Source organism: Micromonospora sp. NPDC048905, from assembly GCF_040649655.1.
GTDB lineage: Bacteria > Actinomycetota > Actinomycetes > Mycobacteriales > Micromonosporaceae > Micromonospora.
Window position 1 is genome coordinate 284027 of sequence record NZ_JBEZFV010000007.1, and the last position, 56291, is coordinate 340317.

The window sequence follows — 56291 nt, forward strand, 5'->3', positions numbered from 1 at the left end:
GCCGCCATGCTCGGCGACCCTCGTGTGCTGATCCTCGACGAGCCCGCCAACGGGCTCGACCCGGAGGGCATCCGGTGGATGCGCGGGTTCCTCAAGAACCTCGCCCACGAAGGCCGCACCGTGCTGGTCTCCAGCCACCTGCTGTCGGAGATGCAGCTGCTCGCCGACGACGTGGTGATCATCGCGGCCGGGCAGCTGGTCCGGCAGGGACCTGTCGACCAGGTCCTCGGCTCGATGGCGCAGACCGCCCGGGTACGGGTCCGCACGCCGCAGGCCGAGGCTCTGGTCGCGGCGCTGAAGGCGCAGTCGGCGACCGTCGACACCGACGAGCAGGGCGTGCTGCTGGTCGCCGGGGTGGACGCCCCGACGATCGGCCGGACCGCCCTGACCGCCGGCGTCGAACTGCACGAACTGACCACCGAACGACCCGACCTGGAACGGGTCTTCCTGGAGCTGACGGCCGGAAAGGCGGGCATCCGATGAACCTGGTCCGAGCCGAACTGCTCAAGATCCGTACGACCAGCACCTGGTGGTGGCTGGCCCTCGGCGCGTTCCTCGCCCTGGTGCTGGCCTTCGTCGTCAACGCCTGGCTCGCCAGCCAGGTGCTCGGCGGCAACCAGGAGGACTTCGGCGTCAGCGGGGACCAGGCCACCCCCGCCGGCCAGGCGGCCAACCTGTACACCTCGGGGCAGTACCTGGGGCTGATGTTCGTGATGCTGATCGGCATCCTGATGGTCACCAACGAGGTCTTCCACCAGACCGCGACCACGACCTACCTGACCACGCCGCGTCGCACCTCGGTGATCCTGGCCAAGCTCGGCGCCGCCTCGCTGCTGGGCTTCGGCTTCTGGCTGGCCACCACGGTGATCGACCTGGCCGCTGGGTCGGTCTTCCTGAGCCTGAACGACCACGGCGCGCAGCTCGGCGAGTGGACGGTGCACCGGGCACTGCTGCTGAACCTGCTGGCGTACATGATCTGGACGGTCCTCGGGGTGGGCATCGGCACGCTGATCCCCAACCAGCTCGGCGCGGTGATCACCGCCTCGGTGCTGTACCTGATCGGCACCCAGGTGGCCCAGCTGCTCTTCTTCCTCCTCTCCAGCTGGCTGGACAACGAGGCGGTGATGAAGTGGCAGGTGGTCTGGCCCGCGGTGGCATCCCAGGTCATGATCAGCGGGAGCAGCACCGACCTGACCCCCGACTGGTGGGTCGGCGCCCTGGTGCTGGTGGGCTACGCGCTGGTCAGTGGCATCGTCGGAATCCTGATCACTCGACGTCGCGACATCGCCTGACGGCTTTTCCGACCCCGGGGCGGCGAGCTGGCCGCCCCGGGGTCGGCACCACGCCGGGAGCTGGCCGCGCGTCACCGGCGATCTGCCGTGCGTCACCAACCTCGATCTGCCGCGCGTTACCAGCCCTCGGCTGGCCGCGCAGCGGTTGCTGAACTTCTGGCATCTTCTGTGAAACCGGCCACGGGGCCGAGGCTGAAATGCCTACGGGATCCGTACGGCGTAGCCTGGGAGCCGTCCAGTCCGTGCTCCTAATCGGGCACGAGGGACACACCGCGTGCCACACAAACCCGCGTGAAAGAGGCGATTACCGGCCGTGTCGACCCAGCAGACTTCGCAGGAGAACCCACTGGCGGGTTTCGGCCCGAATGAGTGGATCGTCGAGGAGATGTACCAGCGGTACCTCGCCGACCCATCGAGCGTCGATTCGGCCTGGCACGACTTCTTCGCCGACTACCGGCCGGCACCCGGCGCGGCCACGCCACGCGGGGCTGAGGCGTCGGAAGAGCCGGCCGCCGCTCCCGAGCCGGACGGCCAGCCGGAGGCAGCCGCCACGGTCAGCCAGCCGAGCGCCACGCCGCCGGCGACCGCGAGCAAGCCGAGCGCCGCACAGTCGTCCGCGAGCAAGCCGTCCGCCGCACCGTCGTCCACCGCGCAGTCGGCGCCGGCCAAGCCCGCTGCCGCGCCGGCCGCGTCCAAGGCCGCCCCGGCGAAGGCGGCCCCGGCCAAGCCGGCCGCCGCGCCGAGCGCCGACGGCCCGCAGACCACGCCGTTGCGGGGCGTCGCCGCGAAGATCGTCCAGAACATGGACGCCTCGCTGAGCGTGCCCACCGCGACCAGCGTGCGCGCGGTCCCGGCGAAGCTGCTCGTCGACAACCGCATCGTGATCAACAACCACCTCGCCCGGGGGCGCGGTGGCAAGGTCAGCTTCACCCACCTGGTCGGGTACGCGCTGGTCCGGGCGCTGGTCCAGCACCCGGAGATGAACAACTCCTTCGCCGAGGCCAACGGCAAGCCGGCGATGGTCCGCCCCGCCCACGTCAACCTCGGCATCGCGATCGACCTGGCCAAGCCGGACGGCAGCCGCAACCTGGTGGTTCCCTCCATCAAGGGCTGCGAGACGATGGACTTCCGGCAGTTCTGGCAGGCGTACGAGGACGTGGTCCGGCGGGCGCGGCGCAACGAGCTGACCATGGACGACTACAGCGGCACCACGATCTCGCTGACCAACCCGGGCGGCATCGGCACCGTGCACTCGATGCCCCGCCTGATGCAGGGGCAGAGCGCGATCATCGGCGTCGGTGCGATGGAGTACCCGGCCCCCTACCAGGGCATGTCCGAGGCCACCCTGGCCGAGCTGGCCGTCAGCAAGATCATCACGCTGACCAGCACGTACGACCACCGGATCATCCAGGGTGCGCAGTCCGGCGAGTTCCTCAAGGTGATGCACGAGCTGATCCTCGGCGAGCACGGCTTCTACGACCAGATCTTCACCTCGCTGCGCATCCCGTACGAGCCGGTGCGCTGGATGCGCGACGTCGCGGTCAACTCCGAGGGTCAGATCAACAAGACCGCCCGGGTGCACGAGCTGATCCACGCGTACCGCGTGCGCGGTCACCTGATGGCCGACACCGACCCGCTGGAATTCACGATCCGCAAGCACCCCGACCTGGACGTCCTCCAGCACGGGCTCACCCTCTGGGACCTGGACCGCGAGTTCCCGGTCAACGGCTTCGCCGGCCGGCAGCGGATGAAGCTGCGCTCGATCCTCGGCGTGCTGCGCGACTCGTACTGCCGCCGCGTCGGCATCGAGTACATGCACATCCAGGACCCGGAGGAGCGGCGCTGGGTGCAGGAACGGATCGAGCGCAAGTACGAGAAGCCGGCCGCCGACGAGCAGAAGCACGTGCTCAACCGGCTCAACGCCGCCGAGGCGTTCGAGACCTTCCTGCAGACCAAGTACGTGGGCCAGAAGCGCTTCTCGCTGGAGGGCGGCGAGTCGCTGATCCCGCTGCTCGGTGAGGTGCTGGAGTCCTCCGCCGAGAACGGGCTGGACGAGGTCGTCATCGGCATGGCGCACCGGGGTCGGCTCAACGTGCTGGCCAACATCGTCGGCAAGCCGTACGAGAAGATCTTCTCGGAGTTCGAGGGTCACCTGGACCCGCGCTCGACGCAGGGCTCCGGCGACGTGAAGTACCACCTGGGCCAGAACGGCAAGTTCACCACTCCGGACGGCGCGCACTCGGTGAAGGTGTCGGTGGTGGCCAACCCGTCGCACCTGGAGGCCGTCGACCCGGTGCTGGAGGGCATCGTCCGCGCCAAGCAGGACCGGATCGACCTCAAGCTGGAGGGCTACACCGTGCTGCCGCTGGCGGTGCACGGTGACGCGGCGTTCGCCGGGCAGGGCGTGGTCGCCGAGACGCTCAACCTGTCGCAGTTGCGCGGCTACCGCACCGGCGGCACCGTGCACGTGGTGGTCAACAACCAGGTCGGCTTCACCACCGCCCCGGAGTACAGCCGGTCCAGCCTCTACAGCACCGACGTGGCCCGGATGATCCAGGCGCCGATCTTCCACGTGAACGGCGACGACCCGGAGGCCGTGGTCCGGGTGGCCCGGCTGGCCTTCGAATACCGGCAGACGTTCAACAAGGACGTCGTGATCGACATGGTCTGCTACCGCCGGCGCGGGCACAACGAGGGCGACGACCCGTCGATGTCCAACCCCCAGATGTACAAGATCATTGACTCGAAGCGCTCGGTGCGCAAGCTCTACACCGAGGAGCTGATCGGTCGCGGTGACATCACCGTGGAGGACGCGGAAGAGCTGCTGCGCGACTACCAGGCGCAGTTGGAGAAGGTCTTCAAGGCCACCCGGGACGCCGCCTCGGCGCCCCGCCAGCTCAACCGGCCGCGCCGCGAGGAGGAGCCGGAGCCCCAGGTCGACACCGCCACCGACGCGTCGGTCGTGAAGGCGATCGGCGAGGCGCACATCAACCTCCCCGAGGGCTTCACCCCGCACAAGCGGATCCAGCAACTGCTGGACCGGCGGGCCAAGATGTCCGTCGAGGGCAACATCGACTGGGGCTTCGGCGAGATCATCGCGCTCGGGGCGCTGCTGCACGACGGGGTCACCGTCCGGCTCGCCGGGCAGGATTCGCGTCGCGGCACGTTCGTCCAGCGGCACGCCTCGGTGGTCGACTCCCGCACCGGCGACGACTACCTGCCGCTGAAGTCGCTCACCGGCGACGGCGAGCGCTCCCGGTTCTTCGTGCACGACTCGCTGCTCAGCGAGTACGCGGCGATGGGCTTCGAGTACGGCTACTCGGTGGAGAACATCAACGCCCTGGTCGCCTGGGAGGCCCAGTTCGGCGACTTCGTCAACGGCGCACAGTCGGTGATCGACGAGTTCATCTCGTCCGGCGAGGTGAAGTGGGGTCAGCGCTCCGCCGTCACCCTGCTGCTTCCCCACGGCCACGAGGGCCAGGGTCCGGACCACACCTCCGGTCGGCCGGAGCGGTTCCTGCAGATGTGCGCCGAGGACAACATGCGGGTGTCCATCCCGACCACCCCGGCGAACTACTTCCACCTGCTGCGCCGCCAGGCCCTGTCGCCCAAGCGCAAGCCACTCGTGGTGTTCACGCCGAAGTCGCTGCTGCGGCACAAGCTCTGCGTCTCCTCGGTCGAGGACTTCACCACCGGCACCTTCCAGCCGGTGCTGCGCGACACGGCGGCACCGGCCCCCGAGTCGGTGAAGCGGGTGCTGCTCTGCTCCGGCAAGGTCTACTACGACCTGTTCCAGGCCCGGCAGGACCGCGGCGTCACCGACACCGCGATCCTCCGGATCGAGCAGCTGTACCCGCTGCCGGTGGAGGAGATCCGCGCCGCCCTCGCGCAGTTCCCGAACGCGGAGGACTTCGCCTGGGTGCAGGAGGAGCCGGCCAACCAGGGCGCCTGGTCGTTCGTCGCGCTCAACCTGCTGGAGCACCTCACGGACGTCCGGCTGCGGCGGATCTCCCGCCCGGCCGCGGCAGCGCCGGCCGTCGGCTCGGCCAAGACCCACGAGGTCGAGCAGAACGCGCTGATCGAGGCGGCTCTCCCCCGCCCGTGACCTGACCGCACCACGCGAGCCGGGGCAGGGCCGTTACCCACGGTCCTGCCGCGGCTCGCGTCGGTCCACGGACCCACCGACCCACCCGCCCATCCGCCCGGCCCGCGCCGGGCCGAGCACGAGGACGTACCCGATGTACTTCACCGACCGCGGTATCGAGGAGCTGGTCGAGCGCCGGGGCGCCGAGCAGGTGACCCTCGAGTGGCTGGGCGAGCGCCTGCGCGACTTCGTCGACCTCAACCCCGACTTCGAAACCCCCATCGAGCGCCTGGCAACGTACCTGGCCCGCCTGGACGACCCCGACGACGACGACGCCTGACCCGTCCCCCCGTTCCGCACCCGGTGATCAAGAAGTTTCGGTCACGATGGGGGCCGGAGCTGACGCAAACTTCTTGATCAACGAGCAGGGGGTGGGAACGTGGCTCGCAGTGTGTATCTGACCAGCGTTGGTTCGGGCGGGGGCAAGTCGACGATCGCTCTCGGATTGGCGGAGTTGCTCTCTCGCCAGGTGGGGCGGATCGGCGTGTTCCGGCCGTTGGTCGCCGACACCGGTCCGGATCCGATCCTCGCCCTGCTCAGTGAGCGTTACCGGGTCGAGCTGCCGCTGTCGGAGCTGGCCGGGGCGACCTACACCCAGGCAGCGGCGCTGGTCGCGGACGGCCGACGTGAGCAACTGATCTCCACGGTTGTCGAGCGGTACCGGGCGGTGGAGCGGCAGTGCCCGGCAGTGGTCGTGGTGGGCAGCGACTTCGACGACCCGGGCGATCCGGCCCATCCTCGCGAGTTGGCCTTCAACGCCCGGCTGGCCACCGAGTTCGGCAGCGTGGTGGTGCCGGTGGTGGACGGCCTCGGGCAGGAGCCGGCGGCGGTCGCGTCGGCGGTGCGCGGGGCGTACCACGATCTGACCGACCTGGGCGCGACGGTGCTCGCGGTGATCGCCAACCGGGTGACCGAGCCGATGACGCTGCCCGACCTGCCGGTCCCCGCGTACGCCATCCCGGAGGTGCCGAGCGTGTCGGCGCCGACGGTGGCCGAGGTGGCGGCGGCGCTCGGCGCCACCCTGCTGGCCGGGGACGACGCCGCGCTCAGCCGGGACGTGCTGGATTTCGTGGTCGGCGCGGCGCACGTACCGACCCTGCTGGACCACCTCACCGAGGGCGCCCTGGTGATCACCCCCGGGGACCGGGCCGACCTGCTCGTGGCGGCGAGTGCCGCGCACGTGGCCGGTCAGGCGTCGGTGGCCGGGCTGGTGCTCACGCTCGGTGAGCAGCCGGACCCCCGGGTGATGCGGTTGGTGCAGGGGCTGAACACCGGGTTGGCGGTGCTGTCGGTGCGCAGCGACAGCTACGACACGGTCGCCGCGTCCAGCCGGATCGAGGGTCGACCCAGCACGGCCAACCCGCGCAAGGTGGAGGCCGCGCTGGGCGCGTTCGAGCGCTGTGTGGATACCGACGACCTGGCTCGCCGGCTGCGGGTCAGCCGGTCGACCCGGGTCACCCCGCTGATGTTCGAGAACGAGCTGATCGACCGCGCCCGCTCGAAGCCCCGGCACCTCGTGCTGCCGGAGGGCACCGACGAGCGGATCCTGCGCGCGGCGGAGATCCTGCTGCGCCGGGGCGTGGCGGAGCTGACGCTGCTCGGCCGACCGGACGACATCGCCCGGCGGACCCGCGAACTGGGCATCGACCTCGGCGACGCGAACGTCGTCGACCCGGCCACCAGTGCGTGGCGCGACGACTTCGCCGCCGACTACGCACGGCTGCGCGCCCACCGGGGCGTCACCGCCGAACTGGCGCACGACATCGTGGCCCAGCCCAACTACTTCGGCACGCTGATGGTGTCGACCGGCCGGGCCGATGGCATGATCTCCGGCGCCACGCACACCACCGCCGCGACCATCCGACCGGCGTTCGAGATCATCCGTACGCTGCCGGACGTCTCGGTGGCCTCCAGCGTCTTCTTCATGCTGCTCGCCGACCGGGTGCTGGTCTACGGCGACTGCGCGGTCAACCGCGACCCGGACGCCGCACAGCTCGCCGACATCGCGATCTCGTCGGCCGACACCGCCGCCCGGTTCGGCATCGAACCCCGGGTGGCCATGCTGTCCTACTCCACCGGCAGCTCCGGCGCGGGCGCGGACGTGGAGAAGGTCGCCACGGCCACCGCCCTGGTCCGCGAGCGCCGGCCCGACCTGCTGGTCGAGGGGCCCATCCAGTACGACGCGGCGATCGACCCGGCGGTGGCGGCGACGAAGTTGCCGGGCAGCCCGGTCGCCGGCCAGGCCACCGTCTTCATCTTTCCGGACCTGAACACGGGCAACAACACGTACAAGGCGGTGCAGCGCTCGGCCGGGGCGGTCGCCGTCGGCCCGGTCATGCAGGGCCTGCGCCGGCCGGTGAACGACCTGTCCCGCGGCGCGACCGTGCCGGACATCGTCAACACGGTGGCGATCACCGCCATCCAGGCGGCCACCGAGGAGGCCTCATGAGTCGGGTGCTGGTGCTCAACTGCGGGTCGTCGTCGGTGAAGTGGCGCCACTACGACGGGGACCGGGTGCTCGACCACGGCACCGTCGAGCGGGTCGGTGAGCCCGGTGGCGGCCCGGCGGACCACGCCAGCGCGGTCCGGCAGATCCTGGACGGACTCGACCTGGGCGGGCTGGAGGCGGTCGGGCACCGGGTGGTGCACGGTGGTCGGACGTTCAGCGCGCCGGTGCTCGTCGACGACGCGGTCCTGGCCGCGATCAAGGACCTGGTGCCGCTGGCCCCGCTGCACAACCCGGCCAACCTGGCCGGCATCGAGGTGGCCCGCGCGGCACTCCCGGACGTCCCGCAGGTCGCCGTCTTCGACACCGCGTTCCACCACACCCTGCCGGAGGCCGCCGCGACCTACGCGATCGACCGGGACACCGCCGAGCGGTACGACATCCGCCGGTACGGCTTCCACGGCACCTCGCACGCGTACGTGTCCCGGCGTACCGCCGAACTGCTCGGCCGCCCGTACGACCAGGTCAACACGATCACCCTGCACCTGGGCAACGGGGCCAGCGCCTGCGCGGTGGCCAACGGTCGCAGCGTCGCCACCTCGATGGGCATGTCCCCGTTGCAGGGGCTGGTGATGGGCACCCGCAGCGGCGACCTCGACCCCACGGTGATCTTCCACCTGCGCCGGGAGGCCGGGCTGTCGGTCGACGAGATCGACGACCTGCTCAACCACCGCAGCGGGCTGCTCGGGCTGACCGGCGCCAACGACATGCGCGAGGTGCTTGCGCGCCGGGCGGCCGGGGACCGGGCGGCGGCGCTGGCCTTCGACATGTACTGCCGGCGGATCACCGAGTACGTCGGGGCGTACTACGCACTGCTCGGCCACGTCGACGCGATCGCCTTCACCGCCGGGGTCGGCGAGCACGCCGCGCCCGTCCGGGCAGCCGCGTTGGCCGGCCTGGACCGGCTCGGTATCGCCGTCGACGATGCGCGCAACGACGGTACGGGCGACCGCGTCATCTCACCCGACGGCGCCGAGGTGAGCGTCTGTGTCATCCGCACCGACGAGGAGCGGGAGATCGCCCGGCAGACCCGAGACGTGGTCGCCCGCCACTGACGACCCGTCCGAGGCGATGCGACAAGTGGTGGTGGCCCGCCCCGTGGGCTGTGCGGGTCGACCCGGCCCGGTCCGGTCAGCTCGCGAGCCAGACGACGAGGACGACGAGCAGGACCACCACGACCGCCGCGCCGATGATCAGCGGCAGGCGGGACGGCGACTCCACCGGCGCAGCGGCCTCCGGTGTCTGGCTGAACGCGCGGAACGCCTCGGTGTTGCCACTGGGGTCGGTGTAGTTCTCAGGCATGCCGGTGACCCTAGCGAAGCCGCTCGCGAAGCACCGCCCCGGTAGGGCGCCCTGGTGGACGACCTCGCGCGCCGCCAGTTGGCGAGCATCGCCGAGGTGGTCGAGGTCGCCGGATCGGCCCGCTCGTCGTTCCGACGATCTCGGTGCCGGCCCAGATCGAGTTCAAGCAGATGTACCCGGTGTGGATGCCGGAGCGGCCTCGCCGTCCGAAGGACGCGGACGACCTGGCTCGACTGCTTGCCGGGCCTCGTCGAGCAGGTCCTCGTACACCCCGACCTTGAAGCTGATCAGATCCAGGCTCTGGGTGAGCTGGCCGATCTGGTCCGTGACGCGCCTGTGGTGCGCACGCATGAGCGCGAGTCGTTCCTCCTCGTTGCCCGCGCCTTCGCGAACGAGTTCGGTGTAGCGGCGCAGCGCCGGCAGCGGCATGCCGGAGGCGCGGAGAATGACGCAGACGGTCAGCCAGTCCACGTCGTCCTGGCTGTAGACGCGACGCCCGGTGGACCCACGGCGTACGGGGCTGACGAAGACGCCCTGCTGCTCGTAGAAGCGGAGCGCGTGCACGCTCAAGCCGGTGCGTTCGGCGACCTGTCCGATGCTCAGACCCGCGGTGACCTCAGCCATGTCGAGCAGGGTAACGGGGGTTGACCTAGAGCCGACTCGAGCTCCTACGGTGCCAGGTGATCACCACTGAACACCACCTGGGAGAGCATCGTCATGCGCTATCGCACCCTCGGCGGCACCGGCATCGAGGTGAGCACCCACTGCCTCGGGACCATGATGTTCGGTGCCGTCGGCAATCCCGACCACGACGACTGCGTCCGCATCGTCCACACCGCCCTCGACCAGGGCATCAACGTCATCGACACTGCCGACATGTACGGCCGGGGCGAGTCCGAACAGATCGTGGGCAAGGCGCTGCGCGGGCGCCGCGACGACGTCGTGCTGGCCACCAAGGTGCACTTCCCGATGGGCGAGGGACCCAACCAGGGCGGCAACTCGCGGCGGTGGATCCTCAAGGCCGTCGAGGGGAGCCTCCGGCGGTTGGACACCGACTGGATCGACCTCTACCAGATCCACCGTCCCGACCCCTCGACCGACATCGAGGAGACGCTCTCCGTGCTCACCGACCTCGTCCGCGAGGGCAAGATCCGCGCGTTCGGCTGCTCGACGTTCCCCGCCGAGGAGATCGTCGAGGCGCACCAGGTCTCCGAGCGTCGCGGCCTCGGACGCCTGCGCACCGAACAGCCGCCGTACTCGATCCTGGCCCGTGGCGTCGAGGCCTCGACCCTGCCGGTCTGCCAGCGCTACGGCATGGGGGTGCTGGTCTGGAGCCCGCTCGCCTTCGGATTTCTCAGCGGGAGGTACCGCAGGGACCAGCCCGTCGACCTGTCGACCGGGCGGGCCGCACTGCGGCCCGCGCAGTTCGATCCCACGATCGCCGAGAACGCCGCGAAGCTCGACGCCGTCGAGCAGCTCGTCGAGCTCGCGGCGAGCATCGGCTGCACGCTTCCACAGCTCGCCATCGCCTTCACCGTGGCCCATCCGGCCGTCACCTCGGCGATCATCGGACCGCGCACCATGCCGCAACTGGAAGATCTGCTCAAGGGCGCCACGCTCACCCTGGACGACGCGACCCTCGACCGGATCGACGAGATCGTGCCGCCCGGCACGAACCGGTACAACCCCAATGCCGCCTTCCCACTGCGCGCGCTGACGGACATCGCACGTCGGCGTCGTCCTCTCGCGGACCGTGCCGCGGCCTGAGTGGGCCCGCCTCCGAGGGCACAGCACGGGGTGACCGGAAGGGCACAACGCGTCAATGCCCGCCGGGCACCCCAGCCGGTCGGGGCACAATCGGATTCATGTCGCGTCGCGTCACTCCCGCGCTGCTGGCCAGCGCCGTGCTCATGGCCGGTCTGGCCGGCTGCTCAACGGACACCCGCCCGAGCCAGAGCGGTCCGGTTCCGCCGGTCGAGCCGAAGGCCGCCGCCACGCCGGCACCGCAGGTCCCCGCCGGGAAGGCCCCGCAGCGCGCCTTCGCGGTCGGCGTACGCCAACTCAAGCTGAACCGGGACGGCCGTGCGCTGCCGACGACGCTCTGGTACCCGGCGGCCGGGCAGTCCGGCGGCGCGGCCAAGCGGTCGGCGACGGCGGCCGAGGGCCGGTTTCCGGTGGTGATGTTCAGTCACGGGCTGGGTGGGCGGCCGGACGACTACGCCACGCTGCTGACGCGGTGGGCGGCGGCGGGTTTCGTGGTGGCCGCGCCGACGTTCCCGCACACCTCCGCCGGCGGCGACAAGAACGTCCTCGACGTGCTCAACCAGCCGGCCGACGTCTCGTACGCGTTGGACCAGGTGCTCGCGCTGGACGGCAAGGCCGGCGACGCGTTGCGGGGGCGGTTGGACGGCGAACGGGTGGCCGCGGCCGGGCACTCGGCGGGCGGGGTGACCACGATCGGGCTGTTCACCGCCAACCGGGACGAGCGGCTGGACGCGGGCGTGGTGTTCGCGGGCACCGCGCTCGGCGTGGGCACCGCGTTCGCCGGCGCGGCCGCGCCGCAACTGTTCGTGCACGGTGAGCTGGACGAGGTGGTCGAGTACGCGGCGGGCAAGGCCGCGTACGACAAGGTGCCGTGGCCCAAGGCGATGCTGAGCCTGCCCAAGGGCGACCACGGGCGGGCGCTGCTCACCGACGGCGCGACGCTGCGTGTCGTCTCGGACACGTCCGTCGAGTTTCTGCGCTGGTCGCTGTACGGCGACGCCGACGCCAGGAAGCGCATCCCCACCGATGCGACCCGCGGCGACGTCGCCACCTTCGACGACCACCTCTGAACGGGCGGACCGATCGCGCCGCGCCGCGCCCTGCCGCGCCCTGCCGCAAGATCGCGCAGTAACCAGGAAATAGTGGCCTCCCACGACGCGGAGGCCACTATTTCCATGATGTTGCGCGATCTTGGGGGCGGGGCGGGGCGGGACGGGGCGGGACGCGTCAGGCGGTGTGGTCGATGACGACCTTGCCGAAGGCGTCGCCGGACTGCAGGCGGGCGAAGGCGTCCTCGACCCGGCCGAACGGGACCACGCTGTCCACCACCGGGCGCACCTCGTTGTCCGAGCAGAACGCCAGCAGCTCGTACAGCTCCCCCGGCGTGCCCATGGAGGTGCCCAGGATCTCCAACTGCATCGCGAAGAGCCGGCGCAGGTTGACCGCCGGTTCGTGCCCGGCGGTCGCGCCGGAGACCACGATCCGGGCCATCGGCGCGGCCGACTTCAGCGAGTGGTCGAAGGTGGCCGCGCCCACCGTCTCGATCACCACGTCGACGCGTTCCGGCAGCCGGGCACCGGGTTCCACGGCGGTGGCGCCGAGAGCCGAGATCCGGTCCCGCTTGCCGGCGTCGCGGCTGGTCGCGTACACCCGCTTGCCCATCGCGACGGCGAGCGCGACGGCCGCGGTGGCGACGCCGCCGCCCGCGCCCTGGACCAACACGCTGTCGGCGTCCGCGACGCGGCCCTTGGTGGTCAGCATCCGCCACGCGGTCAGCCAGGCCGTGGGCAGGCACGCCGCGTCGGTCGCCGCCATGCCGTCCGGCAGCGGGATCAGGTTCGATCGGGGTACGGCCACCCGCTCGGCGAGGGTCCCGGCGAAGTGCTCGGAGAGGATGGAGACCCCGCGCGGGTCGCCCGGGGTGACCACCACCGGGTACACGACCACCGGGCGGCCCTCCGGGTCGAGCCCCACCGCGTCGCAGCCGAGGATCATCGGCAGCTGTGCCTCGGCGAGCCCCACGCCGCGCAGCGACCAGAGGTCGTGGTGGTTGAGCGAGGTGGCCTGCACCTGCACGGTCACCCAGTCGTCGGCCGGGTGGGTCGGCTCGGGCCGCTCACCGACGGTGAGCGCGGCGAGCGGGTCGGCGTCATTGAAGCGGGAGGCAAAGGCGGCACGCATGATCGGCACGGTAACAAGCTGAGCGCCCGTTAAGAAGGCGCCCGGCGCATGCTGCGCCGAGAGCGTCCCGGAGCAGGCCAGCGCGGCCGACGCACAGGCCAGCGCGGCCGACGGCGCATGCTGCGGCGGAGCGCGCCAGCGCCTGTGCGGGCGCGCAGACCCTAACGGCGGGCGACGCCGTCGCGACGGGCCGCCTCGGCGACCGCCTCGGCGACGGCCGGCGCGACGCGCGGGTCGAGCGGCGAGGGGACGATCGCGTCGGCGGTCAGCGACTCGGCCACCACGCCGGCGATGGCGTCCGCGGCGGCGACCTTCATCGCCTCGGTGATCCGGGTCGCGCCGGCATCCAACGCCCCACGGAACACCCCGGGGAAGGCCAGCACGTTGTTGATCTGGTTGGGGTAGTCGCTGCGCCCGGTGGCGACCACCGCGACGTGCCGGGCGGCGACCTCGGGGTGCACCTCCGGGGTCGGGTTGGCCAGCGCGAACACGATCCCGCCGGGTGCCATCCCCGCCACCGCGGCCTCGGGGATCTGCCCGCCGGAGACCCCGATCAGCACGTCGGCGTCGCGCAGCGCCTCGGTGATGTCGCCGTGGCGGCCCTCCGCGTTCGTGGTCGCCGCCAACTCGGCCTTGGTGCCGGTCAGCTCGGTGCGGTGCCGGCCGATGATGCCCTTGGAGTCGCAGACGACCACCTGGTCGGGGTTGACGCCCCCCGCGATCAGCATCTTCGTCACGGCCACCCCGGCCGCACCCGCACCGCTCACCGCGACCCGCAGGTCGCCGAGCTTGCGGTCGAGCAGGGTGGCGGCGTTGCGCAGCGCGGCGAGCACCACGATCGCCGTGCCGTGCTGGTCGTCGTGGAAGACCGGAATGTCCAGCGCCTCGTCGAGCCGGCGCTCGATCTCGAAGCAGCGCGGGGCGCTGATGTCCTCCAGGTTGATCCCGCCGAACGAGGGGGCCAACGCCCGGACCACGGCGACGATCTCGTCCGCATCCTGCGTGTCCAGGCAGACCGGGACGGCGTCCACCCCACCGAACTGCTTGAACAACACCGCCTTGCCCTCCATCACCGGCAGCGCGGCACGTGGGCCGATGTTGCCGAGCCCCAGCACCGCCGAGCCGTCGGTGACCACCGCGACGGTGTGCGACACCCAGGTGTAGTCGTCCACCAGGGCCGGGTCGGCGGCGATCGCCTCGCACACCCGGGCCACCCCCGGGGTGTACGCCAGGGAGAGGTCCTCCCGGCTGGTCAGCGGCACGGTCGAGGTGACGGCCATCTTGCCGCCCCGGTGCAGCAGGAAGACGGGATCAGCGGGGTCCACGGTGGACGAAGACATGGCGGTGACTCCAGGATCTGTCGAGCAGATGTGAGGCGGCCGGGCCTGGCCGCGAGGTGGGCGGCGAGCGGTGGCACGCGTACGGGGGTCACCCGGGCACTTCCGAGCATAGTGTCGACGCCCACACCCGGATGTGAGCGGGGTCATAACCGCCGGCGATGTACCCGACCGGGGCGCGGCCAGTAGCGGACCAGCACCCGCCCTCGTACGTCGGCGACCCCGTACGCCCGAGAGTCGTCGGTGACCAGTTCGTTGTCGCCGCGCAGCCACCAGCCGCCGTCCTGTTGCCGGACCGCCCGCTTCACCACCAGCAGGTCGGGACGAGTGCGGAAGACCGCGACCACCACGTCCCCGGGTCGGATCCGGCGGTCGCCGGGGCGGACCAGCACCGAGTCGCCGTGCCGCAGCGTCGGTGCCATGGACGGGCCGACCACCAGGACGGCGGTCAACGGCCCGCGCAACCGGGCCACCTCAGGCGGGTGATCGGTGCCCACTGGTTTCACCTCCGTCCGTTCGGAAAGCATCCCCCAGGAGTAATGTCGCCTTTGATCATCGCAAACTTCCCATGGAGGATCCTGATGCGATTTCCGCGCATCCTCGCGCCCCGCGTCATCGCGAGCGCACACTGCGACCTGCCGTGTGGTGTCTACGATCCGGCTCAGGCTCGGATCGAGGCCGAATCGGTCAAAATGATCTGCGAGAAGTACCAGGCGAACACCGACCCGGAGTTCCGCACCCGCGCCATCATCATCAAGGAGCAGCGCGCCGAGCTGGTCAAGCACCACCTCTGGGTGCTGTGGACCGACTACTTCAAGCCGCCGCACTTCGAGAAGTACCCGAACCTGCACAGCCTGTTCAACGAGGCCACCAAGCTCGCCGGCGCCGGTGGCGTCAAGGGCAGCCTCGACCCGGCCACCGCCGACAAGCTCCTCTCGAAGATCGACGAGATCTCGAAGATCTTCTGGGAGACCAAGAAGGCGTGACCGCACCGGTCATCCTGACGATCCGGCCGGCACGTCCCGAGGACGTGCCGGCCGTCGTCGCCATGGTGCACGAGCTGGCGGAGTACGAACGGGCCGCCGACCAGTGCCACCTCACCGCCGAGCAGTTGACCTCGGCCCTGTTTCCGGCCGCTCCAGCGAGCGGCGCGGCCACGGACGCGTCCAGCCCCGCGCCGGCTCCGGCGCTCTTCGGGCACGTCGCGGTGGACGAGCAGGACGAGCCGATCGGCTTCGCGCTGTGGTTCCTCAACTTCTCCACCTGGGCCGGTGTGCACGGCATCTACCTGGAGGATCTCTACGTTCGGCCGACCGCCCGGGGGTCCGGTGCGGGTCGGCTGCTGCTCGCCGCCCTGGCCGAGATCTGCGTACGACGCGGATACCGGCGACTGGAGTGGTGGATGATCGACTGGAACCCGGCCGCCGGGTTCTACGCGTCGATCGGCGCGGAGCAGATGAGCGAATGGGTCCCCTATCGGCTCAGTGGCGACGCGCTGCGCGAGCTGGCCGACCATGCCGCCACCGCTGGCACGCGTACGGGCGACCGAGCGGGTAGAGTCCCCGACCGGGGGGATGAGGCGTGACTCAACTGACTGGCCAGCCAGCGACCGACGACGACGTGGTGCACCTCACGGTGCCCGCCGACGGCGGTTACCTTGGCGTGCTCCGCACCGCCACCGCCGGCCTCGCGGCCCGGTTGCAGTTCGCGCTGGACGAGATCGAGGATCTGCGGATCGCGGTCGACGAGGCGTGCGCCATGCTGCTCGCCATCGCCACCCGCGACGCCGAGTTGGAGTGCCGCTTCGCGGTCACCGAGGACGCGTTGACCGTCGAGGTGACCGTGCCGACCGTGCGTGGTGCCACGCTGCCGGCCGAGTCGTCCTTCGCCTGGAAGGTGCTCACCGCGTTGACGACGTCGGCGTCCGCCACGGCCGCCGACGGTCGGGCCACGATCGCGCTGCTCACGCGCCGCTCCGGCGGCTACTGACCGGCGCCGCTCCAGCGGGCTACTGACCGACTCGGCGCGCCGGGTCCGTCACGCCACGCCCAGTGCCCGGGTCGTCGGGGGGCTGACCAGCAGCCAGGTCACGCCCAGGCCGAGCGCCATCAGCGGCACCCCCAGCCAGCCCAACCCGCCCTGGATCATGAACCATCCGATCGGCAGCAGCATCAGCTGCAGCACGATCGCCGGCGCACGGGCACCCGCCCTACGGCGGGACAGGGCCCGGCCCAGCGCCCAGAGCGCGACCGCGGCCCCGACGGCGAACGCGGTCACCAGCAACGCCGACGCCAGATCGGTGGTGGTGGCCGTGAGGTCGGCCCAGATCAGCCATGCCGCGATGAGCCCTACGGCGGCCGCCTCCGCCCAGAGCAGCCGGACCGCCCAGCGGAGCGTGACGGGAGCCGAGTCGATGGTCACGCGCGCCACGATACCCGGGCTACCGGGAGGTACAGTGCCGCCCATGCACGCCGTCCTGGTGGTCAATCCAAAGGCCACCACCACCAGCGAACGCAGCCGGGACGTGCTCGTCCGGGCGCTGCGCAGCGAAGTCGACCTCAGCGTGCGCTACACCCGGCGGCGCGGACACGCGATGGCGCTGGCCCGGGAGGCCGCGGCCGAGGGTGTCGACCTGGTCGTCACCCTGGGTGGCGACGGCACCGTGAACGAGGTGGTGAACGGCCTCATGACGGCCGACCCGCCGCCCCGCGCCGACGACGCGCCGATGGCCGAGCGGTTGCCCGCGCTGGCGACCGTGCCAGGCGGGTCGACAAACGTGTTCGCCCGCGCGCTGGGCCTGCCCCGGGAGTGGCCGGAGGCGACCAGCATGATCCTCGAAGGGTTGCGCCTGGGCCGGAGCCGGACGGTGGGGCTGGGCCTCGCCGACGACCGCTACTTCACCTTCTGCGCGGGGTTCGGCCTGGACGCCGCGGTCATCCACCGGGTGGAGCAGGCCCGGCGCAAGGGTCGGGTGTCCACGCCGACGCTCTACCTGCGCTCGATCATGAATCAGTACTTCTTCGCCTCGGACCGGCGACATCCGGCGATCGTGCTGGAGCGTCCGGGCGAGCCGTCCGAGGCCGAGCTGGCCACGGTCATCATCCAGAACACGGCACCGTGGACGTACCTGGGCGACCGGGAGGTCAACCCGAACCCGGCGGCGTCGTTCGATCTCGGGCTGGATGTGCTGGCGCTACGTCAGCTCCGGGTGGCTAGCACAACACGGACAGTGACTCAGTTCCTGTCCCGGCAACCGGATCCACGCGGTCGGCAGGTGTTACGACTCCATGACACGGCGGAGTTCACGCTGGTCTCCAGCCGTCCGCAGGCGTTTCAGCTCGACGGCGACTATCTCGGCGAGCGGGAGAAAGTCAGATTCACCTCCGTTCCGGCCGCACTGAGAGTAATCTGCTAGGTCTCGGGTACTGCCCTTGGTCGACACGGTGGCCACAACCGATCGACTTGGTCGCCGCCACACCGAGGGGCAGGTGCCGGAAATGTCAGCAATGTCACGCGGACTGTACTATATTGATCCTCGACTGTGGCACGGCGGGTAATCGGGAAAGCCCCGAAAACCGGACAAAGGGGCTGTGGGCTTGCTCACCGCCCGGAGTTTTTCCGAGCGTCACCCTTGACATCACGACTGTTCGTGAAAGTATTCACAAGCGGACTTGAGTTACCGGGACATTGCCTGGATATGCTCGTCAGGTTGAGCTGTTCCAGCAGGTCCCCGGCGCTGAACGCCTGCTCACGCACTGCCGAATGGACGGACGCTAACCGTCACCATCGGCACTGCGGATGCATATAGGAAAAGCACGACCAAGCAATTGTTCGCCACCCATCCAGAATGAGGAGTGTTGCCGCCATGGACTGGCGTCACCATAGTGTCTGCCGCGACGAGGACCCAGAGCTGTTCTTCCCGATCGGGACGTCTGGACCGGCTCTGCTGCAGGTCGAGCAGGCCAAGGCCGTCTGCAGGCGCTGCTCCGTGACCGACCAGTGCCTGCAGTGGGCACTCGAGTCGGGTCAGGACGCCGGCGTCTGGGGCGGAATGAGCGAAGAGGAGCGGCGGGCCGTCAAGCGGCGCGGCGGCCTCCGCGTGCTGCGCGCTCACTCCGCCTGATCCCAACGACACCGCTGTACGCCCCGGTGGGTCCGCCCACCGGGGCGTTCCGCTGTCCGCCCCAGCCTCAGCCGGCCGGTGCCACGACGTGGCCGTTCGACAGGTCGTCGACCCGGCGCAGCACCACCTCGACCAGCTCCGGCGCGTCGGTCAACGGGGCGGACACCGCCACCGCGCCGGCCGCCCGAGCCGCCTCAGTCACCGCGTCGTGGAACAGGCCCGGCGCCAGGAAGTACGCGGACACCGCGACCCGCCGTGCGCCGGCCGCCCGCAGCCGCGACACCGCCACACCGGCCGCCGGTGGCGCCGCCGAGGCGTACGCCACCCGACAGGGCACCCCGAACTCGGCACCGAGCGCCTCCGCGGCCTGACCCACCGACCGGCGGGCGCGCGCGTCCCGGGTGCCCGCCGCGGCCAGCACCAGCGCGTCGAAGCGGCCCGGCCGCACCTCGGTGAGCCGTCGACGCAGCCCGGCCAGCAGCCCCGGGTCGACGGTGCCGTCCGCCGGGCCGAGCACGTCGGTCACCCGCACCGCCAGTGGCCGCTCGGCCCGCACCGCCGCGCTGACCGCCGCCGGAATGTCCACCCGATGGTGATACGCGGCGGTCAACAGCAGGGGCACCAGTACCGCCCGTTGGTGACCGGCCGCCGCCAGGCCACGCAGCACCTCGGTCGGCCCCGGCTCGGTGTGGTCCAGCCAACTCGCCCAGACCTGTGTCCCGGGCCGGGCCGCCGACACGGCTCGGGCGAGTGCCCGGGTGGCGTCGGCCGCTCGTGGATCCCGGCTGCCATGGGCGACGAGCACCACCGGGGCCACCCCGCCGGCCACGTCCGGGCCGGTCGGGGTGGTCGCTGGCGAGGTCAGACGTGCAGCCCGCACTCGGTCTTCTCGAACATGGCCCACCGGCCGGCCCGCGCGTCCTCGCCGGCCTTCGTCCGGCGGGTGCACGGCCAGCAGCCGATCGACCCGTAACCCTGCTTGAACAGCTCGTTCACCGGCACGTTGAAGCGGGCGATGTAGGCGTCCACATCCTTCTGCGACCAGGCCGCGATCGGGTTGACCTTGACCCTGCCGCGCCGCGCGTCGAACGTCACCACAGGCGTGTTGGCCCGGGTCGGCGACTCGTCCCGGCGCAGGCCCGCGGCCCAGGCGTCGTACCCGGACAGCGCCCGCTCCAGCGGCTCCACCTTGCGCAGCTGGCAGCAGTCGTCCGGTGACTTGTTGAACAGCCGGGGGCCGTACTGGCCATCCTGCTGGCCGACCGTGAGTCGGGGCCGGATCGACCGGACGTTCACCGGGAGCGTGCGGGCCACCTCGTCGCGCACCCGCAGCGTCTCGGGGAAGTGCAGGCCGGTGTCGAGGAAGACCACGTCCACGCCCGGGGCCACCCGGGACACCAGGTGCGCCAGCACGGCGTCGGCCATCGAGCTGGTGACGCAGAACCGGTCGCCAAAGGTCTGTGCGGCCCAGCGGGCGATCTCCAGCGCCGGGGCGCCTTCCAGGTCCTGGGCCGCCTGCTCGGCCAGGGCGCGCAGCTCGGCGGGGTCGCGTCGGGCCGGGTCGGCGGATGTCGAAGCGCCCGGACCGACCAGGCGCAGGTTCGCTGCGGAGACGAGGCTCATCGGGTCACCGCCCGGGAGAGCAGGCCGGTGAACTTCACCGAGAAGACCCGGGTGCAGGCGTGGCACTCCCAGGCGCCGTGCCCCGCCTCGTGCGGCCGCAGGTCCTCCTCGCCGCAGTACGGGCAGTACAGAGGTGCCGCTCGGTTCTCGCTGCTCACCGCAGTGCCTCCTCATCGACTCTGATCACCCAGTTGGCGAACGTCTCGCCCTCGCTCCGACCGGCCAGGTAGCGACGGGCCAGCCGTTCCACGTACTCCGGAAGCTCCTCGGCGGTGGTCTTCAGGCCGCGCAGCTTGCGGCCGAAACCGGCCGTCTGCCCCTGGGCCATGCCCAGCCCGCCGCCCAGGTGCACCTGGAAGCCCTCGACCTGTCGGCCGTCCGGGCCGACCACCAGCTGGCCCTTGAGCCCGATGTCGGCCACCTGCGTGCGGGCGCAGGCGTTCGGGCAGCCGTTGATGTGGATGGAGATGTCCGCGTCGAAGTCACGCAACCGCTGCTCCAGCCGGGCCACCAACTCCTCGCCGCGGGCCTTCGTCTCGACGATGGCGAGCTTGCAGTACTCGATGCCGGTGCACGCCATCGTGCCGCGCCGCCAGGCCGACGGCCGGGCCTCCAGGCCAATGCCACGCAGCGCGTCGACAAGCGACTCCGTCCGCTCCGACGGCACGTCGAGCACCAGCAGCTTCTGGTACGGGGTGAGCCGCACCCGGTCGCTGCCGTGCGCCTCGACCACGTCGGCCAGTTGGGCGAGCTGCCCGCCGGAGACCCGCCCGACCACCGGCGCGGCGCCCACGTAGTGCCGCCCGTCGGCCTGCTCGTGCACGCCCACGTGGTCGACCGGCTTCGACGGCAGGGTCGGCGCCGGGCCGTCGAGCAGCGTACGACCGAGGTAGTCCTTCTCCAGGACCTCGCGGAACCGCTCCACACCCCAGTCCGCCACCAGGAACTTCAGCCGAGCCCGGTTGCGCAGCCGCCGGTAGCCGTAGTCGCGGAAGATCCCGACCACCCCGGCCCACACGTCCGGAATCTCGGCCATCGGCACCCAGACGCCGAGCCGCTGGGCGAGCATCGGGTTGGTGGAGAGACCGCCGCCGACCCAGACGTCGAAGCCGGGGCCGTACTCGGGGTGCTCGACACCGAGGAAGGCGATGTCGTTCGACTCGTACGGGGTGTCCACCAGCCAGGAGATCGACGTCTTGAACTTGCGGGGCAGGTTGGAGAACTGCTTGTCGCCGACGTACCGGGCGACGATCTCGTCGATCGCCGGGGTCGGGTCGAGCACCTCGTCACGGGCCACGCCGGCGACCGGGCTGCCCAGCACGATCCGGGGGCAGTCGCCGCACGCCTCGGTGGTCTGCAGGCCGACCGACTCCAGCCGACGCCAGATCTCCGGCATGTCCTCGACCCGGATCCAGTGGTACTGGATGTTCTGCCGGTCGGTGATGTCGGCGGTGTCCCGGGCGAACTCCCGGGAGATGTCCGCGATCACCCGCAACTGGGCCAGGCTGAGCTGGCCGCCGTCGATGCGGACCCGCAGCATGAAGAACTCGTCCTCCAGCTCGTGCGGCTCCAGCACGGCGGTGCGCCCGCCGTCGATGCCCGCCTTGCGCTGGGTGTAGAGGCCCCACCAGCGGAACCGGCCCCGCAGATCCTGCGGATCGATGGAGGCGAAGCCGCGGTGCGCGTAGATGGTCTCGATGCGGGCCCGGACGTTGAGCGGGTCGTCGTCCTTCTTGATCCGCTCGTTGGGGTTGAGCGGCTCACGGTGGCCGAGCGCCCACTGACCCTCACCCCGTGGCCGGCGCGGTGCTCGGGTCGGGCGAGCCGTCGGGTCCTCGGAACGGGCCGGGATGCTGCTGACCGCCATCGCGGCGTCCTCCGTTGTCTGCTGTGCCTCGGGGTACGCGGGGCGCGGCGGCCGGCCCGGCGAAGCGGGCGGGACAACGGTGTCTTCAGACAGCCGGCGCGGAGCGCGCCCGAGACAGATTGATCGGGCGTCGTCAGTAGGCCGGACAGATCGCGCTGCGCACGCGGCCGTAATCGACGTGGCGACGTGCCACGAAGCGGCGGACGACTGCGGCGGTCATGCGCCCCATGCTGCCACACCCCGAGGGGGCCGGCCAATGTCCACGTGCTGGATCCCACATCACGGGCGAGGGGGCTAGTCGACCAGCTGGTCACCGAGGACGGTTCGCGCGTACCGCACCACCCTGCCCTCCCGTACGCCGACGATCAGGCCGTTGTCCCGCAGCGTGGTGAGGTGGTGCGACGCCGTCGCCGGCGCGAGCCCCAACATCGCGGCCAGCTCGCCGGTGCTCAGTGGCGCGTCGAGCAGGGACAGCGCCGCCGCCCGCGTACCGCCGAGCAGGGCGCCGAGCGCCGCGCTGGGCGGCGGCGACGCCCACAGCCCGCCGAGCCCGGCCGGCGGATAGCAGAGGGCGGGTCCGGCGTCCCCCTCCAGGATCGCGTGCACCGTCGGTCCGGAGAACGAGGTGGGCAGCAACGTCCACGGACGGTCGTCCAGACCGGCCGGCCGGGACGTGCCGACGGCGACCCGCAGCGCCGCGCCGTCCCAGCGGATCAACGGGTGCAGCTCGCGGAGCAGGGTGCGCCCGCCCTGGTCGGCGGCGAGCAGGGTGCGCCGCCGGATGTCGGCCAGCGCGAGCGCCCGCAGCCGGGGCCAGTCCGGTGCGATCAGCAGGGTGAAGTACCGCCGGAGCTGCGCGACCAGCTCGTCCGGGGCCAGCCGGGGTGCGCCGGCCCGGTCCAGTTGCCGCCGCACCCGGGACGGGTCGGTGCCGGCGACCGCCCGCAGCTCGGCCGCCAGGTTCGGGGCCACCCCGATCGGAGTGAGGAAGTCCGGTACGTAGCCGTTGGACGACCGGAGCACCGCCAACAGCGGCTCCAGGCCGGCCCCCGGCAGCAGCCGTTCGGCGCGCTCCCGCCACGGGCGGTGCATCCAGTACTTCGCCGGCTTGCGCAGCGCCCAGGAACTGGCCACCAGCTCGGCCAACGGCGAGTGCACGAACCGGACGCGACTCAGGTCGTCCGGCGTGAACCGAACCTCGATCACCGACAGATTCGACCACGTTCGAACGGTTCGGCGACAGCGCGCGACCGCCGGAGGATCCGAGCATGGAATACAGGCAACTGGGCCGGTCGGGCCTGCGCGTGAGCGCGGTCGCGTACGGCAACTGGGTCACCCACGGCAACCAGCTCGACGACGACGCGGCGGGCGCGTGCGTGGCCGCCGCCCTGGACGCGGGCATCACGACCTTCGACACCGCGGACCGGTACGCCCAGGGGCGGGCCGAGCTGGCGCTGGGCAGGGCGCTCAGTGGCGTCCGGCGCAGCTCGATCGAGCTGTGCACGAAGGTGTTCCTGCCGGTCGGGCCGGGGGCCAACGACTCCGGACTGTCCCGCAAGCACATCATCGAGAGCTGCCACGCCTCGCTGGGCCGGCTGGGCACCGACTACGTCGACCTCTACCAGGCGCACCGGTACGACGACAGCGTGCCGCTGGAGGAGACGATGCTCGCCTTCGCCGACCTCGTCCGTCAGGGCAAGGTGCTCTACGTCGGCGCCTCCGAGTGGACCGCCCCGCAACTGCGTGCGGGTCTGCGGCTCGCCGCCGACCTGCGCGTCCCGTTCATCGCCAACCAGCCGCAGTACTCGATGCTGTGGCGGGTGGTGGAGGCCGAGGTGGTGCCCACCAGCGCGGAACTCGGGCTGGGTCAGCTCGCCTGGGCACCCCTCGCGATGGGCGTGCTGACCGGCAAGTACGAGCCCGGCAGGCGCCCGCCCGCCGATTCCCGGGCCACCGACGGCTTCGGCGGGTCGTTCGTCGCCCGCTACTCCTCGGATCTGTTGCTCTCCCGGGTCCGCCAGCTCCGGTCGATCGCCGATGCCGCCGGCTGCACGATGGCCCAGTTGGCGGTGGCGTGGGTGTTGCACCGACCGACCGTGGCCAGTGCGATCGTCGGTGCGTCCCGACCCGGGCAGCTCGCCGAGACCGCCGGCGCGGCGGCGGTCCGGCTGGACGACGAGCTGATGGAGCGGATCGATGCCGTGCTCGGTGACCTTGTCGAGCGTGATCCGGCGAAGACGGCCCGGCCGAACGACGTGATGCCCGCCTGGCGCCCACCGCCTGCGGCCGGCTGACACCACGAACGGCGAGACCGTGGCAGGCTCGGACCGTGGGCAGATTGTCCGAGTCGACCGGCGCGGCGTGGGGCCACCTGCGCCGCGTACCGGTCTGGCTCGCCCCGGCACTGCTGACCCTGGTGGTGACCCTGACCGGGCTGGGTTCCGCCCAGCTCTGGCGCGACGAACTGGCGACCTGGAGCGCGGCCAGCCGGTCGCCCGAGGACCTGGCCCGGCTGGCCGGCACCATCGACGCCGCCACCGGGCCGTACTACCTGCTGATGCACGGCTGGACCGCGATCGTCGGCGACTCCACGGTCGCCCTGCGCGTGCCGGCCGTGCTGGCGATGGCCGTGGCGGCCGGGCTGCTCGCCGTGCTCGGCGCGCGGCTGGTCGACCGGCGCACCGGCCTGTTCGCCGGGCTGCTGTTCGCGGTCCTCCCCGGCACGTCCCGCTACGGGCAGGAGGCCCGCCCGTACGCGTTGGCCACCATGCTCGCGGTGCTCGCCACCCTGCTGCTGGTGGCCGCACTGCGCCGACCGAGCTGGACCCGCTGGGCCGGGTACGCCGCCGCCGTCGCCGCTCTCGGGCTCATCCACCTGATCGCGCTCACCCTGCTCGCCGCGCACGGCCTGGTCGTCCTGCTCGCCTGGTGGCGCGGCCCGGCCACGGCCGGCGTCGGCAGCCGGGACAAGCACGACGCTGCGCGGGACCGGCGGGTGTGGCGCTGGCTGGTCGCCGTGGTGCCGGCCGCGCTGCTCGTCGCCCCCCTGCTGCTCAAGGCCCGCGCCCAGCGGTCCCGGCAGCTCAACTGGGTCCACCTGGTTCGCCTGGACGACCTGACCGCTCTGCCCGGCGGGGTGGCGCAGAGCAGCGTGGTGGGTGGACTGCTGGTCGGGGTCGCCGCGTTGGGCGCGGCCCGGCTCGGGCGTCGCGCCCTGCTGCCGGTGAGCGCGGTGCTGCTGCCCGTGCTGCTGCTCTTCGCCGCCGGTGAGGTCGTACCGCTGTGGGTGCCCCGGTACCTGGTCTTCGTGGTGCCCTTCGCCTGCCTGCTGGCCGGCGCGGCGATGGCCGCGGTGGCGGTGCCCGCCGCGCTCGCCGTGGTGGTCCTGGCCGGGTTGCTCGGCCTTCCCGACCAGGCGGCGTTGCGGCGCACCCACGAGTGGCCGCGCAGCGCGCCGGTGGACTACGCGGGCGCGGCGCGCGTGATCGCCGACGGTCAGCGGCCGGGCGACGCGATCGTCTACTCGCCCCGGCAGAGCTGGCTCTTCCTCGACCTCGGCATCGAGTACCACCTCGACGACCCTCCGCGGGACATCCTGGTCACCGAGGACGAGGTCCGCCGGGGCGACCTGTGGGCGGCCGAGTGCCCCCAGCCGGCGCAGTGCCTGGCCGGTACGACACGAGTGTGGCTGGTGCTCTCCGGTCGGCACGCCGAGCCGCTGGCCGCCGTGACCGGCGCCAAGGGCGACGCGCTACGCGCGGACTTCACCGTCGCCCAGGTCTGGCCGCGCCCCGGCCTGACCGTAGCCCTACTGACCAGCCCCCCCGCCCGCTGATCCGCTGACACCCACGACTGTCCCGGCGCGGCGGTCAGGCCTGTGAGCGGCCGTCGGGGGCGTTGCGGGCCAGCGGGACGACGAGCACGGCCTCGGTGCCGCCGGTAGCACCGGCCCGCAGCTCGATGGTGCCGCGCAGCTCCCCGGTGACCAGGGCACGGACGATCTGGAGGCCGAGCCGGCTGGCTCGCTCCGCGTCGAAGTCCGGCGGCAACCCGCGCCCGTTGTCGGTCACCGAGACGTGCAGCATCTTGCGGAACCGGTGCGCCGAGACCACCACCTCGGGTCGCAGCGACGGGTCGACCTCGGGAGCAGCGACCGGCACCATGCCCGAAGCGGCAGGCGCGCGGGGCTCGTCCGCCTCGTCGGCCGGCGGGAAGCCGTGCTCGACGGCGTTGAGCAGCAACTCGTTGAGGACCATCACCAGCGACGTGGCGATCTCCGCCGGCAGCACGCCGAAGCTGCCCCGTCGTCGCATGCCGACGCTCACCTCGGTCGCCGCGACCTCGGTCGCCGCGCTGGCCACCCGGTCGACGATGCCGTCGAACTCGACCGCCTCGTCGCTGGACATGGAGAGCGTCTCGTGCACCAGGGCGATCGAGGCGACCCGGCGGACCGATTCCTCCAGTGCGACGCGCGCCTCCGGCATGGACACCCGGCGGGCCTGCAACCGCAGCAGCGCGGCGACGGTCTGGAGGTTGTTCTTCACCCGGTGGTGGATCTCCCGGATCGTGGCGTCCTTGGTGATCAGTGCCCGATCCCGGCGGCGAACCTCGGTGATGTCCCGCACCAGCACGAGCGCGCCGATCGGCACCCCGGCAGGCATCAGCGGCAGCGCCCGGGTGAGCATCGTGGCGCCGCGGGCGTCGATCTCCCGGCGCGGTGGCGCCTCGCCGCGCAGGGCGGCCAGGATGCCGTTCGCCGCCTCGGTGCCGTCCAGCGGGTCGCCGGCGAGCCGGCGGTGCAGCGCGGCCAGGTCCTCGCCCACCAGGTGCGAGGCGTAGCCCAGCCGCCGGTACGCGGACTGCGCGTTCGGGCTGGCGTAGGTGACCTTGCCGCCGGCGTCGAGCCGGACCAGGCCGTCGCCGACCCGGGGCGCGGAGGTGGTCTCGCCCGGGTGCCGCGGTGGCGGGAAGGTGCCGTCCGCGATCATCTGCGCCAGGTCGTCGGCCGTGGTCAGGTAGTTGAGTTCCAGTTGGCTCGGGGTGCGCGCGGTGGAGAGGTTGGTGTCCCGCCCCACCACGGCGATCACCTCGCCGGCCTCCCCCTCGGCGGTGCGCAGCCGGACCGGGATCGCCTCGTGCCGGGCCGGCACGTCGCCATACCAGACCGGGTCGCCCTCGCGCCAGATCCGGCCCTGGGAGTACGCCACCCCCAGGTGGGCGACCTCCGGCCCGCCGACGATCCGCCCCACCTGGTCGTCCTGGTACGCGGTGGGTGCGGTGGTCGGGCGGACCTGGGCGACGCACAGGAACGTGCCGTCGGCGTCAACCGGCACCCAGAGCAGCAGGTCAGCGAAGGAGAGATCGGAGAGCAGTTGCCAGTCGCCGGCGATGCGGTGCAGGTGGTCGATGTCGGCCGGACGGAGATGGGTGTGCTCCTCGGCGAGGTCGCGCAGCGTGGACACGGTGACCAGGGTGCCACGCCACGCCTCACATCGTCGCGGTGACCTTCTTCAACCCACGCGGCGCGTCCGGATCCTCGCCCCGGGTGAGCGCCAGGGCCAGCGCCAACCGCTGCAACGGCAGGATGTCCAACAGCGGGGCGTACCGCTCGTCGACCTCGGGGACGGCCAGCCGGGTGGCGCCCGGCACGTCGGCGGAGCCGACCACCACGACGTCGGCACGGCGTTCGCCGAGGCGGGGCAGCACCTCGCCCATCGAGCGGCCACCGGGGCCGGAGCCGACCACGGCGAGCACCGGGACCTCCGGGTCGGTCATCGCGAGTGGGCCGTGCAGCAGGTCGGCGCCGGAGAAGGCGAGCGCCGGCAGGTACGAGGTCTCCATCAGCTTCAGCGCGGCCTCCCGGGCGGTCGGGTAGGCGTACCCCCGGCCGGTGGTGACCAACTGGCGGGCGAACCGGTAGCGCGGGGCGAGCTGGGCCGGGGTGCCGTCGGCCAGGGTGCGGGCGGCCAGCTCGGGCAGCGCGTCGAGCGCCTCCCGTTCGGCCGCCGGGAGCACGCCGTCGCCGGCCCGGATCCCCTCCACGAGCATCAGCAGGGCGAGCAGCTCGGCGGTGTACGTCTTGGTGGCGGCGACCGCCCGCTCGTGCCCGGCGGCGATGTCGACGCTCAGCTCGGCCACGTCGACGAGCGGCGAGTCGGGGGCGTTTGTCACCGCGAGGGTCAGCGCCCCGGAGGCGCGGGCGGCGCGCAGCACCTCGGCCAGGTCGGGCGAGCCGCCGCTCTGGCTGACCCCCACGACAAGCGCGTCGGACAGGTCGGGGCGTGCCCCGTACAGGGTGACGACGCTTGGCGAGGCGAGCCCGGCGGGCAGGCCGAGCCGGATCTCGGTCAGGTACGCCCCGTAGAGGGCCGCGTGGTCGGAGGTGCCCCGGGCGGTGAAGACCACGTGCCGTGGGCGACGTTCGGCGACGACCGCCGCCACCCGCGCGATCTCGGCGGCGTTGGCGGCCGAGAGCAGGCGGGCGTAGCCAGCCGGCTGCTCGTCGATGTCGGCGGCCATGCCGGAGCCTGCACGTGTCACGGAAACCCCTCCCCTGCGCGATTGCCGCGCGATTCTTGCTCAGTCTTGCACTTTTAACCGTAGCTCAGCAATCGAACGAGCAGGACTGCGCAGGTGATCACCAGTTGATCTCAATATCAACTAAGCTGGTGGTTGCACCCGGCCCAGCCCCAGCGACGAGAGGACGACGTGCCCGAGGGAACGGACGACCCCGCGCTCTCCCCGACGGAGGAGCTGGCTCTGGCCCGGCTGGCACTCGACGAGGGTGACCTGCACCACGCCGCCGGCCACCTCGCCGGCGCGCTGGCGCAGGCCCCCACGCTCCCGGAGGTGCACGAGACGCTGGCCCGGCTCGCCGCGGCCAGCGGCGGTGGTCTCGGCCTCTTTCCGATCAACCACCACACCTTCGTGGGCGCGGTCGTCGCCCGCGCCCATCTGCTCGCCACCGCCGGCCGTCCCGCCGAGGGACTGGAGTTGCTGGCCGCGGCGACCGCGTACGCGCCCGGCACCGAGTGGGCCGGCGTTCCCTGGGTCACCGCGCCCGAACTGGCCGAACGGCTGGACCCGGAACACATCGCCCGGATCCTCATGCAGGTCTGCGCCGCGCTGCCGGACCCGGTGCCGCGGGTCGACCGGGGCGCCCTCGCGCCGTACCTCACACTGGCCCGCAACGCCGCCACCGTCCACCCCGACCACGGTCTGCTGCTGGGCGCGGCGTCCGCGCTGGCCCGGCGCCTCGGCGAGGCCGCGCTCGCGGTGCGCTGGGCCACCCGAGGGGTACGCACACAGCCCTCGAAGATGGGCGAGGTCTGGCTCGGGTACGCGTACCGCAGCGCGGGCCGGACCCGCGAGGGCCTCGCCGCCCTCGGTCGGGCCGTCGAGCTGGACCCCGACGACCTGGCGATCTACGCGGACATCGCCGGCACCCTGGCCGAGATCGGCCGACTGGACGAGGCGCTGGAGTGGACCGAGCGGGCGCTGGCGCGCGACCCGTCCTTCGACTGCGCGGTGCACACCGCCCACCGGCTACGGCACCTGCGCGACGGCGACCTGGCCCACCTGGTCGCGCTCGCCGACTTCGTCCGCGACCACCCCAATGACAGCCACGAGCATGGTGACCTGGCCCAGTGCTGCCGGGGCCGCCCCTGGCTCGGCCAGCTGACCCCGGCCGGCGGCCCACTCGTCGACGCGCTGCGCCAGGCGGTGGCCGATGACGACAACGGTTCCGGCAGCGCCGTACGACTGCCCGCCGCAGCCCCGCCGAGCGCCGTCCGGACGGCGACGTCCACCGCCCCCGGGCTGCGGATCGACGTCGTCGGCTCGTTGGAGCCGGACCCGCGCGAGCCCCGGCGGGCGTCGGCCCAACGGTTGTGGCACTACGCGGACAACGTCCCCATGCCCGCCCTGCCGGCGCCCTCGGCGACGGCTGTCGAACGGATCGGTCAGCTCGCCCACCCGGCGTGGCCGCACCCACCGGCGGCGTACGACGCGGCGGTGGGCCTCGCCGGCCTCGACCTGGCGGACCTGCTCGGCCTGCTGGTGCACCCACCAGCGGCACCGGCCAACGCGGTGGGTCGCCTGCTGGCCGCGCACGACCCGTCGATCTGGGTCCGTGGGGTGCAGGTGTGGGCGTGCCTGGGGCTGCTGCACCACCGCACCGACGAGCCATGGGAGAGCTCGACCCGGCGCCGGGTGCTGCTCGACCTGATCTGGGACGTCGAGGACTGGGTCACCGAGGCGGCGCTGTTCGCCCTGGTCACGGCCGCCTGGGTGGATCCCTCGGTACGGTCGGACGTGGCGCGGGTGGTGGCGGAACGGCTCGCCGACGCGGCCGCCGTCGCTCGGGTCCGGCCGGTCCCGATCGCCGTCTCGCTGGCCCACCTGGCGCTCGCCGTCCCGGAACTGGACAAGGCCGCCGCGGCGCTGGCCACGGAACTGCTCGACACGCGGTCCTCCCGACTCCCCCGCCCCCGCAACCCCCTCCGTCGCCTCTGGCAACGCCTGACCCGCCGATCCTGACCCTGCCCGCGGGGCACAGCAGCGCGCCGCGCCGGCCCGGATGGGCTGACGCGGCGCGGCGCGGGGGAACGGTGTGGGTCAGGCGACCGGGGCTGCCTTGCCGAGGGCGACCTCGGCCTCCTCCTCCGGAGTGGCCTGCGGCGGCGCCTCGTTGGCGGTGCGCAGCGGGATCTCCTTGATGAACCAGGCGAGCACCGGGATCGCGATGGTGAACACCACCGCCCAGAGGAACACGTGCGAGATCGCGTCGGAGAGACCGCCGAGCACCAGCTCACGCGCCTGGGCGGGCAGGTCCTTGAGCTTCTCCAGGTCCATTCCGGCACCACCGGACTCGCCGCCGAAGGCTCGACCGCCCTCGGAGCTGGCCAGCCGGTTGGCGAAGATCGCGCCGAAGAGCGAGATGCCGAACGAGCCGCCGATCGACCGGAAGAACGTCGCCGCGCCACTGGCCGCGCCGAGATCCTTCTGCTCGACGCTGTTCTGCGCGATCAGCATCGTCGTCTGCATCAGGAAGCCCATGCCGACGCCGAGCACGACCATGTACAGCGACGACATCAGCTTGCTGGTGTCGGTGTCGAGCATGGACAGCAGCCCCATGCCCGCGGTCATCGCGACGCCACCGATGATCGGGTACGCCCGGTACCTGCCGTTACGGGTGATCGCCCGGCCGATGACAAGCGAGACCACGAGCATGCCGAACATCAGGGGCAGCAGCAGCAGACCGCTGTTGGTCGCCGACGCCCCCTGCACGGTCTGCTGGTAGAGCGGCAGGAAGTTCATCGCGCCGAACATCGCGAAGCCGAGCAGGAAGCCGATCACCGAGATCAGCGCGAAGTTACGGTTCGCGAAGAGCGCCAACGGCAGGATGGGCTCCTGGACCCGGCGCTCCACCAGGCCGAACGCCGCCAACGCGACAACGGCCAGTACGGCCAGGCCGAGGATCTGCGGCGACGTCCAGTCGTACTCGTTGCCGCCCCAGGTGGTGATGAGCACGATTGCGGTGATGCCGACCGAGAGCAGCCCGGCGCCGAGCCAGTCGATCCGGTGCTCGGTGCGGTACTTCGGCAGGTGCATCGTGGTGATCAGCACGAGCAGCGCGATCCCGCCCAGCGGCAGGTTCACGTAGAACGCCCACCGCCAGGAGAGGTGGTCGGTGATGAAGCCACCGGCCAGCGGACCGGCGACCATGGCGATGGCCATGATGCCGGCGATCATGCCCTGGTAGCGCCCACGCTCGCGGGGCGGGACCAGGTCACCGATGATCGCCATCACGCCGACCATGAGCCCACCGGCGCCGAGGCCCTGCACGGCACGGAAGGCGATGAGCTGGACCATGCCGTCCTCCGGGCCGCCGAGCATCCCGGAGCCGGCCATGCCGCAGAGGGCGGAGCCGACGAGGAACATGATGACCGAGGTCAGGAAGACCGACTTGCGGCCGTAGAGGTCACCGAGCTTGCCCCAGATCGGGGTGGACACGGTGGTGCCCAGGACGTACGCGGTAACCACCCAGGTGAAGTGGTTGAGGCCGCCGAACTCGCCGACGATCCGCGGTAACGCGGTGCTGACGATCATGTTGTCGAGCATCGCGAGCATCATCGCGATCATCAGCCCGAACAGCACGACCCGGATGTTGTTGGGTCGTACGCCGGTCTGTGTTGCTTGAGTCATAGGTAAGCTCCCCCCGAGGAATGTCGTACTTACTTGCCGCCCGGCTAGTCACCTTACTAGCCGCACGGTAAGTTGGGTAGGAAGCCACGGTCAAGCGATTAGGAGTGCGTGAGTGAGGGAGAGCACAGGCGGGACGCGGGAGCGGATCAAGGCCGTCGCGCTCGAACTCTTCACCGAGCAGGGGTACGAGAAGACCTCGCTGCGGGAGATCGCCGAGCGTCTCAACGTCACCAAGGCCGCGCTCTACTACCACTTCAAGAGCAAGGACGACATCGTCGCCAGCTTCGTCGAGGACCGGCTGGACCGGATGGACGAGCTGAATGCCTGGGCCGCGACGCAGCCCGCCACACTGGCCACCCGCCGCGAGCTGATCTCCCGGTACGCGGACACGATGTTCGACGGCGCGCAGCCGTCGGTGATGCGTTTCTTCGAGCAGAACCAGACCGCGCTGAAGAGTCTCTCCGCCGGCCAACAGATGCGCGGTCGGATGTTGGACCTGGCCGACGCGCTGTGCCGGGGCGACGAGTCCCCCGCCGCCCAACTGCGCGCCGCGCTGTCGATCTTCGCGGTGCACACGAGCTGGTTCGCGGTCCGCGCACCGCACATCAGCGACGACGAACGCCGCAAGCTCGCCCTGGAGGTGGCCGACGAGTTGCTCGCCGCCATCGGCACCGACCCCGACGCGAGCGACCACGACGGACCCGCCGCCGGCCAGGGCTGACCGGTCGGGCGGCTCAGCCGCGTGTCAGGACCAGCCGCAGACCGAGCAGGTCGACGCCCACCGCCGGAGCCCAGTCCTTCTCCGGTGCCCGGACGAACCCGAGCCGCGAGTAGAGCCGGTGCGCCGAATCGGCCATTCCGGCCCGGACGCAGATCACCACCGCCGTGCAACCCAACTCGACGGCGCGTGCCACGCACGCCTGCGCGAGTGCCGCGCCGACACCCCGACCCTGAGCGCCCGGGTCGACCGCGAGCATCCGGAACTCCGCCTCGCCCGGCCCGGACAGCTCGGCGAACGGGGTGCCCGGCAGCACGAAGGTCACCGACCCGAGCACCGCCTCGGTCACCTCGTCGACCGCGACCAGCACCTCACCGCTGACGGCCCGGGTCGACACGTCGGCCAGCACCTCGCCGTACCCGTGTTCGCCCTTGAGCTGGCCGTCCGCCTCGTACGCGGCCACGGTCAACCGGGCCACCGCCGGAAAGTCGGCCGGCTCGGCCGAACGGACCCGCAGCCCGCTCAAGCAATCACCGCGATCAGGTCACCGTCCTGTACGACGTCACCCTCGTGCACCGCCAGCTGCTCGAGCACACCGTCGGACTCGGCGAGGACGGGGATCTCCATCTTCATCGACTCGAGGATCACCAGGGTGTCGCCCTCGGCCACGGTGTCACCTGCCGAGGCGACGACCTTCCAGACGTTCGCCACCATCTCGGCGCGGATCTCCTCGGCCATGTCCGGGCCCTCCCTTTTCGCGATGTGCCTGCCGACGTATCCAATCATGCGACGTCCGCCGGTGGGCGCGCAGCGGCACGGCCGGGATGACGCACCCGCCCCGGGGAAAGGCGGCAGGTGTCGACCGCACTACCATCAGCGGGTCGGACCCGATGCCGGGCCGTCGGTGGGTGCACCGACGCCGAGGTCGTGGGCAGCACGGATCCGCCCCCATCACGAGGAGGTCAGCATGGCGAAGAAGTCCCGCAAGAAGAAGGCTCGTAAGAAGAGCGCCGCGAACCACGGCAAGCGTCCCAACTCCTGAACGGGTCGACGGGCCGGCGGCCCGTCACCGCTCAGCTCGACCCGGCCGACGCCGGGTACACCGGTGGCCCGGGTCGACAACGACCCGGGCCACCGGTCTTACGCTGTGCTCTGCCGACGCTCAGTCGGCCAACTCGCGCGAATCACTGGTCTCGAAGACCACCAGCTCGGTGAGCTTGACCCGCAGCCGCTCACGCAGCTCGTCCGGGGCGGTCTCGTTGCCGCAGCACCGAGCCACCAACGCCCGTACCTCCTGCTCGAGCCCGTACTCACGCAGGCACGGCCCGCACTCGTCCAGGTGGTGCCGGATCAGCGAGCGCCGCTCGTCGGCGCACTCCAGATCCAGGTAGAGGTAGACCTCCGCGAGCACCTCGCGGCAATCCGTCTCGTGCGGCTCCCCACAGCTCACGTCACACCTCCCGGCCGGCGGCAGCGGTCGAGCCCTTGGACGAGCGGGCCGCACTGAAGCCCCGCTCCCCGGCGTAGCGCTCAAGCAACTTGCGCAGATTACGACGGCCCCGGTGCAGACGCGACATCACCGTGCCGATCGGCGTACCCATGATGTCGGCGACCTCCTTGTAGGAGAAGCCCTCGACATCGGTGAGGTAGACAGCCAGGCGGAACTCCTCCGGCAACTGCTGGAGGGCCTCCTTGACGTCGCTGTCCGGCAGCCGGTCCAGTGCCTCGGTCTCGGCGGAGCGCAACCCACTGGAGGTGTGCGACTCGGCCTCGGCGAGCTGCCAGTCGGTGATCTCCTCGGTGGGCGCCTGGATCGGCTGGCGCTGCCGCTTGCGGTAGGAGTTGATGTAGGTGTTGGTCAGGATCCGGTAGAGCCAGGCCTTCAGGTTCGTGCCCTGCTCGAACTGGTGGAAGGCCGCGTACGCCTTCAGGTACGTCTCCTGGACCAGGTCTTCGGCATCCGCCGGGTTGCGTGTCATCCGCAGCCCAGCAGCGTAGAGCTGATCGACGAATGGCATCGCGTCCCGCTCGAACCGGGCCCTGCGCTCGTCCGTCTTCTCGGTGGTCAACCGCACATCCCCTCGCGTCGGATGCTTTCCCGCCGAGGATACGCGCACGGACCTGCCCGCAGATTCACTTCCCGCCGGTGTGCCTGTGCTCACCGCACCCGCCCCGCCCGGTCCCGCCGTCGCGGGCCACTCCGGGCCATCCAGCAGCCGCTTCAGCTGCCGGGCGTCCCGCTCGTCCCGTTCCAGGCTTCGTGTCTCGGTCGGCACCGGTCACCCCCCTCGCAGAAAAGTCTTCCGGGGTTAGTAACGCGAGATGACCACTGGGGCATTCCGGCTGGCCTCCCGTTCCTGGTCCCGGCCCCGACGGCGGCCGGCGCTGGGACCAGGAAGGGCCTGGGAGGACTGGTGTCACCGGTCCGGATCGGGCCGGCGGCACCATCGGATGCAACGACCCGCGCCCGGCACCGGAAACGGTCGCGCGGGCGAGCCGGGATCAGGTGGGCGCCCAGCCCTGGGCGTGCAACCAGACCCGGACGAGGTCAGCGGTGCCGGCCGGATCCCGCCGCAGGTCGTGCGTCTCCCCGGGACGACTCACCACCTGCACGGTCGGCCCCGGCTCCGGTGTCCCGAACGGGTCCCGGTCACCGTTGACGACAAGCGTCGGCAGGCCGGTGTCCAGTTCAGCGGCCCGCGAGCGCTCCGGCCGCCCGGGTGGGTGCAGCGGAAAGGCCAACGCGACCACACCGGCCGCACCCACCGCACGGGCCGTGCGGCAGGCCACCCGAGCGCCACTGGAACGGCCACCGACCAGAATCGTCGGCACGTCGGCGTGCCGCTCCCGCAGCACGGCGAGCACCGCCGTCCAGGCCTCGTCGAGATGACCTGCCGGTGCCGGCGCACGTCGACCGGCGACCCGGTAGGGCTGGGTCACCCGCGCCACCACCAGGCCGGCCCCGACCGCCGCGTCCCGGACCGCGAGCAGGTCGGGGGCATCGACGCTGCCGCCCGCGCCGTGCCCGAGCACGAGCAGGGCGGTGGCCGGGCGGGACGGCAGGTCGGTGTCGATTCGCGCCGAACCGCGCGGTGTGTCGATCTCGTCGCTGGGCAGCACCGACCCATTCTGCGCCGCCGGACCGGCGACGGGTGTGGGCCGGGTGAACCGATCAGCTCAACGGGACCAGAGTGAGCAGCCGATCCCGTACCGGCGGGCCGGCGTCGTCGACGGCGTCCGGGTCCGGCTCGACCTCGCCACGCCAGGCGACAAGCATCGCCCGCCGCTCGCGAGGTGTCGTGGCACCCCACACGCCGTGGCAGTCACCGACGTCCAGCGCCCAGGCCAGGCAGGACCCCTGCACGTCGCAACTGCGGCACAGTGCGACGGCGGCGTCCGCCGGTTCGTTCGGTGCCGGAAAGAATGTCTCCGGATCGACGCTCTGGCATGTGCCTCTGGTGCGCCACGCGTCGTCCTGTTGCCGTTCCCGCACGGCCTTCAGCAGTCGCGGATCTCGCCGCGCCGCAGCAACCTCGTGCGGGCGAGGCATACGCGCCCGTGTCATCCACCCACCTCCCCCGTGGGACCGGCAAGATCGGTGGACGTCGTCCGCCCCGTGCGAATCGACAGCCACTACCGGCGCTGTGTTCTATCGCACTTCACAACGCCGAGACAAGGGTCTGCCGGGAACATGACTGAACGGCCAGGAGACGAATCGCGCGCAACCCTGGCAAATCGGCGCTTGACGATGTGCGGCGGTCGGTCTCAGAACAGGGTCAGCTCCTGCGGTCGCACCGATGGCTCCACCGGCACCCGGGCGGTCAATTGCGGCCCGTCGTTGCGGACGTCGCCCACCGCCGCCCCGACCGGCCGGATTTCCAACCCGGCGAGCCACTCGGCCGACGCCGGGGTCAGCAACCGCTCCGGCTCGTCGGTCGGCGCCAACCACGACGCCCAGTGCTCGGGCGACAGCAGCACCGGCATCCGGTCGTGCACCTCGGCCAGGTCGCCTAGCGCCGCAGTGGTCAGCACGCTGAAGGTGAGCCGGGTCTCGGCCTCGGACTGCCAGACCGACCAGATGCCGGCCAGGGCGAGCACGGAGCCGTCGGCGGGCGTCAGGTAGTAGGCCTGTCGCCCACCGTCGGGCCGACGGACCCACTCGTACCAGCCGTCCGCCGGGATCAGGCAGCGGCGACGGGCGAACGACCCGGCGTACGCCCGACTGGTGGCCACCGTCTCGGCCCGCGCGTTGATCATGCGGGCCGCCCCGGCGGGAGAGCGGGACCAGTGCGGCAGCAGACCCCAGCGACCGACGCAGAGGCTGCGGTGCCCCTCGGGGCTGACCCGGACCAGCGGCACCGGGTCGGTCGGCGCGACGTTGTGATCCGGTCGGAGCAGGCCGTCGGTGTCGTCGGACGACTCGAACAGCGCGCTCAGCTCCCCGGAACTCCTGGTCGTCGCGTACCTGCCGCACATGGACCACACGCTAACGCGTCAGCGCCCCGCCGGCTGTCCCGCCAACCGGGAGTACGACCACCGCCTCCCGCCAGCGGGCGGTCGACGCGGCAGAATGTAACCGTGGGGAATCTGACCGCGACCCGGCCGCCACAGCCGTGGAGCGCACCGACCGCGTCCAACCCGGTGGCGGCGACGCTGCGCCTGCCCGGGTCCAAATCGATGACCGCGCGTGCCCTGGTGCTCAGCACGTTGGCCGCCGGACCGTCGACGCTTGCCGAGCCGCTGCGAGCCCGCGACACCGAGTTGATGGCCGCCGGCCTGCGCGCGATGGGCGCGCACGTGTCGATCAGCGACGACGAGCGCTGGCTGGTCCGGCCACACCCGCTGAGCGGCCCCGCCCACGTCGACGTGGGCCTGGCCGGCACCGTGATGCGGTTCGTGCCGCCGGTGGCCGGGCTGGCCGACGGGCCGGTCACCTTCGACGGCGACCCCTACGTTCGCACCCGGCCGCTCGGCCCGCTGGTCGGCGCACTGCGCTCGCTGGGTGTCCGGATCGACGTCACCGGCACGGGCAGCCTGCCGCTAACCGTCTTCGGCACCGGTGGGGTCACCGGCGGCGAGGTGGTGATCGACGCGTCCGTGTCCAGCCAGTTCGTCTCCGCGTTGTTGCTGGCCGCCCCTCGCTTCGACCGGGGTGTGGTGGTGCGCCACGTCGGCCCGCCGGTGCCCTCCGCGCCGCACCTGCGGATGACCGTGCGGATGCTGCGGGCCGCCGGCGCGGCCGTCGACGACAGCACCCCCGACGTGTGGACCGTCGAGCCCGGCCCGCTCACCGGGCGCGGCTGGGAGATCGAGCCGGACCTCTCCGGCGCGGTGCCGTTCTTCGCCGCCGCCCTGGTCACCGGTGGCGAGGTGACCCTGCAGGGTTGGCCGCACAGCAGCGCCCAACCGGTCGAGCAACTCCGCTCGTTGCTGCACCGGATGGGCGCCGAGGTCACCCTCTCCACCGCCGGGCTGACCGTGCGGGGCACCGGCGTGGTGCACGGCCTGACCGCCGACCTCTCCGACGTCAGCGAGCTGACCCCGGTGCTGACCGCGCTGGCCATGCTCGCCGACTCGCCGTCGGTGCTCACCGGCGTCGGGCACATCCGGGGCCACGAGACCGACCGCCTGAGCGCGCTCGCGGCCGAGTTCACCGCCCTCGGGGCGGACATCACCGAAGCGCCGGACGGGCTGGAGATCCGACCCCGTCCACTGCGCGGGGGGACCTTCCGCACCTACCACGACCACCGCATGGCGCACGCCGCCGCGGTGGCCGGGCTGGCCGTTCCCGGCATCGAGGTGGACGACGTGGGGTGTACCTCCAAGACCATGCCCGAGTTCCCGGCACTATGGTCAGCGATGGTGACCGGCAAGAGCTGACGCGAGAAGAGGACAGGTCCTGGCGACCAAACGGCGGGAGTACGACGAGGACGACGTACGGGTCCGGCCCGGAAAGTCGTCGCGCCCGCGTACGCGCACCCGCCCCCAGCACAACGATGCCGTGGACGGCTTCGTCATCGCCGTCGACCGGGGGCGCTACCAGTGCGTGCTGGCCGGGGCCGAGCGCGGCGTGGTGGGGGCCGAGCTGCCCACGGTGACCGCGATGCGCGCCCGTGAGCTGGGCCGCAAGTCGGTGGTGGTGGGCGACCGGGTCAGCCTGGTCGGGGACACCTCCGGCGCGGAGGGCGCTCTCGCCCGGATCGTCCGCATCGCCGAGCGCCGCTCGGTGCTGCGCCGCACCGCCGACGACGACGAGACCACCGCCGAGGGCCGGCTGGAACGGGTGGTGGTGGCCAACGCCGACCAGCTCGTGATCGTCAGCGCGCTTGCCGACCCGCCGCCGCGCACCGGGTTCATCGACCGCTGCCTGGTGGCGGCGTACGACGCGGACGTCGAGCCGCTGCTCTGCCTCACCAAGGCCGACCTGGCCGGGCCGGAGGAGGTGCTCGGCTACTACACCGAGTTGGAGCTGCCGTACGTGCTCAACCGTCCCGACTCCGACCTGGGGGCGCTTCGCGCGCTGCTCAGCGGCAAGGTGTCGGTGCTGGTCGGGCACTCCGGGGTGGGCAAGTCGACACTCGTCAACCGCCTCGTCCCGGACGCGCTGCGCGCGGTCGGCGTGGTCAGCGCGATCGGCCGGGGCCGGCACACCTCCACCAGCGCGGTGGCGCTGCGGTTGCCACCGGTGCCCGGCGTCGACACCGACCCCGGCTGGATCATCGACACCCCCGGGATCCGCAGTTTCGGGCTGGCGCACGTCTCGGCCGACAGCCTGCTGCACGGCTTCCCGGACCTGGTCGAGGGCACCGTCGACTGTCCGCCCAACTGCCAGCACACGGCCGACGAGGCCGCCTGCGGGCTGGACGCCTGGGTGGCCGCCGGCAAGGCCGACCCGCGCCGGTTGGCCTCGTACCGCCGGTTGCTCGCCTCCCGGGCCGGTGAGGGTGACTCGCGCGGCGAGAGCGACCAGCGCGGGCCCGGCGAGGGTGACCGGCGCGGGCCCGACGAGTGAGCCGAGGTGCGTCGGCTAGGTTGCCGGCATGACCGGGTACGCCGACGACCTCGCCCTCGCCCACCTGCTCGCCGACCGGGCCGACGCCATCGCCATGGCCCGGTTCCGCGCGCTCGACCTGCGGGTGGAGGCGAAGCCCGACCTGACTCCGGTCTCGGACGCGGACACCGCCGTGGAGCGGGAGATCCGCGCCCTGTTGGCCGAGCAGCGGCCGACCGACGGGCTGCTCGGCGAGGAGTTCGGGGCGCAACCGTCCGCCGACCCGAACGGCCGACGGTGGATCATCGACCCGATCGACGGCACCAAGAACTTCGTCCGGGGGGTGCCGGTCTGGGCCTCCCTGATCGCGCTCTACGACGGCGACCGGCCGGCGATCGGCGTGGTGTCCGCACCGGCGCTGGGCCGGCGCTGGTGGGCAAGCGCGGGCGCGGGCGCGTACGCCGGTCCCGGTGCCGCCGCCGGCGAGCGGATCGGGGTGTCCGCGGTGCACGGGATCGCGGATGCCAGCTTCTGCTACTCGTCGCTCGACGGGTGGGAGCGCGCCGGGCGGCTCGACGCGATGTTGGACCTGATGCGGGCGACGTGGCGCAGTCGGGCGTACGGCGACTTCTACGGCTACATGCTGCTGGCCGAGGGCGCACTGGACGTGATGGTCGAACCGGAGCTGTCCCTGTGGGACGTGGCGGCGCTGGTGCCGATCATCACCGAGGCGGGTGGCACGGTCACGGATCTGTTCGGTCGACCGGCTCCGGCCGGCGCGCCGGGCACCGACAGCAGCGTGGTGGCCACCAACGGGGTGCTGCACGCCGACATCCTCAGCCGGCTCGATCGGCCAGCCGAGCGCTGACCCCCGCCAACCTCTATCCTCGCCAGGTGGTCTCCTCCGGTTGGTGTTTTCTCGCGGCGATGATCGTCGCGTACGGCTTCGCCAACCTCCTCCAGTCGGTGGCCGCGGCCCGCACCACGGTTCACCACACCTTCGATCCGGGCCTGCTGCTGCGTCTCGCCGGGCACCGGACGTACCTGATCGGACTGGGCTGCCAGATCGGCGGGTTCGTGCTCGCCTTCCTGGCCCGCCGGGACCTGCCGCTGTTCCTGGTGCAGGCGAGCGTCGCGGCCGGGCTCGGGGTGACCGCCATCCTCGGCGTGCTGGTGTTGAAGTGGCGGCTGCCGGTGGCGGAGGTGGTGCTGCTGGTCCTGCTCTTCGCCGGGATCACGGCGCTGGTGCTGTCCGCCCGTCCGGCCCCGTCGAAGCAGCTCGGCACCGCTGGCTCGATCGCCCTGCTCGTGGCGCTCGGCGTCATCGCGGTGCTCGGCGTCTTCGCCGTCCGGCTGCGCGGGGCACCCGGCTCGGTGGCCCTCGGCTCGCTGGCCGGGTTGGCGTTCAGCTCGGCGGCGGTCGCCGCCCGGCCCCTGGCGTCCGCGTCGTCCGCCGAGGCGTTCCTCTCCCACCCGCTGTTCTATCTGCTGATCGCCCACTCGATCGTCGGCCAGTTGCTGCTGGGGTTGGCCATGCAGCGCGGTTCGACGACCGCCGCGGTCGCCGCGATGGACGCCGCCGGTGCGGTGCCGGCCGCGATCGTCGGCCTGCTGCTGCTCAACGACAAGATCTGGCCCGGCCGGGAGTGGCTGGCCGCGGCCGGTTTCCTGGTCACCCTGGCCGCGGTGATCGGGCTGACCCGGTACGCCGAGCCGCAGCAGCAACGCGCGGTGGCACGACGTCGCGACCAGGCCATGGTCGTCGTCGGGCGGTCCGGCTGAGACACCGGGCCGCCCGACCCGCCCTCTTCAGGCCTCGACCGGCTTGCGGCGGCTCACCACCCGCTCGTAGAGGCGCTCCAACGCGCCCGCGGTGCGCTCCCAGGTGTAGCTGCTGCGCACCCGGTCCACCGCGGCGTGCCCGTAGGCGAACCGGCCGGCGTTGTCGGCGAGCAGCCGGCGCAGCGAGACGCCGAGCGCCCGCACGTCGCCGGGGGGCACCAGGCGGCCGGTGACCTCGTCGACGACGGCGTCCGCCAGGCCGCCCATCGCGTAACCGATCACCGGCACGCCGCAGGCCATCGCCTCCAGCGAGACCCGCCCCGCGGAGGAGTAGTGCGGCGTGCAGGCGACCACGTCCGCCGAGCGGTACCAGGTGGCCATCTGGTCGTGCGGCACCGCTCCGACGAGCCGTACCTGGTCGACGACGCCGACCTGCTCGGCCAGTTCGCGCAGACGCCGCGCCTCGGCATGGTTGGCCAGTTGGTCGGCCGGCGGCCCACCGGCGATCACCAGCTCGGCGTCACCGACCAGTCGCATCGCCCGGATCAGGTCCTCCTGGCCGTGCCCCGGAGACAGCGAGCCGACCGAGAGGATGCGGGACCGCTGTTCGCGCGGCGCCGCCTCGCCGTCGGGCTGGAACAGCTCGATGTCCACCCCGGCCGGCACCAACGCGACCGAACTGCGTTGCAGGCCCATCCGGGTCAGCTCGTCGACCTCGTCGTTCGACTGGGCGACGGCGATGTCGACGGCCCGGGTCAGGGCGCGTTCCAGCGTGATCCGCTCCCCCGGCCCGTCGTAGTGGCCGCCCAGGTGGCGTGCCTGCTCGACGCCGAGCGAGTGGAACGTCTGCACCACCGGGATGTCGGTCTCCCGAACCGCGTGTGCGGCGGCCAGGCCACCGACCCAGTAGTGCCCGTGCACCACCTCGGGCCGCCAGGCGCCGGACCACGAGTCGGCCAACCAGCGGCCGAACTCCGTCACGTGCGGGATGAGTTTCGCGGTGGGTAGTGGGGTGGGCGGGCCGGCGGGCACCTGAAGCACCTGGTAGCCGTCGACGTCGACGGTCGCCGGCAGGCCGGGGTCGTCCCGGCGCTCGTACAGCCGTACGTCGTGGCCTCGCTCCGCCAACTCGGCGGCGACCCGTGCGATGTGTTGCCTGGTGCCGACCGGTGGACCGTCGGCGTGGCGGTATGAGCTGGCGTGCGCGCAGACGAGGCCGACGCGCATGGGTCACCTCCCTGCGATCTTTCCTCGGCAGTGGTCCTCCCGTTCAGAGCGTCCCATTAACCTCGGGAGCGGGAGTCGAAACCTGGCAGATCGGGAAGAGTGCCCGCGAGTGCCACCGACGCTTGCGCCACGGCAAGCACATTGACCACACGAAACGCCGTTAGCCGGAAGATCGACAATCAACAGGTGGCATGACCAGGCGCGGGCGGGGGTACCGCTCAGGAATGCCGCTGACCCGCAGCCTCGACGATTCGACCGTGGTGATCACTGGCGCGTCCAGCGGGATCGGCACGGCGACCGCGTACGCGTTGGCCCGCCGGGGTGCGGCCGTCGTGCTGGCCGCCCGCAGCGAGGCGGCCCTCCGCCAGGTCGCGCTGCGCTGCCAGGAGTTGGGCGGCCGGGCGCTCGTCGTACCGACCGACGTGACCAATCTGGAGTCGGTGCAGCGGCTGGCCGATCGGGCGGCGGCCGAGTTCGGTCGCATCGACGCCTGGGTGAACAACGCCGGAGTCGGCGTGGTGGGCCTGTTCGACGAGATTCCGATCGCCGAGTTCCGTCGGGTGGTGGAGGTCAACCTGCTCGGCGCCGTGCACGGCATCAAGGCCGCCCTTCCGTACCTCGGCGCCGCCGGAGGCGGCGTCCTGGTCAACAACGCCTCGGTGCTGGCCGAGGTGGCCATGCCGTACCAGTCGGCGTACAACGCCACCAAGCACGGCATCCGCGGGCTGGCCGACACGGTCCGACAGGAGTTGCGGGTCACCGGTCGCGGTCAGATCTCCGTCTGCACGGTGCTACCGGCCACCATCGACACCCCGTTCTTCCGGCACGCGGCCAACCACAGCGGTCGGGAACTGATGCCGCCGCCCCCGATCTACCCACCGGAGGTGGTCGCGGAGACCATCGTCCGGGTGCTGCGTCGGCCCCGGCGCGAGGCGTACGCCGGCGGCGCGGGCCGCCTGCTCGGCCTGCAGTGGCGGCTGGCCCCCGCGCTCGTGGAGCGCGCCCTCGGCTGGTACGCCCACCGCGCGCAGTTCGGCCCGGGCGCACGGGTGGACAGCAGCGGCAACGTCTTCGACGCCGACGGGCAGGCCCACCGGGACGGCGGCTGGCACGGTCGCCGACGCCAGCTGGTGCGGATGAGCGCCGCGTTCGGTCTCGCCGCCGCCGGCACCGCGGTCGGCACCATGGCGGCGATCAATCGTCGATCCCGGTTGGCGCACTGATGACCGGCATCGAGCGCCCGAATGCGCGAACGGTCGTCGGCGCGCACAATGGGGCGATCATGTCGAGCTGTCTGGTGGAGATCGACGATTCGTCGGCGGTGGTCCGGCTGACCGGGACGCTTGACGCCGCGGAAGCCGAGGCGGTACGCGGCGCGCTGCTCGCCTGTCTCTGGGACCGACCGGGCCCGGTGGTGGCGGACGTGACCGGGCTGCGGGTCGCGGACCCGATCGGGCGGGCCGTCTTCGCCGACGTTCGCCGCGAGGTCGCCGACTGGCCCGCCGTGGATCTGCTGCTGTGCGACCCGGCGGTCGGCCGGCCCGTGCAGGTGGACGCCGGGGCACCGCCCCGGCCGGCGATGGTGGCCGGCGTGCCGGCCTGGCCGACGGTGGACGGGGCGTTGGCCTCGGTCGCGGTGGCACCGCTGGCGGCGGTGCTCACCGCCGAACTGGCCCCGGCGGTGGGAGCCGCCCGGCAGGCCCGTGACCTGGTCACCACCGGCTGCCGACGCTGGGGCATGGAGATGCTGACCGACCCGGCCAGCATCGCGATCACCGAAATGGTGAACAACGTGGTGGCGCACGCACGGACCCCGATGACGGTACGGCTGGCCCCCCAGGACGGCACCCTGCACCTGGCGGTGCGCGACTACTCGGCGCGTCGGCCGACGTTCGCCGGGTTGTCCCCGCCGAACAGGGTCGGCGGCCGGGGGCTGCTGCTGATCGACACGGTGGCGCGACGCTGGGGCAGCAGCGCCCTACCGGATGGCAAGGTCGTGTGGTGCGTGCTGCACCCGGAGGACGAGGTCGCGCACCTCAGCTGATGCGGCCTATCGCCTCCGGTGCCGCTTTCGACCACGGCACAGCCTCGGGTGCTCCGGTTATGGCGGGAGGGCAGCGGGTAGTGATCAGACATGCGCGACAACGAGTACCCGACCCCCGTGTCCGACACCGAGGCGCAAGGTCTGCCCGACACCGCCGATGACGACTCGACCGCCAACGACGACGTCCTCACCGGCCGCGAGGCGGACGGCCCGGACCCGGCCCAACTCCCCGGCGACCGGACGCCGGTGGCGGTGGACCGGTTCGGGACGACCGCCGAGGAGCAGCTCGACGGCGAGTCGTTGGACTACAAGCTCGACCGCGAGGTCTACGAGCGCCCGGCGGACGACCCGCTGGCCGGAACGATCGACCCGAAGATCGCCTTCGAGGCGGACAACCTGGAAGCCGCCGCGGAGGCACAGCTGGACGCCGACGTGATGGACCCGGGACCCACCTCGGATCCGAACTCGCCGGTCTCCCTCTACGACCACGGTCAGCTCGGCACGGTGGCCGACGCCACGGTGGGTCGGCTGGTCGAGCCGGACGAGGGGTCGCACACCGACCAGGAGACCGACTCGGTGGCGTACGACGCCGGTTCCGCCGGCGGCGGCGCGACCGCCGAGGAGTTGGCCATCCACGAGACGGAGCCGCCGCGCTCGGTCTGACCGTGGTCAGTCGTCCAGGCCGCGTTCGATGGCGTACCGGGTCAGCTCGACCCGGTTGTGCAGTTGCAGCTTGCCCAGGGTGTTCTGCACGTGGTTCTGCACCGTGCGGTGCGACAGTCCGAGTCGCTGCGCGATCTGCTTGTACGACATCCCCTTCGCCACCAGCCGCAGCACCTCGGTCTCCCGGTCGGTGAGCCGAGGCGTTGCCGGTTCCCCGCCGCCGGCCGGGTCGGGGTCCTGCCCCGGCCCGGCGGCCAGCCGGCGGTACTCGCCGAGGACGAGCCCGGCGAGGCCGGGGGTGAAGACCGCGTTGCCGGCCGCGGTCCGGCGGACCGCGTCGAGGAACTCCGCGGTGGCTGTCGACTTCACCAGGTATCCGGTGGCCCCCGCCTTGACCGCGTCCAGCACGCTCTGCTGTTCGCCACTGGCGCTGAGCATCAGCACCCGCACGTCGGGCAGTGCCGCGCGCAGCCCCAGGATCACCTCGACGCCGGAGATGTCCGGCAGTTGCAGGTCGAGGACGACGACGTCGGGCCGGGCGGCGGCGGCCACCCGGATGGCCTGTCGCCCCTCGCCGCTCGTCGCCACCACCAGGAATCCGGCCTCGGTCAGGTCGCGGGCCACGCCCTCCCGCCACATCGGATGGTCGTCGACCACCATCACTCGCGTCGCGTTCACCGCTGCGCCCTCGGCACGGTCAGCTCGATCTCGGTGCCCGCCTCGGGGGCGGATGCGATCCGCACGGACCCGCCCAACTCGACCACCCGGCCCCGGATCGACTGGGTCACGCCGAGCCGGCCCTGAGCGGCGGCCTCGGCCAGTCGGCCGTCCGGGATGCCCGGCCCTTCGTCGCGGATCGACACCGTCACCGTCTCCCCCTCGTCCTCGATCAGCACCCAGGCCCGTCCGCCGGCGTGCCGCCCCACGTTGTCCAGCGCCGCGCCGGTCGCGGCGGCCAACTCTCCGGCCACCCGGCGTGGCAGCGGCACCGGGGTGGCCGGGGCGGAGAGCGCCACCGCCGACGAGGCGTACCGGCTGAGCAGGGTCCGCAGGTCCACCGCGGCGGCGTCGGGTCCGTCCAGGGGCACACCGGGGGCTGGACCGGTGCCGGCGATCAGCGCCCGCAACGCGGCCTCCTGCTCACCGGCCAGCCGGGCCAGCTCGCCGGCCTCGCCGGGCAGGTCAGCGCCCCGCCGCTGGACCAGCGCCAGCACCTGGAGCACCGAGTCGTGGATCCCCCGGGCCAGTCGTTCCCGCTCCCGGGTGGCAGCCTCCAGTTCCACCGCACGTTGCAGTCGTTCCTCGGCGCCTGCCGCGAGACGGGCCACGTGCCCGACCACCACCCCGGCGAGCAGCATGAGGATCACCCCGGTGAACGAGGACTGGCCGATCCGCTCCCGGGTGGCCAGATCCGCGCCGGCAACCAGCAGTGCCGCGATCGTGCCCCGCCGTCGGCCGCCGGAGACGGCCCAGGCCAGCACCGGGCCGGCCATCCAGGCGACCCCCATGGTGGGTACGCCGTGGGTGAGCGCCGTCCGTCCGACCACCCACGGGGTGGCCAGCACGACGGCCAGCACCACGCCGAGATCGGCCAGCAGCAGCGGCCAGCGCCGCCAGGCCGGTCGGGCGTACGCGAGCGCGGTCGCCCCGGTCCAGGTCATCATCACGAGGACCAGGGCACCGACGGCGTACGGGTGGGCGTACCGGTCGGCGTCGCGCACCGCGAGCGCGCAGACGTACGCCAGGGACGCCAGCCTGAACACCGCGAGCGCACGCCACAGCGGCACCTCGAATCCACCTGGCGGCGACGGCATGGCCGTCACGATGCCACATCCGACAGGTAGCACGGCGAGCAGCGAGTGCGGTTCGGGAAACCCTGACGTACGGTGGAAAAGCCGCGAAATACTCCGAGATGCGCCGCCGGGACGGGCCCATGACGAACGCAGATCCGCACGCACCGCGTACGGTTGTGCCCATCGAACCTGCCCTCCTGATCGCCGACGCCTTCGACCAGGCCCAGGTGACCGAGATTCGACACTCGGTCACCTCCTGCGCGCACGCTTCCGGGCTCGCCGGCCAACGGCTCGACGACTTCGTGCTCGCGATCAACGAGTTGATCACCAACGCGGTGCGGCACGGCGGCGGACGCGGCTGGCTGCGGCTCTGGCACGAGTCGGAGCTGCTGGTCTGCGAGGTCGCCGATCACGGGCACGGGATCAGCCCGCAGCGACTGGGCGATCGCACCCGCCCGACCACGGACACCGCCGGCGGCTGGGGCCTCTGGCTGGCCCGCGAGCTGACCGACGCCATGGAGGTCGTCACCAGCACCGCCGGCACCACCGTCCGCGTCACCACAAGCCTCGTCCAGCACGACCACACCCCGCACTAACTCGGAAGCAGACCTACTTCCTCCCGATTAGGGCCGCTTCGCGCAGCGGAGCGACAGCGACTAACCCCACGCCCCCGCACCCCGCGCCCCCGCACACCGCGCCCCCGCACCCCGCGCCCACGCCCCGCGGTCCGCGCCCGCGCACCCCGCCCCGCACCCGCGCACCTCGCCCCGCCCCGCGCGGACGCCCTCGCCCCGCCCCGCGCACCTCGCCCCGCCCCCGCCCCCGCCCCCGCCCCGGCCCGGCCCGGCCCGGCCCGGCCCGGCCCGTCGATCATGGAGTCGTGGTGGGCGACAGCTCCGCATGCGCCCCTTGTGCGCGGCACCACAACTCCATGATCCACGCGGATCAGGGCGGGCGCTTCGGCGATCTTGCGGTTTCTGTTGTCGGGATGAGTGGGATATCCCTTATGTCGCGACAGAAACCGCAAGATCGCGCGGGTGAGGTGTGAGGGCGGGGACGGGGGCGGGGTGAGGGCGGGGGTGGGGTGGGGTGGGGCGGGGTGGGGTGGGGGTGGGTCAGGCGAACAGCGCGGAGACGGACTCCCCGTTGTGGATCCGGCGCATCGCTTCGGCCAGGGCCGGGGCCACCGACAGCACCTGCAACTCGGGGATCCGCTTCGCGGCCGGGATGGGCACCGTGTTGGTGCAGACGATCTCCAGGACGCCCTCCTGGTCGCTGAGCCGCTGTAACGCGTCACCGGAGAAGAGCCCGTGCGTGCAGGCGAGCCGGATCGAACGGACCTTCAGGCCGCGCAGGTGCTCCATCAACTCGATCACCGTGCTGCCCTTGGCGATCTCGTCATCCAGCACGATGACGTCCCGATCGGCCACCTCGCCGATCACCGCGCTGATCGTGACCAGGTCGTCGCTGAACCGCTGCTTCGCACCGGCCGCGACCGGCGTGCCGAGCAGCCGGGCGAAGGCCGCCGCCTCCTTGGCGTTGCCCAGGTCGGGTGAGACCACCACGGTGTCGCTCAGGTCGTAGCGCCGGAAGTGGTTGGCCAGCTCACGCAACGCGTGCAGGTGATCCACGGGAACGCTGAAGAAGCCGTGCACCTGCGGCGAGTGCAGCGTCATCGCGAGCACCCGGTCCGCGCCGGCCGACACGAGCAGGTCCGCGACGAGCCGGGCGCCGATCGAGATGCGCGGCGCGTCCTTCTTGTCCGAACGGGCGTACGCGTAGTGCGGCAGCACCACGGTGATCCGGCCGGCCGAGGCGCCCCGGGCGGCGTCGATCATCAACAGCAGCTCGACCAGGTTCTCCTGCACGGGCGGCACCAGCGGCTGGATCAGGAAGACGTCCCGCTCCCGGCAGTTGGCCTGCAACTGCACTTCGAGACAGTCGTTCGCGAATCGGGACACCCGCACCGGGTGCAGCGGCACCCCGAGGTGGGCACAGATCTCGGCGGCCAGGTCGGGATGGGCGGTTCCACTGAAAACGGCGATGTCGCGCACGTTCGCACATCGTAGGCGAAGCGGCGGCCGGCGACCGGCGGTGGGCCGTAACCGGTCGTGACGCCTGTCGCACCACGCTGCGCTTTGGGTACGGTGCTGCGGTGACCCCCCAGTACGTCGCCGCCATCGATCAGGGCACCACCTCCTCGCGGTGCATCGTCTTCGACTCTGCCGGGGACATCGTCGCCGTCGCCCAGCGGGAACACCGGCAGATCTTCCCCCGGCCCGGCTGGGTGGAACACGACGCCGAGGAGATCTGGGACAACGTCCAACAGGTCGTCGCCGAAGCGCTGCGGGCCGCCGGCACCGACGCGACCGGACTGGCCGCCGTCGGCATCACCAACCAGCGGGAGACCACTGTCGTCTGGGACCGGGCCACCGGCCGCCCGGTGGCCAACGCCATCGTCTGGCAGGACACCCGGACCGGGCCGCTGCTGCGCGAGCTGGCTTCGACGTACGGCGAGGAGCGGTTCCAGGCCCGGACGGGCCTGCCGCTGGCCACCTACTTCGCCGGGCCGAAGCTGCGCTGGCTGCTCGACGAGGTCGACGGCCTGCGCGAGCGCGCGGAGCGCGGCGAGGTGCTCTTCGGCACCATGGACAGCTGGCTGATCTGGAAGTTGACCGGCGCGCACGTCACCGACGTGACGAACGCCAGCCGGACCATGCTGATGGATCTCACCACCCTGGACTGGGCGCCGGACCTGCTGGACGCGATGGGTGTGCCGGCGGCGATGCTGCCGGAGATCCGCTGCTCCGCCGAGGTGTACGGCACCGCCCGCGGCGTGCTCACCGGGGTGCCGGTGGCCAGCGCGCTCGGCGACCAGCAGGCCGCCCTGTTCGGGCAGACCTGCTTCCAGCCGGGCGAGGCGAAGTGCACCTACGGCACCGGTAGCTTCCTGCTGCTCAACACCGGGGCCACCCCGGTCCCGTCGACACACGGCCTGCTCACCACCGTCGCCTACCGGATCAAGAACCAACCCCCGGCGTACGCCCTGGAAGGCGCGATCGCCGTCACCGGCTCGCTGGTGCAGTGGCTACGGGACAACCTCGGGCTGATCTCCACGGCCGCCGAGGTGGAGGACCTGGCCCGTACCGTGGACGACAACGGTGGCTGCTACGTGGTGCCGGCGTTCTCCGGGCTGTTCGCCCCGCACTGGCGCAGCGACGCGCGGGGCGTCATCGCCGGCCTGACCGGCTACATCACCAAGGGGCACCTGGCGCGGGCGGTGCTGGAGGCGTCGGCGTGGCAGACCCGTGAGGTGGTCGACGCGATGGACGCCGACTCCGACGTGGCGCTGCGCCGACTCCGGGTGGACGGTGGGATGACCGCCAACGGCCTGCTCATGCAGTTTCTCGCGGACGTGCTCGACGTGCCGGTGGTCCGGTCCCGGATCACCGAGACCACCTGCCTGGGCGCCGCGTACGCGGCCGGTCTGGCGGTCGGCTTCTGGCCTGATCTGGCCACCCTGCGGGCGCAGTGGCGCTCCGACGCGCGGTGGGAGCCGGCGATGGCCCCGGAGCTACGCGAGCAGGAGCTGGGCCAGTGGCGCAAGGCCGTGCAGCGCACCCTCGACTGGGCGGAGTAAGTCCCGTGCCGACGTCCTGACTGTCGCCGGCTGTCGTGAGAACCGGAGGAGGGCCGCGCCAGGTGTGCGTCCTTTGCTCTGCTTCAACGGGCGCACCGAAACATGCCGTCAGTGTTGCCTTGGTTGAAGCAGAGCAAAGGGCGTCCAACAGTGACGCAGGGAGCGGCGGACGGCAGTAACGCGCTCAGCTCCAGCGGTTGCCGGTCAGCTTCTCGTAGACCTCGACGTAACGGGCGCGGGTCGCCTCGACCACCTCGTCCGGCACGTCCGGCGCCGGGGGCTGCTTGTCCCAGCCGCCGCCGGTGGCCCAGTCCCGTACGTACTGCTTGTCGTAGGAGAACTGCACGCGGCCCGGCTGGTACGACTCGGCTGGCCAGAACCGCGACGAGTCGGAGGTGAGCAGTTCGTCGCCCAGGACCAGGGTGCCGTCCGGCGCCCAGCCCAACTCGATCTTGGTGTCGGCGATCAGGATGCCCCGGTCGGCGGCCAGCTCCGCGCCGCGCCGGTAGACGTCGATGGTGATCTGCCGCAGTCGTTCGGCGGTGGCCTGGCCCACCTTGTCCACCACGTCGTCGTACGTGATGGGTTCGTCGTGTTCGCCCATCGGAGCCTTGCTCGACGGCGTGAAGATCGGCTCGGGGAGGATCGACGCCTCACCCAGCCCTCGGGGCAGCGCCACGCCGGAGACGGTGCCGGTCTGCTCGTACTCCCGCAGGCCGCCGCCGGTGAGGTAGCCGCGAGCGACGCACTCGACCGGGAGCATGTCCAGCCGCTGGCAGCGGATCGCCCGCCCGGCGAACTCGGCGGGCACGTCGGTGGCCGAGATGACGTGGTTCGGCACCAGGTCGGCGAGCTGCTCGAACCACCACAGCGAGAGCGCGGTGAGCAGACGACCCTTGTCCGGGATCGGCGTCGGCAGCGCCACGTCGTAGATCGAGATGCGGTCCGAGGCGACCAGGATCAGGTCGTCGCCGTCGGCGTACACGTCCCGAACCTTGCCCGAGTGCAGAAGTTCCACGCGCCCTAGTACACCACGCGGCAGCGGGAGGCCTGATTCGACCACCCGCGCCGGCGGGTGACCGGACGGACGTTGACACCTTCGTGCGCTCCCTGCGTGAATGGTCCGACCGCCGCCCTCGCAGGTCCAGGAGACCCCCGTGCCCGTTGTTCCACAGCCGATCGACCGCCTCGGCGCCGACCCGGGCCGGCGCCGACTGCTCACCGCGCTGCTCGGTGCTCCCCTGCTCGCGTCCGGCGGGCTGGCCGGATGCAGCGACGGCACCGCCACGTCGACCGACGACGGGCCGGTCGAGCTGTCGGTCTTCTGGTGGGGTGGCACCAGGCGTGCCGAACTCACCGAGAAGGTGCTGCGGCTCTACTCGGAGCGCAACCCCCGGGTGACCTTCCGGGTGACCTGGCAGGGCGCCGATGGCTACTACGAGCGACTGGCCACCCAGGCGGCCGGCGGCAACGTACCGGACCTGATCCAGGTCGACGACACGGTGCTGACCGAGTACGCGCAGCGCCAGATCATCCTCGACCTCACCGACCGGGTCAGCGACCATCGCCTCGATCTGCGGGGCCTGCCCGAGGGCCTGATCCGCTACGGCACGGTGGAGGGGCGGACGATGGCGGTGGCCGCCGGGCAGACCCACCCGGGTGTGGTCTTCAACCGGGACCTGCTGCGGGAGCTGCGGGTGCCGGAGCCGCGCGCCGGAATGAGCTGGGCCGAGTACATCTCCTGGGCGGAACAGGTCACCGAAGCCAGCGACGGCCAGGTGGCCGGCGCCATGGACGGGTCCGGTGACTACCGGGCGCTCTGGCTCTGGCTGCGGTCGCAGGGCGGCGAACTCTACCGGGGCAAGCAGCTCGGTTTCGGCGTGGAACAGCTGATCGCCTGGTTCGAGCTGTGGCAGCGGGCCCGCAAGGGGCGGGCCACCCCGGGTGCGGCGCTCGTCGAGCAGGCCGACGGCGGCGAGCCGTCCCGGCAACTGGTGGTGACCGGGTTGACCGCCGCGTCGTTCGCGTGGTCCCACCAACTGCCCGAGTTGCAGCGGCTCACCGAGGCCGAGCTGGGCATTGTCGGCTTGCCGGGGCCGACCGGCGCGCAGTGGGCGCGCGCATCGATGTTCTGGGCAGCGTTCCGGGGCACCCGCCACCCGGACACCGTCACCGACGTGATCAACTTTCTGACCACGAACGGCGAGGCCGGCACCGTCCTCGGCCACGAACGTGGCCTGAACGCCAGTCTCGCCGTCCGCCGCTACGCCGAGGGCAGCATCACCGAGCCGGCCCAGCAGCGGGCCGCCGCGTTCGGCGCGGCCATCGCCGACCAGCTCGGGCCGGCCCCGGCGCCACCCCCGAAGGGGCACGCCCGGGTGCGGACCCTGCTGGTCGCCACCGCGGAGAGCATCCGCGTCAAGCGGACCGGCACCCGGGCGGCCGCCTCCCGTTTCATCGCCCAGGCCAACGCCGCACTGGCGGCGTGACCACCGGCGGCCGGCCCACGGCCCGCCGCCGTCGACCAACCGATCGGGGCGGGCCGCCAGGGGTCAGCGCGGCGGACCGTTCCGACGGTTGCGAGTCAGACGCAGCACCAGGAACACGATGATCCCGACCACCACCAGGCAGCAGAGCAGGCCGAGAATGCCGAAGCCGCCGCCGCCGCGGGACCGCCGCCGGGCGGCCTCGACCACCACCTCGCCGGCGCCCGTGGACGCCCAGGCCGCGACGGGCACGAAGACCGCCAGTACGGCCGCACCGAGGACCGCGCTGAGCCGGCCCCACCACTTACCGAATGAAGACATGTGCCCATCCTCGCCGACTGACGCAAACTCGGCACGTCGGTCCGCGCCGAACCCGGCACCGAAGCCGTCCGGGAGCATCCCGACCGGACGCAACATCCCCGCAACCTTCAGCACCCGGCGGCCTCACTCAGGTGGGCGGCCACAAAAACAGGTCCGGCCCCCACGGATGGGGGCCGGACCTGTTGCACTGCCGTTGGTAGCGGGGACAGGATTTGAACCTGCGACCTCTGGGTTATGAGCCCAGCGAGCTACCGAGCTGCTCCACCCCGCGTCGACTGGTTAACCTTAACCCATCCCGTTCGGCGATGATCAGCGGGGTCACCGCTGACGCCAGCGAGCAGGCGAACGCTCGACCTTCCGAGCAGCCGCACACGTCGGGAAAGTCGAAAGCCCGCCTCCGGCGAACCGGAAACGGGCTTTCGATATTTCTCGTAGCGGGGACAGGATTTGAACCTGCGACCTCTGGGTTATGAGCCCAGCGAGCTACCGAGCTGCTCCACCCCGCGTCGACTGGTTAACCGTAGCGCACCACCCCCGGCCGCCGCAAAACGACATCCGAATCCGCCGGATCGCGGTCCGGCCCCTGTCGGTCGAGCCAGACCCGGATGCGCAACGACAGCGGAGCCCTCGTCGCCAGGACCGGATGGTCCGACGACGAGGGCTCCGCGAGTTACGCCCGGCGAGTGCGGTCAGCCGCCCGCGCTCGGGCTGCCGCCCGCCGACGGTGTGGCGCTGCCGCTGGGTGTTCCGGCGGCCCGCTGCGCCTGCTGGAACGCGGTCAGCGCCTCGTCCAGCGTCTTGAGCGCACGGCCGTACCGCTCGAAGTCACCCGAGGTCTGCGCGGACCGCACCTCGGTGATCGCGGTCTGCACCCGGTCCGCGGCGACGGCCAGGTCACCGGTCGGCGGCGTGATGCTGGCGCTCGGTGTCGGCGTCGGCGTGGCGGTCCCGCTCGGCGTCGGCGTGGGCGTGGGCGTCGTCGGATTGCCCCCGGTGGTCGGGGGCGGTGACGTGCCGCCCCCGGCCTTCTTACCCTGCTCGACCAGCTGCTTGATGCCGTCGTTGATGTTGTCGGCGAGCGCCACGAAGGAGCCACCGTCACCGTAGGAGACCAGCACCTTCTGCAACAGCGGGTACGCGTCCTGCTGGTTGCTCTTCACGTAGACCGGCTCGACGTAGAGCATGCCGTCGGCGAAGGGCAACGAGAGCAGGTTGCCGAACTGCACCTGCGCCTGGTTGCTGGAGAGCAGGGTGAGCTGCTGGCGAATGTTGGCGTTGTTGGTCATCTGTTGGTGCACCTGCACCGGGCCGGAGATCCGGGTCTGATCCGGCAGCTCCAGTACCTCCAGCCGGGGCTGCCCGCCGACGTACGACCCGGAGATCAGCGCGGCCAGGTTCTGCCGGCCGTTCGGGGTGACCGCGGCGGTGAGCTGGAACCGGGGGCTGTCCTGCCCCGGGAACTGGGTGAACAGGTAATACGGGGGCTGCTTCTGACCGCTGTCCGGGGAGTCCGGCACGTTGGGCACCTGCCAGAAGTCCTGTGCGGAGTAGAAGTCGCCCGGGTTCGTCACGTGGAACTTGGTGAGCAGGTTGCGCTGCACCTTGAACATGTCCGCCGGGTAGCGCAGGTGCTCGGTCAGCGCGGCCGGGATGTCCGCCTTCGGCTGGATCAGGTCACCGCCGAACGCCTTGTTCCAGGCCTTGAGCACGGGGTCGGTGTCGTCGTACTCGTAGAGCTTCACGGTGCCGTCGTACGCGTCGACGGTGGCCTTCACCGAGTTGCGCATGTAGTTGACGTTCTCCCGGGCCAGCTGGAAGGTGCCCCGGTTGGTCAGCTCGTCGGTGGTCTCGGTCTGCAGGTTGACCCGCTCGGCGTACGGGTAGGTGGCCGCCGTGGTGTAGCCGTCGACGATCCACTGCACCCGACCGTCGACCACCGCCGGGTACGGGTCGCCGTCCAGGGTGAGGAACGGCGCGACCTTCTCCACCCGGTCCCGCGGGTTGCGCACGTAGAGGAGCTTGGAGTCCTTGTTGACCGCCTCGGAGAGCAGGAAGTTCGACTCCTGCTCCTTGATGGCGTACAGCAACCGCCGCGTGAAGGAGCCGATCTCGACGCCGCCCTCGCCGGTGTAGGTGTAGGACTCGCCGCCACCCTCACCGACCGGCCTGTCGAACTCGGCCTTCTTGTTCGGGTCGGCCTGACCGACGATCGCGTAGTCGTCGGCCGCCATCCGCTCGCCGTAGTAGATCCGCGGCTGCGTGGCCGGGATCTGCTCGGTCT

Annotated in this window: 54 protein-coding genes, 2 tRNA genes and 1 pseudogene (2 of these 57 running past the window's edge); 27 read left to right on the forward strand and 30 right to left on the reverse strand. The window is 71.9% G+C overall.

Annotation, left to right across the window (positions count from 1 at the left end; translation table 11 throughout):
• The 6 genes from AB0C01_RS20545 to AB0C01_RS20570 all read left to right on the forward strand — a co-directional run.
• Positions 1-483 carry the 3' portion of an ATP-binding cassette domain-containing protein gene (locus tag AB0C01_RS20545; RefSeq protein WP_357571836.1) on the forward strand. Its footprint begins 453 nt before the window's first position, so only the last 483 of its 936 coding nucleotides appear in the window; its start codon lies beyond the left edge, outside the window; it ends in the stop codon at positions 481-483.
• Entirely contained in the window at positions 480-1292 is an 813-nt protein-coding gene (locus AB0C01_RS20550) for an ABC transporter permease (RefSeq protein ID WP_357246597.1), read from the forward strand. Before AB0C01_RS20545 ends, AB0C01_RS20550 begins: the two co-directional genes overlap by 4 nt.
• 313 nt (positions 1293-1605) lie before the next feature.
• Positions 1606-5397, forward strand: a complete 3792-nt coding sequence (locus tag AB0C01_RS20555) for a multifunctional oxoglutarate decarboxylase/oxoglutarate dehydrogenase thiamine pyrophosphate-binding subunit/dihydrolipoyllysine-residue succinyltransferase subunit (RefSeq protein WP_357571837.1) — start codon at positions 1606-1608, stop codon at positions 5395-5397.
• Between the two features lie 133 nt (positions 5398-5530).
• Positions 5531-5716, forward strand: coding sequence for a DUF6104 family protein (locus AB0C01_RS20560; RefSeq protein ID WP_357246603.1), 186 nt, complete (start codon positions 5531-5533; stop codon positions 5714-5716).
• Positions 5717-5815: 99 nt separating this feature from the next.
• Positions 5816-7885, forward strand: coding sequence for a phosphate acetyltransferase (pta, locus tag AB0C01_RS20565; protein WP_357571838.1), 2070 nt, complete (start codon positions 5816-5818; stop codon positions 7883-7885).
• A complete protein-coding gene (locus AB0C01_RS20570) occupies positions 7882-8997 on the forward strand; it encodes an acetate kinase (RefSeq protein ID WP_357571839.1) in 1116 nt (371 codons plus the stop codon). Before pta ends, AB0C01_RS20570 begins: the two co-directional genes overlap by 4 nt.
• Positions 8998-9073: 76 nt before the next feature.
• Here the strand turns inward: AB0C01_RS20570 and AB0C01_RS20575 are convergent, their stop codons facing one another.
• Positions 9074-9244, reverse strand: a complete 171-nt coding sequence (locus AB0C01_RS20575; protein WP_357246611.1) for a hypothetical protein — start codon at positions 9242-9244, stop codon at positions 9074-9076.
• 162 nt (positions 9245-9406) lie between these two features.
• A complete protein-coding gene (locus AB0C01_RS20580; protein WP_357571840.1) occupies positions 9407-9868 on the reverse strand; it encodes a MerR family transcriptional regulator in 462 nt (153 codons plus the stop codon).
• Between the two features lie 93 nt (positions 9869-9961).
• Between AB0C01_RS20580 and AB0C01_RS20585 the strand changes: the two genes are divergently transcribed.
• Together AB0C01_RS20585 and AB0C01_RS20590 are read left to right on the forward strand one after the other, a co-directional pair.
• On the forward strand, positions 9962-11011 hold the full coding sequence (locus tag AB0C01_RS20585; protein WP_357571841.1) for an aldo/keto reductase: 1050 nt from the start codon (positions 9962-9964) through the stop codon (positions 11009-11011).
• 98 nt (positions 11012-11109) lie between these two features.
• Positions 11110-12078 carry a chlorophyllase gene (locus tag AB0C01_RS20590; RefSeq protein WP_357571842.1) on the forward strand — a complete coding sequence of 323 codons (969 nt, stop codon included), beginning with the start codon at positions 11110-11112 and terminating at the stop codon, positions 12076-12078.
• Between the two features lie 157 nt (positions 12079-12235).
• Here the strand turns inward: AB0C01_RS20590 and AB0C01_RS20595 are convergent, their stop codons facing one another.
• The 3 genes from AB0C01_RS20595 to AB0C01_RS20605 form a co-directional block, all read right to left on the reverse strand.
• Positions 12236-13198 carry a zinc-binding dehydrogenase gene (locus AB0C01_RS20595; RefSeq protein WP_357246622.1) on the reverse strand — a complete coding sequence of 321 codons (963 nt, stop codon included), beginning with the start codon at positions 13196-13198 and terminating at the stop codon, positions 12236-12238.
• 152 nt (positions 13199-13350) lie between these two features.
• Positions 13351-14529 carry an NADP-dependent malic enzyme gene (locus AB0C01_RS20600; protein WP_357246625.1) on the reverse strand — a complete coding sequence of 393 codons (1179 nt, stop codon included), beginning with the start codon at positions 14527-14529 and terminating at the stop codon, positions 13351-13353.
• A 143-nt stretch (positions 14530-14672) separates the two neighbouring features.
• Positions 14673-15023, reverse strand: coding sequence for a S24 family peptidase (locus tag AB0C01_RS20605; protein WP_357246627.1), 351 nt, complete (start codon positions 15021-15023; stop codon positions 14673-14675).
• A gap of 84 nt (positions 15024-15107) precedes the next feature.
• Between AB0C01_RS20605 and sodN the strand changes: the two genes are divergently transcribed.
• The 3 genes from sodN to AB0C01_RS20620 are packed head-to-tail and all read left to right on the forward strand — an operon-like array spanning position 15108 to position 16515.
• Positions 15108-15512 (forward strand): superoxide dismutase, Ni, encoded by a 405-nt coding sequence (sodN, locus tag AB0C01_RS20610; protein WP_357246630.1) that lies wholly within the window; start codon positions 15108-15110, stop codon positions 15510-15512.
• Complete coding sequence (locus AB0C01_RS20615; protein ID WP_357571843.1) at positions 15509-16111, forward strand: GNAT family N-acetyltransferase; 603 nt, start codon at positions 15509-15511, stop codon at positions 16109-16111. The genes sodN and AB0C01_RS20615 overlap by 4 nt, the downstream gene beginning before the upstream one ends.
• Complete coding sequence (locus AB0C01_RS20620) at positions 16108-16515, forward strand: ATP-binding protein (protein ID WP_088987803.1); 408 nt, start codon at positions 16108-16110, stop codon at positions 16513-16515. The genes AB0C01_RS20615 and AB0C01_RS20620 overlap by 4 nt, the downstream gene beginning before the upstream one ends.
• Before the next feature lie 48 nt (positions 16516-16563).
• Here AB0C01_RS20620 and AB0C01_RS20625 read toward each other — a convergent pair whose 3' ends face one another.
• Complete coding sequence (locus tag AB0C01_RS20625) at positions 16564-16992, reverse strand: hypothetical protein (protein ID WP_357246635.1); 429 nt, start codon at positions 16990-16992, stop codon at positions 16564-16566.
• On the opposite strand from AB0C01_RS20625, the gene AB0C01_RS20630 reads away from it, so the two are divergent.
• Positions 16991-17941, forward strand: a complete 951-nt coding sequence (locus AB0C01_RS20630) for a diacylglycerol kinase family protein (RefSeq protein ID WP_357246638.1) — start codon at positions 16991-16993, stop codon at positions 17939-17941. The two genes, AB0C01_RS20625 and AB0C01_RS20630, sit on opposite strands and share 2 nt — an antisense overlap.
• 450 nt (positions 17942-18391) lie before the next feature.
• Positions 18392-18649, forward strand: coding sequence for a WhiB family transcriptional regulator (locus tag AB0C01_RS20635; protein ID WP_088950012.1), 258 nt, complete (start codon positions 18392-18394; stop codon positions 18647-18649).
• Positions 18650-18716: 67 nt separating this feature from the next.
• Here AB0C01_RS20635 and AB0C01_RS20640 read toward each other — a convergent pair whose 3' ends face one another.
• The 5 genes from AB0C01_RS20640 to AB0C01_RS20660 form a co-directional block, all read right to left on the reverse strand.
• On the reverse strand, positions 18717-19457 hold the full coding sequence (locus tag AB0C01_RS20640; protein WP_357571893.1) for a CbiX/SirB N-terminal domain-containing protein: 741 nt from the start codon (positions 19455-19457) through the stop codon (positions 18717-18719).
• A 53-nt stretch (positions 19458-19510) separates the two neighbouring features.
• Positions 19511-20272: a phosphoadenylyl-sulfate reductase gene (locus tag AB0C01_RS20645; RefSeq protein ID WP_357246641.1), complete on the reverse strand. Its 762-nt coding sequence runs from the start codon at positions 20270-20272 to the stop codon at positions 19511-19513.
• Positions 20269-20430, reverse strand: coding sequence for a hypothetical protein (locus tag AB0C01_RS20650; protein WP_167393614.1), 162 nt, complete (start codon positions 20428-20430; stop codon positions 20269-20271). Before AB0C01_RS20650 ends, AB0C01_RS20645 begins: the two co-directional genes overlap by 4 nt.
• Positions 20427-22139, reverse strand: coding sequence for a nitrite/sulfite reductase (locus AB0C01_RS20655; RefSeq protein ID WP_357246644.1), 1713 nt, complete (start codon positions 22137-22139; stop codon positions 20427-20429). Before AB0C01_RS20655 ends, AB0C01_RS20650 begins: the two co-directional genes overlap by 4 nt.
• A 294-nt stretch (positions 22140-22433) precedes the next feature.
• Positions 22434-23345, reverse strand: a complete 912-nt coding sequence (locus AB0C01_RS20660; RefSeq protein WP_357571844.1) for an ArsR family transcriptional regulator — start codon at positions 23343-23345, stop codon at positions 22434-22436.
• A 62-nt stretch (positions 23346-23407) separates the two neighbouring features.
• Here AB0C01_RS20660 and AB0C01_RS20665 point away from each other — a divergent pair, with 62 nt between their 5' ends.
• A complete protein-coding gene (locus AB0C01_RS20665) occupies positions 23408-24433 on the forward strand; it encodes an aldo/keto reductase family protein (protein ID WP_357571845.1) in 1026 nt (341 codons plus the stop codon).
• A 35-nt stretch (positions 24434-24468) separates the two neighbouring features.
• Positions 24469-25974 carry a glycosyltransferase family 39 protein gene (locus AB0C01_RS20670; protein ID WP_357571846.1) on the forward strand — a complete coding sequence of 502 codons (1506 nt, stop codon included), beginning with the start codon at positions 24469-24471 and terminating at the stop codon, positions 25972-25974.
• Between the two features lie 34 nt (positions 25975-26008).
• Here the strand turns inward: AB0C01_RS20670 and AB0C01_RS20675 are convergent, their stop codons facing one another.
• Both AB0C01_RS20675 and AB0C01_RS20680 read right to left on the reverse strand, forming a co-directional pair.
• Entirely contained in the window at positions 26009-27601 is a 1593-nt protein-coding gene (locus tag AB0C01_RS20675; protein ID WP_357246653.1) for a histidine kinase N-terminal domain-containing protein, read from the reverse strand.
• Between the two features lie 25 nt (positions 27602-27626).
• The gene (locus tag AB0C01_RS20680) at positions 27627-28658 is read right to left on the reverse strand and encodes an SIS domain-containing protein (protein ID WP_357247166.1); all 1032 of its coding nucleotides are present in this window, start codon (positions 28656-28658) and stop codon (positions 27627-27629) included.
• Positions 28659-28847: 189 nt separating this feature from the next.
• On the opposite strand from AB0C01_RS20680, the gene AB0C01_RS20685 reads away from it, so the two are divergent.
• A complete protein-coding gene (locus tag AB0C01_RS20685) occupies positions 28848-30677 on the forward strand; it encodes a tetratricopeptide repeat protein (protein WP_357571847.1) in 1830 nt (609 codons plus the stop codon).
• 78 nt (positions 30678-30755) lie between these two features.
• On the opposite strand, the gene AB0C01_RS20690 is transcribed toward AB0C01_RS20685, so the two are convergent.
• A complete protein-coding gene (locus tag AB0C01_RS20690) occupies positions 30756-32345 on the reverse strand; it encodes an MDR family MFS transporter (protein WP_357571848.1) in 1590 nt (529 codons plus the stop codon).
• Between the two features lie 112 nt (positions 32346-32457).
• Between AB0C01_RS20690 and AB0C01_RS20695 the strand changes: the two are divergent.
• A pseudogene (locus AB0C01_RS20695) lies at positions 32458-33147 on the forward strand (TetR/AcrR family transcriptional regulator); the annotation flags it as partial.
• Here AB0C01_RS20695 and AB0C01_RS20700 read toward each other — a convergent pair.
• The 7 genes from AB0C01_RS20700 to AB0C01_RS20730 all read right to left on the reverse strand — a co-directional run bounded on the left by AB0C01_RS20700 (position 33080) and on the right by AB0C01_RS20730 (position 37539).
• The gene (locus AB0C01_RS20700; protein ID WP_357246661.1) at positions 33080-33589 is read right to left on the reverse strand and encodes a GNAT family N-acetyltransferase; all 510 of its coding nucleotides are present in this window, start codon (positions 33587-33589) and stop codon (positions 33080-33082) included. The pseudogene AB0C01_RS20695 and the gene AB0C01_RS20700 sit on opposite strands and share 68 nt — an antisense overlap.
• On the reverse strand, positions 33586-33801 hold the full coding sequence (locus tag AB0C01_RS20705) for a biotin/lipoyl-binding carrier protein (RefSeq protein ID WP_357246664.1): 216 nt from the start codon (positions 33799-33801) through the stop codon (positions 33586-33588). Before AB0C01_RS20705 ends, AB0C01_RS20700 begins: the two co-directional genes overlap by 4 nt.
• 424 nt (positions 33802-34225) lie before the next feature.
• A complete protein-coding gene (gene rsrA, locus AB0C01_RS20710) occupies positions 34226-34513 on the reverse strand; it encodes a mycothiol system anti-sigma-R factor (RefSeq protein WP_030336658.1) in 288 nt (95 codons plus the stop codon).
• A gap of 1 nt (position 34514) precedes the next feature.
• Complete coding sequence (locus tag AB0C01_RS20715) at positions 34515-35339, reverse strand: sigma-70 family RNA polymerase sigma factor (protein ID WP_357246667.1); 825 nt, start codon at positions 35337-35339, stop codon at positions 34515-34517.
• A 226-nt stretch (positions 35340-35565) separates the two neighbouring features.
• Positions 35566-36183, reverse strand: a complete 618-nt coding sequence (locus tag AB0C01_RS20720) for an alpha/beta family hydrolase (RefSeq protein WP_357246670.1) — start codon at positions 36181-36183, stop codon at positions 35566-35568.
• A 52-nt stretch (positions 36184-36235) separates the two neighbouring features.
• On the reverse strand, positions 36236-36628 hold the full coding sequence (locus AB0C01_RS20725; RefSeq protein ID WP_357246673.1) for a WhiB family transcriptional regulator: 393 nt from the start codon (positions 36626-36628) through the stop codon (positions 36236-36238).
• Between the two features lie 200 nt (positions 36629-36828).
• Positions 36829-37539 carry an SOS response-associated peptidase gene (locus tag AB0C01_RS20730; RefSeq protein ID WP_357246675.1) on the reverse strand — a complete coding sequence of 237 codons (711 nt, stop codon included), beginning with the start codon at positions 37537-37539 and terminating at the stop codon, positions 36829-36831.
• 102 nt (positions 37540-37641) lie between these two features.
• On the opposite strand from AB0C01_RS20730, the gene aroA reads away from it, so the two are divergent.
• The 4 genes from aroA to AB0C01_RS20750 all read left to right on the forward strand — a co-directional run bounded on the left by aroA (position 37642) and on the right by AB0C01_RS20750 (position 41836).
• Positions 37642-38943, forward strand: coding sequence for a 3-phosphoshikimate 1-carboxyvinyltransferase (gene aroA, locus AB0C01_RS20735; RefSeq protein WP_357246678.1), 1302 nt, complete (start codon positions 37642-37644; stop codon positions 38941-38943).
• Positions 38944-39064: 121 nt separating this feature from the next.
• Positions 39065-40075 (forward strand): ribosome small subunit-dependent GTPase A, encoded by a 1011-nt coding sequence (gene rsgA, locus AB0C01_RS20740; protein WP_357246681.1) that lies wholly within the window; start codon positions 39065-39067, stop codon positions 40073-40075.
• Between the two features lie 28 nt (positions 40076-40103).
• Positions 40104-40922, forward strand: coding sequence for a histidinol-phosphatase (gene hisN / locus AB0C01_RS20745; protein ID WP_357571849.1), 819 nt, complete (start codon positions 40104-40106; stop codon positions 40920-40922).
• A gap of 26 nt (positions 40923-40948) precedes the next feature.
• Positions 40949-41836: a hypothetical protein gene (locus AB0C01_RS20750; protein WP_357246687.1), complete on the forward strand. Its 888-nt coding sequence runs from the start codon at positions 40949-40951 to the stop codon at positions 41834-41836.
• Positions 41837-41863: 27 nt separating this feature from the next.
• Here AB0C01_RS20750 and AB0C01_RS20755 read toward each other — a convergent pair whose 3' ends face one another.
• Entirely contained in the window at positions 41864-43063 is a 1200-nt protein-coding gene (locus AB0C01_RS20755) for a glycosyltransferase (protein WP_357246690.1), read from the reverse strand.
• 224 nt (positions 43064-43287) lie between these two features.
• Here AB0C01_RS20755 and AB0C01_RS20760 point away from each other — a divergent pair, with 224 nt between their 5' ends.
• The 3 genes from AB0C01_RS20760 to AB0C01_RS20770 all read left to right on the forward strand — a co-directional run bounded on the left by AB0C01_RS20760 (position 43288) and on the right by AB0C01_RS20770 (position 45770).
• On the forward strand, positions 43288-44286 hold the full coding sequence (locus tag AB0C01_RS20760) for an SDR family oxidoreductase (protein WP_357571850.1): 999 nt from the start codon (positions 43288-43290) through the stop codon (positions 44284-44286).
• 59 nt (positions 44287-44345) lie between these two features.
• On the forward strand, positions 44346-45107 hold the full coding sequence (locus tag AB0C01_RS20765) for an ATP-binding protein (RefSeq protein WP_357571851.1): 762 nt from the start codon (positions 44346-44348) through the stop codon (positions 45105-45107).
• Positions 45108-45197: 90 nt separating this feature from the next.
• Positions 45198-45770: a DUF5709 domain-containing protein gene (locus AB0C01_RS20770; RefSeq protein WP_112583682.1), complete on the forward strand. Its 573-nt coding sequence runs from the start codon at positions 45198-45200 to the stop codon at positions 45768-45770.
• Between the two features lie 6 nt (positions 45771-45776).
• Here the strand turns inward: AB0C01_RS20770 and AB0C01_RS20775 are convergent, their stop codons facing one another.
• Both AB0C01_RS20775 and AB0C01_RS20780 read right to left on the reverse strand, forming a co-directional pair.
• Positions 45777-46430, reverse strand: coding sequence for a response regulator transcription factor (locus tag AB0C01_RS20775; RefSeq protein WP_357571894.1), 654 nt, complete (start codon positions 46428-46430; stop codon positions 45777-45779).
• 14 nt (positions 46431-46444) lie between these two features.
• A complete protein-coding gene (locus AB0C01_RS20780; protein WP_357571852.1) occupies positions 46445-47584 on the reverse strand; it encodes a DUF5931 domain-containing protein in 1140 nt (379 codons plus the stop codon).
• A 119-nt stretch (positions 47585-47703) separates the two neighbouring features.
• On the opposite strand from AB0C01_RS20780, the gene AB0C01_RS20785 reads away from it, so the two are divergent.
• Complete coding sequence (locus AB0C01_RS20785) at positions 47704-48159, forward strand: ATP-binding protein (protein ID WP_357571853.1); 456 nt, start codon at positions 47704-47706, stop codon at positions 48157-48159.
• Positions 48160-48678: 519 nt separating this feature from the next.
• Here AB0C01_RS20785 and AB0C01_RS20790 read toward each other — a convergent pair.
• Positions 48679-49617, reverse strand: coding sequence for a ribose-phosphate pyrophosphokinase (locus AB0C01_RS20790; RefSeq protein WP_357246704.1), 939 nt, complete (start codon positions 49615-49617; stop codon positions 48679-48681).
• Positions 49618-49718: 101 nt separating this feature from the next.
• Between AB0C01_RS20790 and glpK the strand changes: the two genes are divergently transcribed.
• The gene (gene glpK, locus AB0C01_RS20795) at positions 49719-51203 is read left to right on the forward strand and encodes a glycerol kinase GlpK (RefSeq protein ID WP_357571854.1); all 1485 of its coding nucleotides are present in this window, start codon (positions 49719-49721) and stop codon (positions 51201-51203) included.
• A 184-nt stretch (positions 51204-51387) separates the two neighbouring features.
• Here the strand turns inward: glpK and AB0C01_RS20800 are convergent, their stop codons facing one another.
• Positions 51388-52221 carry a phosphoribosylaminoimidazolesuccinocarboxamide synthase gene (locus AB0C01_RS20800; protein ID WP_357246709.1) on the reverse strand — a complete coding sequence of 278 codons (834 nt, stop codon included), beginning with the start codon at positions 52219-52221 and terminating at the stop codon, positions 51388-51390.
• Between the two features lie 139 nt (positions 52222-52360).
• Here AB0C01_RS20800 and AB0C01_RS20805 point away from each other — a divergent pair, with 139 nt between their 5' ends.
• Entirely contained in the window at positions 52361-53692 is a 1332-nt protein-coding gene (locus AB0C01_RS20805; protein ID WP_357571855.1) for an extracellular solute-binding protein, read from the forward strand.
• Positions 53693-53755: 63 nt separating this feature from the next.
• Here AB0C01_RS20805 and AB0C01_RS20810 read toward each other — a convergent pair whose 3' ends face one another.
• The 4 genes from AB0C01_RS20810 to AB0C01_RS20825 all read right to left on the reverse strand — a co-directional run.
• Positions 53756-54010, reverse strand: coding sequence for a hypothetical protein (locus AB0C01_RS20810; RefSeq protein WP_357246715.1), 255 nt, complete (start codon positions 54008-54010; stop codon positions 53756-53758).
• A gap of 194 nt (positions 54011-54204) precedes the next feature.
• Positions 54205-54281 (reverse strand) — tRNA-Met (locus AB0C01_RS20815).
• Between the two features lie 161 nt (positions 54282-54442).
• Positions 54443-54516 (reverse strand) — tRNA-Met (locus AB0C01_RS20820).
• Between the two features lie 183 nt (positions 54517-54699).
• A protein-coding gene (locus AB0C01_RS20825) for a UPF0182 family protein (protein WP_357571856.1) crosses the window boundary here: on the reverse strand, positions 54700-56291 show its 3' portion. It continues 1417 nt past the right edge of the window; only the last 1592 of its 3009 coding nucleotides appear in the window; its start codon lies off the right edge, out of view — the gene reads right to left on this strand; the stop codon is at positions 54700-54702.

What these genes read in the sequence shown, in the direction of transcription:
- AB0C01_RS20550 (WP_357246597.1), top strand. Translation starts at nt 480, where the DNA reads ATGAACCTGGTCCGAGCCGAACTGCTCAAGATCCGTACGACCAGCACC.
- AB0C01_RS20560 (WP_357246603.1), top strand. Translation starts at nt 5,531, where the DNA reads ATGTACTTCACCGACCGCGGTATCGAGGAGCTGGTCGAGCGCCGGGGC.
- AB0C01_RS20570 (WP_357571839.1), top strand. Translation starts at nt 7,882, where the DNA reads ATGAGTCGGGTGCTGGTGCTCAACTGCGGGTCGTCGTCGGTGAAGTGG.
- AB0C01_RS20575 (WP_357246611.1), bottom strand. Translation starts at nt 9,244, where the DNA reads ATGCCTGAGAACTACACCGACCCCAGTGGCAACACCGAGGCGTTCCGC.
- AB0C01_RS20580 (WP_357571840.1), bottom strand. Translation starts at nt 9,868, where the DNA reads ATGGCTGAGGTCACCGCGGGTCTGAGCATCGGACAGGTCGCCGAACGC.
- AB0C01_RS20585 (WP_357571841.1), top strand. Translation starts at nt 9,962, where the DNA reads ATGCGCTATCGCACCCTCGGCGGCACCGGCATCGAGGTGAGCACCCAC.
- AB0C01_RS20590 (WP_357571842.1), top strand. Translation starts at nt 11,110, where the DNA reads ATGTCGCGTCGCGTCACTCCCGCGCTGCTGGCCAGCGCCGTGCTCATG.
- AB0C01_RS20600 (WP_357246625.1), bottom strand. Translation starts at nt 14,529, where the DNA reads ATGTCTTCGTCCACCGTGGACCCCGCTGATCCCGTCTTCCTGCTGCAC.
- sodN (WP_357246630.1), top strand. Translation starts at nt 15,108, where the DNA reads ATGCGATTTCCGCGCATCCTCGCGCCCCGCGTCATCGCGAGCGCACAC.
- AB0C01_RS20630 (WP_357246638.1), top strand. Translation starts at nt 16,991, where the DNA reads ATGCACGCCGTCCTGGTGGTCAATCCAAAGGCCACCACCACCAGCGAA.
- AB0C01_RS20625 (WP_357246635.1), bottom strand. Translation starts at nt 16,992, where the DNA reads ATGGGCGGCACTGTACCTCCCGGTAGCCCGGGTATCGTGGCGCGCGTG.
- AB0C01_RS20635 (WP_088950012.1), top strand. Translation starts at nt 18,392, where the DNA reads ATGGACTGGCGTCACCATAGTGTCTGCCGCGACGAGGACCCAGAGCTG.
- AB0C01_RS20645 (WP_357246641.1), bottom strand. Translation starts at nt 20,272, where the DNA reads ATGAGCCTCGTCTCCGCAGCGAACCTGCGCCTGGTCGGTCCGGGCGCT.
- AB0C01_RS20655 (WP_357246644.1), bottom strand. Translation starts at nt 22,139, where the DNA reads ATGGCGGTCAGCAGCATCCCGGCCCGTTCCGAGGACCCGACGGCTCGC.
- AB0C01_RS20665 (WP_357571845.1), top strand. Translation starts at nt 23,408, where the DNA reads ATGGAATACAGGCAACTGGGCCGGTCGGGCCTGCGCGTGAGCGCGGTC.
- AB0C01_RS20680 (WP_357247166.1), bottom strand. Translation starts at nt 28,658, where the DNA reads ATGGCCGCCGACATCGACGAGCAGCCGGCTGGCTACGCCCGCCTGCTC.
- AB0C01_RS20690 (WP_357571848.1), bottom strand. Translation starts at nt 32,345, where the DNA reads ATGACTCAAGCAACACAGACCGGCGTACGACCCAACAACATCCGGGTC.
- AB0C01_RS20705 (WP_357246664.1), bottom strand. Translation starts at nt 33,801, where the DNA reads ATGGCCGAGGAGATCCGCGCCGAGATGGTGGCGAACGTCTGGAAGGTC.
- AB0C01_RS20725 (WP_357246673.1), bottom strand. Translation starts at nt 36,628, where the DNA reads ATGACACGGGCGCGTATGCCTCGCCCGCACGAGGTTGCTGCGGCGCGG.
- AB0C01_RS20730 (WP_357246675.1), bottom strand. Translation starts at nt 37,539, where the DNA reads ATGTGCGGCAGGTACGCGACGACCAGGAGTTCCGGGGAGCTGAGCGCG.
- hisN (WP_357571849.1), top strand. Translation starts at nt 40,104, where the DNA reads ATGACCGGGTACGCCGACGACCTCGCCCTCGCCCACCTGCTCGCCGAC.
- AB0C01_RS20755 (WP_357246690.1), bottom strand. Translation starts at nt 43,063, where the DNA reads ATGCGCGTCGGCCTCGTCTGCGCGCACGCCAGCTCATACCGCCACGCC.
- AB0C01_RS20760 (WP_357571850.1), top strand. Translation starts at nt 43,288, where the DNA reads ATGCCGCTGACCCGCAGCCTCGACGATTCGACCGTGGTGATCACTGGC.
- AB0C01_RS20765 (WP_357571851.1), top strand. Translation starts at nt 44,346, where the DNA reads ATGTCGAGCTGTCTGGTGGAGATCGACGATTCGTCGGCGGTGGTCCGG.
- AB0C01_RS20770 (WP_112583682.1), top strand. Translation starts at nt 45,198, where the DNA reads ATGCGCGACAACGAGTACCCGACCCCCGTGTCCGACACCGAGGCGCAA.
- AB0C01_RS20775 (WP_357571894.1), bottom strand. Translation starts at nt 46,430, where the DNA reads ATGGTGGTCGACGACCATCCGATGTGGCGGGAGGGCGTGGCCCGCGAC.
- AB0C01_RS20780 (WP_357571852.1), bottom strand. Translation starts at nt 47,584, where the DNA reads ATGCCGTCGCCGCCAGGTGGATTCGAGGTGCCGCTGTGGCGTGCGCTC.
- AB0C01_RS20785 (WP_357571853.1), top strand. Translation starts at nt 47,704, where the DNA reads ATGACGAACGCAGATCCGCACGCACCGCGTACGGTTGTGCCCATCGAA.
- AB0C01_RS20810 (WP_357246715.1), bottom strand. Translation starts at nt 54,010, where the DNA reads ATGTCTTCATTCGGTAAGTGGTGGGGCCGGCTCAGCGCGGTCCTCGGT.